The sequence below is a fragment of the Saccharopolyspora oryzae genome, from assembly GCF_027853915.1.
In the GTDB taxonomy this organism is placed as follows: domain Bacteria; phylum Actinomycetota; class Actinomycetes; order Mycobacteriales; family Pseudonocardiaceae; genus Saccharopolyspora; species Saccharopolyspora oryzae.
Genome location: NZ_JAQGLA010000062.1, coordinates 1 through 46152 on the forward strand (window position 1 = coordinate 1; position 46152 = coordinate 46152).

The 46152-nt window shown below is 70.3% G+C and carries 46 protein-coding genes and 1 pseudogene; 20 read left to right on the forward strand and 27 right to left on the reverse strand.

What is annotated here, in order from left to right:
- Nucleotides 1–380 precede the first annotated feature (380 nt).
- On the forward strand, nucleotides 381–965 hold the full coding sequence (locus OU415_RS27425; RefSeq protein WP_270952168.1) for a TetR/AcrR family transcriptional regulator: 585 nt from the start codon (nucleotides 381–383) through the stop codon (nucleotides 963–965).
- On the opposite strand, the gene OU415_RS27430 is transcribed toward OU415_RS27425, so the two are convergent.
- Genes OU415_RS27430 through OU415_RS27440 form a run of 3 tightly spaced genes read right to left on the reverse strand, consistent with a single transcriptional unit; the run spans nucleotide 953 to nucleotide 4563 of the window.
- A complete protein-coding gene (locus OU415_RS27430; RefSeq protein WP_270952169.1) occupies nucleotides 953–2686 on the reverse strand; it encodes an ABC transporter ATP-binding protein in 1734 nt (577 codons plus the stop codon). The two genes, OU415_RS27425 and OU415_RS27430, sit on opposite strands and share 13 nt — an antisense overlap.
- Nucleotides 2683–4242, reverse strand: coding sequence for an ABC transporter transmembrane domain-containing protein (locus OU415_RS27435; RefSeq protein WP_270952170.1), 1560 nt, complete (start codon nucleotides 4240–4242; stop codon nucleotides 2683–2685). The genes OU415_RS27430 and OU415_RS27435 overlap by 4 nt, the downstream gene beginning before the upstream one ends.
- A 54-nt stretch (nucleotides 4243–4296) precedes the next feature.
- Nucleotides 4297–4563 (reverse strand): hypothetical protein, encoded by a 267-nt coding sequence (locus tag OU415_RS27440; protein WP_270952172.1) that lies wholly within the window; start codon nucleotides 4561–4563, stop codon nucleotides 4297–4299.
- Between the two features lie 262 nt (nucleotides 4564–4825).
- Here OU415_RS27440 and OU415_RS27445 point away from each other — a divergent pair.
- The 3 genes and pseudogenes from OU415_RS27445 to purB form a co-directional block, all read left to right on the forward strand.
- A pseudogene (locus OU415_RS27445) lies at nucleotides 4826–5335 on the forward strand (RNA polymerase sigma factor); the annotation flags it as partial.
- 291 nt (nucleotides 5336–5626) lie between these two features.
- Nucleotides 5627–5950 (forward strand): hypothetical protein, encoded by a 324-nt coding sequence (locus OU415_RS27450; protein ID WP_270952228.1) that lies wholly within the window; start codon nucleotides 5627–5629, stop codon nucleotides 5948–5950.
- A gap of 171 nt (nucleotides 5951–6121) precedes the next feature.
- Nucleotides 6122–7555, forward strand: a complete 1434-nt coding sequence (purB, locus tag OU415_RS27455; RefSeq protein ID WP_270952174.1) for an adenylosuccinate lyase — start codon at nucleotides 6122–6124, stop codon at nucleotides 7553–7555.
- Between the two features lie 37 nt (nucleotides 7556–7592).
- On the opposite strand, the gene OU415_RS27460 is transcribed toward purB, so the two are convergent.
- Complete coding sequence (locus tag OU415_RS27460; RefSeq protein ID WP_270952176.1) at nucleotides 7593–8243, reverse strand: TenA family protein; 651 nt, start codon at nucleotides 8241–8243, stop codon at nucleotides 7593–7595.
- Between the two features lie 71 nt (nucleotides 8244–8314).
- Here OU415_RS27460 and OU415_RS27465 point away from each other — a divergent pair, with 71 nt between their 5' ends.
- From OU415_RS27465 to OU415_RS27475, 3 genes are all read left to right on the forward strand, one after another.
- A complete protein-coding gene (locus tag OU415_RS27465; protein ID WP_270952178.1) occupies nucleotides 8315–9208 on the forward strand; it encodes a phosphoribosylaminoimidazolesuccinocarboxamide synthase in 894 nt (297 codons plus the stop codon).
- Nucleotides 9209–9523: 315 nt separating this feature from the next.
- Nucleotides 9524–10207, forward strand: coding sequence for a DUF2334 domain-containing protein (locus OU415_RS27470; protein ID WP_270952179.1), 684 nt, complete (start codon nucleotides 9524–9526; stop codon nucleotides 10205–10207).
- Nucleotides 10204–10731 carry a hypothetical protein gene (locus tag OU415_RS27475; protein ID WP_270952180.1) on the forward strand — a complete coding sequence of 176 codons (528 nt, stop codon included), beginning with the start codon at nucleotides 10204–10206 and terminating at the stop codon, nucleotides 10729–10731. The genes OU415_RS27470 and OU415_RS27475 overlap by 4 nt, the downstream gene beginning before the upstream one ends.
- A gap of 99 nt (nucleotides 10732–10830) precedes the next feature.
- On the opposite strand, the gene OU415_RS27480 is transcribed toward OU415_RS27475, so the two are convergent.
- The 3 genes from OU415_RS27480 to OU415_RS27490 all read right to left on the reverse strand — a co-directional run bounded on the left by OU415_RS27480 (nucleotide 10831) and on the right by OU415_RS27490 (nucleotide 13012).
- A complete protein-coding gene (locus tag OU415_RS27480) occupies nucleotides 10831–11466 on the reverse strand; it encodes an MBL fold metallo-hydrolase (protein WP_270952182.1) in 636 nt (211 codons plus the stop codon).
- Nucleotides 11467–11514: 48 nt separating this feature from the next.
- A complete protein-coding gene (locus OU415_RS27485; protein WP_270952183.1) occupies nucleotides 11515–12504 on the reverse strand; it encodes an NAD-dependent epimerase/dehydratase family protein in 990 nt (329 codons plus the stop codon).
- 109 nt (nucleotides 12505–12613) lie between these two features.
- A complete protein-coding gene (locus OU415_RS27490) occupies nucleotides 12614–13012 on the reverse strand; it encodes a hypothetical protein (protein ID WP_270952184.1) in 399 nt (132 codons plus the stop codon).
- Between the two features lie 260 nt (nucleotides 13013–13272).
- Here OU415_RS27490 and purS point away from each other — a divergent pair, with 260 nt between their 5' ends.
- The 3 genes from purS to purL are packed head-to-tail and all read left to right on the forward strand — an operon-like array spanning nucleotide 13273 to nucleotide 16498.
- The gene (gene purS, locus OU415_RS27495) at nucleotides 13273–13512 is read left to right on the forward strand and encodes a phosphoribosylformylglycinamidine synthase subunit PurS (protein WP_270952185.1); all 240 of its coding nucleotides are present in this window, start codon (nucleotides 13273–13275) and stop codon (nucleotides 13510–13512) included.
- Nucleotides 13509–14186, forward strand: coding sequence for a phosphoribosylformylglycinamidine synthase subunit PurQ (gene purQ / locus OU415_RS27500; protein WP_270952186.1), 678 nt, complete (start codon nucleotides 13509–13511; stop codon nucleotides 14184–14186). The genes purS and purQ overlap by 4 nt, the downstream gene beginning before the upstream one ends.
- Nucleotides 14183–16498 carry a phosphoribosylformylglycinamidine synthase subunit PurL gene (gene purL, locus OU415_RS27505; protein WP_270952187.1) on the forward strand — a complete coding sequence of 772 codons (2316 nt, stop codon included), beginning with the start codon at nucleotides 14183–14185 and terminating at the stop codon, nucleotides 16496–16498. The genes purQ and purL overlap by 4 nt, the downstream gene beginning before the upstream one ends.
- A 158-nt stretch (nucleotides 16499–16656) precedes the next feature.
- Here the strand turns inward: purL and OU415_RS27510 are convergent, their stop codons facing one another.
- From OU415_RS27510 to OU415_RS27530, 5 genes are all read right to left on the reverse strand, one after another.
- On the reverse strand, nucleotides 16657–17913 hold the full coding sequence (locus OU415_RS27510; protein WP_270952189.1) for an alkaline phosphatase family protein: 1257 nt from the start codon (nucleotides 17911–17913) through the stop codon (nucleotides 16657–16659).
- On the reverse strand, nucleotides 17910–19535 hold the full coding sequence (locus OU415_RS27515) for an alkaline phosphatase D family protein (protein WP_333778822.1): 1626 nt from the start codon (nucleotides 19533–19535) through the stop codon (nucleotides 17910–17912). Before OU415_RS27515 ends, OU415_RS27510 begins: the two co-directional genes overlap by 4 nt.
- Before the next feature lie 150 nt (nucleotides 19536–19685).
- Entirely contained in the window at nucleotides 19686–20762 is a 1077-nt protein-coding gene (locus tag OU415_RS27520) for a pentapeptide repeat-containing protein (RefSeq protein WP_270952190.1), read from the reverse strand.
- Entirely contained in the window at nucleotides 20755–21693 is a 939-nt protein-coding gene (locus OU415_RS27525) for a hypothetical protein (protein WP_270952192.1), read from the reverse strand. Before OU415_RS27525 ends, OU415_RS27520 begins: the two co-directional genes overlap by 8 nt.
- 94 nt (nucleotides 21694–21787) lie before the next feature.
- Entirely contained in the window at nucleotides 21788–22630 is an 843-nt protein-coding gene (locus OU415_RS27530; RefSeq protein ID WP_408641923.1) for a lysozyme, read from the reverse strand.
- 464 nt (nucleotides 22631–23094) lie between these two features.
- Between OU415_RS27530 and OU415_RS27535 the strand changes: the two genes are divergently transcribed.
- Entirely contained in the window at nucleotides 23095–25209 is a 2115-nt protein-coding gene (locus OU415_RS27535; protein ID WP_270952194.1) for a putative bifunctional diguanylate cyclase/phosphodiesterase, read from the forward strand.
- Between the two features lie 123 nt (nucleotides 25210–25332).
- Here OU415_RS27535 and OU415_RS27540 read toward each other — a convergent pair whose 3' ends face one another.
- Together OU415_RS27540 and OU415_RS27545 are read right to left on the reverse strand one after the other, a co-directional pair.
- Nucleotides 25333–27195, reverse strand: coding sequence for a glycoside hydrolase family 15 protein (locus tag OU415_RS27540; RefSeq protein ID WP_270952196.1), 1863 nt, complete (start codon nucleotides 27193–27195; stop codon nucleotides 25333–25335).
- Nucleotides 27196–27243: 48 nt separating this feature from the next.
- Complete coding sequence (locus OU415_RS27545; protein WP_270952197.1) at nucleotides 27244–27837, reverse strand: type VII secretion system-associated protein; 594 nt, start codon at nucleotides 27835–27837, stop codon at nucleotides 27244–27246.
- A gap of 172 nt (nucleotides 27838–28009) precedes the next feature.
- On the opposite strand from OU415_RS27545, the gene OU415_RS27550 reads away from it, so the two are divergent.
- The 6 genes from OU415_RS27550 (at nucleotide 28010) to purM (ending at nucleotide 34487) form a co-directional block, all read left to right on the forward strand.
- On the forward strand, nucleotides 28010–28417 hold the full coding sequence (locus tag OU415_RS27550; protein WP_270952198.1) for a PRC-barrel domain-containing protein: 408 nt from the start codon (nucleotides 28010–28012) through the stop codon (nucleotides 28415–28417).
- 303 nt (nucleotides 28418–28720) lie between these two features.
- Nucleotides 28721–29896, forward strand: a complete 1176-nt coding sequence (locus OU415_RS27555; protein WP_270952199.1) for a S8 family peptidase — start codon at nucleotides 28721–28723, stop codon at nucleotides 29894–29896.
- 252 nt (nucleotides 29897–30148) lie between these two features.
- On the forward strand, nucleotides 30149–30946 hold the full coding sequence (locus OU415_RS27560) for a helix-turn-helix transcriptional regulator (protein ID WP_270952200.1): 798 nt from the start codon (nucleotides 30149–30151) through the stop codon (nucleotides 30944–30946).
- 202 nt (nucleotides 30947–31148) lie between these two features.
- Nucleotides 31149–31535, forward strand: coding sequence for a sterol carrier family protein (locus OU415_RS27565; protein WP_270952201.1), 387 nt, complete (start codon nucleotides 31149–31151; stop codon nucleotides 31533–31535).
- A gap of 261 nt (nucleotides 31536–31796) precedes the next feature.
- Nucleotides 31797–33281 (forward strand): amidophosphoribosyltransferase, encoded by a 1485-nt coding sequence (gene purF, locus OU415_RS27570; protein ID WP_408641924.1) that lies wholly within the window; start codon nucleotides 31797–31799, stop codon nucleotides 33279–33281.
- Between the two features lie 93 nt (nucleotides 33282–33374).
- The gene (gene purM / locus OU415_RS27575) at nucleotides 33375–34487 is read left to right on the forward strand and encodes a phosphoribosylformylglycinamidine cyclo-ligase (RefSeq protein WP_270952203.1); all 1113 of its coding nucleotides are present in this window, start codon (nucleotides 33375–33377) and stop codon (nucleotides 34485–34487) included.
- Between the two features lie 519 nt (nucleotides 34488–35006).
- Here the strand turns inward: purM and OU415_RS27580 are convergent.
- A complete protein-coding gene (locus OU415_RS27580; RefSeq protein ID WP_093419982.1) occupies nucleotides 35007–35195 on the reverse strand; it encodes a DUF3073 domain-containing protein in 189 nt (62 codons plus the stop codon).
- Between the two features lie 224 nt (nucleotides 35196–35419).
- Here OU415_RS27580 and OU415_RS27585 point away from each other — a divergent pair, with 224 nt between their 5' ends.
- Entirely contained in the window at nucleotides 35420–36298 is an 879-nt protein-coding gene (locus OU415_RS27585) for a hypothetical protein (protein ID WP_270952206.1), read from the forward strand.
- A 249-nt stretch (nucleotides 36299–36547) separates the two neighbouring features.
- Here OU415_RS27585 and OU415_RS27590 read toward each other — a convergent pair whose 3' ends face one another.
- The 4 genes from OU415_RS27590 to OU415_RS27605 all read right to left on the reverse strand — a co-directional run bounded on the left by OU415_RS27590 (nucleotide 36548) and on the right by OU415_RS27605 (nucleotide 39768).
- Nucleotides 36548–37357, reverse strand: coding sequence for a methyltransferase domain-containing protein (locus OU415_RS27590; RefSeq protein ID WP_270952208.1), 810 nt, complete (start codon nucleotides 37355–37357; stop codon nucleotides 36548–36550).
- Nucleotides 37358–37494: 137 nt separating this feature from the next.
- Nucleotides 37495–38055 (reverse strand): RsiG family protein, encoded by a 561-nt coding sequence (locus OU415_RS27595; protein WP_270952210.1) that lies wholly within the window; start codon nucleotides 38053–38055, stop codon nucleotides 37495–37497.
- Between the two features lie 89 nt (nucleotides 38056–38144).
- On the reverse strand, nucleotides 38145–39287 hold the full coding sequence (gene ygfZ, locus OU415_RS27600) for a CAF17-like 4Fe-4S cluster assembly/insertion protein YgfZ (protein ID WP_270952211.1): 1143 nt from the start codon (nucleotides 39285–39287) through the stop codon (nucleotides 38145–38147).
- 52 nt (nucleotides 39288–39339) lie between these two features.
- Entirely contained in the window at nucleotides 39340–39768 is a 429-nt protein-coding gene (locus tag OU415_RS27605; protein WP_270952212.1) for a Fur family transcriptional regulator, read from the reverse strand.
- 123 nt (nucleotides 39769–39891) lie between these two features.
- Here OU415_RS27605 and OU415_RS27610 point away from each other — a divergent pair, with 123 nt between their 5' ends.
- On the forward strand, nucleotides 39892–40740 hold the full coding sequence (locus tag OU415_RS27610; protein ID WP_270952214.1) for an aminodeoxychorismate lyase: 849 nt from the start codon (nucleotides 39892–39894) through the stop codon (nucleotides 40738–40740).
- A 165-nt stretch (nucleotides 40741–40905) separates the two neighbouring features.
- Here OU415_RS27610 and OU415_RS27615 read toward each other — a convergent pair whose 3' ends face one another.
- Both OU415_RS27615 and OU415_RS27620 read right to left on the reverse strand, forming a co-directional pair.
- Nucleotides 40906–41418: a DinB family protein gene (locus OU415_RS27615; protein WP_270952216.1), complete on the reverse strand. Its 513-nt coding sequence runs from the start codon at nucleotides 41416–41418 to the stop codon at nucleotides 40906–40908.
- A 123-nt stretch (nucleotides 41419–41541) separates the two neighbouring features.
- Complete coding sequence (locus tag OU415_RS27620; protein WP_270952217.1) at nucleotides 41542–42183, reverse strand: FABP family protein; 642 nt, start codon at nucleotides 42181–42183, stop codon at nucleotides 41542–41544.
- A 224-nt stretch (nucleotides 42184–42407) separates the two neighbouring features.
- Between OU415_RS27620 and OU415_RS27625 the strand changes: the two genes are divergently transcribed.
- Nucleotides 42408–43154 (forward strand): class I SAM-dependent methyltransferase, encoded by a 747-nt coding sequence (locus tag OU415_RS27625; protein WP_270952218.1) that lies wholly within the window; start codon nucleotides 42408–42410, stop codon nucleotides 43152–43154.
- A 120-nt stretch (nucleotides 43155–43274) separates the two neighbouring features.
- Here the strand turns inward: OU415_RS27625 and OU415_RS27630 are convergent, their stop codons facing one another.
- The 6 genes from OU415_RS27630 to OU415_RS27650 form a co-directional block, all read right to left on the reverse strand.
- Nucleotides 43275–43574 carry a DUF1416 domain-containing protein gene (locus tag OU415_RS27630; RefSeq protein WP_270952220.1) on the reverse strand — a complete coding sequence of 100 codons (300 nt, stop codon included), beginning with the start codon at nucleotides 43572–43574 and terminating at the stop codon, nucleotides 43275–43277.
- Between the two features lie 32 nt (nucleotides 43575–43606).
- Nucleotides 43607–44455 (reverse strand): sulfurtransferase, encoded by an 849-nt coding sequence (locus OU415_RS27635; RefSeq protein ID WP_270952222.1) that lies wholly within the window; start codon nucleotides 44453–44455, stop codon nucleotides 43607–43609.
- A 30-nt stretch (nucleotides 44456–44485) separates the two neighbouring features.
- Nucleotides 44486–44935 carry a DUF4395 domain-containing protein gene (locus tag OU415_RS27640; RefSeq protein WP_270952224.1) on the reverse strand — a complete coding sequence of 150 codons (450 nt, stop codon included), beginning with the start codon at nucleotides 44933–44935 and terminating at the stop codon, nucleotides 44486–44488.
- A 112-nt stretch (nucleotides 44936–45047) separates the two neighbouring features.
- A complete protein-coding gene (locus OU415_RS38395; protein ID WP_350945149.1) occupies nucleotides 45048–45122 on the reverse strand; it encodes a putative leader peptide in 75 nt (24 codons plus the stop codon).
- A 171-nt stretch (nucleotides 45123–45293) separates the two neighbouring features.
- Nucleotides 45294–45734, reverse strand: a complete 441-nt coding sequence (locus OU415_RS27645) for a TlpA family protein disulfide reductase (protein WP_270952225.1) — start codon at nucleotides 45732–45734, stop codon at nucleotides 45294–45296.
- Nucleotides 45731–46152: LmeA family phospholipid-binding protein (locus OU415_RS27650; protein WP_270952226.1), on the reverse strand; the 422-nt coding region annotated here is incomplete at its 5' end. The genes OU415_RS27650 and OU415_RS27645, both read right to left, overlap by 4 nt.

Consider the following 46152-nt stretch of genomic DNA (forward strand, 5'->3'; position numbering starts at 1 on the left):
GCCCTGATCTGCCTGGCCCGACGACGCTGCGACGTCCTGTTCGCCATGCTCAAAAACAAGACCCACTACCAGCCAACCCGACCCACGGCGCCCCCAGCAGCCGCTTGACAAAACCATAGGAACACCCCCCCGGCGTTGGACCACAGTTTCAATTGAAACTGCGGTTCCCCGGCGTGTCGGGACTCCGGTGTGTCGGGATCCGACATGCCGACGGTTGTGGACAGGTTCCGGGTCCTGTGGAGAACTTCCGCAAATTCAATGGAAATTGGACATCCAATTTCCATTGAATTTGCGGATCCACCGGCACGAACGGGGGAGCTGGGGGTTCGGGGCGTCGGGGTTGGCGGGTGGTGGAGTTGGGGAGCTTAGGATCGGCAGGCATGACAGCGGCCAGTACTCCGAAGGGCGAGCGGCGGCGGCAGGCGTTGGTGGTGGCCGCCGCGGAACTGCTCGCCGAGGGCGGCTTCGAGGCCGTCCGCCACCGCGCGGTCGCCGAGCGCGCCGGACTGCCGCTGGCCTCCACGACCTACTACTTCTCCTCGCTGGACGACCTGGTCAGCGCCGCGGTGGAGTACGAGGGGCGGCACGAGCTCGAGGTGGGCCGGGCCCGCCTGGACGAGCTCGCCGAACAACCCCGCAGCACCGACGCGGTGATCGAACTGCTGCTGGACCTGCTGCTGGGCATCGACTCGCGGGACGGCGGAGCCGACGTGGTGCTGCTGCGCTACGAGCGGCTGGTCGGCTCGCCCCGCCGCCCCTACCTCGCGCCGCTGATGCGGGAGCTCAGCGCGGAGCTGCACGACCTGCTCGCGGAGATCTTCGCCCGCAGCGGCATGGAGGTCGGCCGGGACCGCCTGCTCGAGCTGATCGCCCTGGTCGACGGCGCCGTGGTCAACGCCCTGATCGCGAGCAATCCCGATCCGCGCGGCGCCGCCCGCGGGATGCTGCGCTCTCAGCTCGGCTGACCCACCCGGCACAGCTCGGCGTAGGAGCCACCGGCGGCGATCAGCTCGGCGTGGCTGCCGAGCTCCACGATGCGCCCGTCCGCCATCACCGCGACCCGGTCGGCGTTGCGCGCGCTGTGCAGCCGGTGCGCGATGGCGATCACCGTCCGGCCGTCCAGCAACGTGGCCAGCGCCTGCTCCAGCTCCCGCGAGGTGGCGTTGTCCAGCAACGACGTCGCCTCGTCCAGCACCACCGTGTGCGGGTCGGCCAGCAGCACCCGGGCCAGCGCGAGCTGCTGCGCCCGCGACGCCGGAACCGGGTGGCCGCCCGAGCCGAGCACCGTGTCCAGCTCCGCGGGCAGGGACCGCAGCCACTCCAGCAGGCCCACCGATTTCAGCGCGTCCACCAGCTCGTCGTCGGTGAACTCGCGGTCCGGCAACGCCAGGTTCTCCCGGAGCGTGCAGGCGAAGACGTGCTGTTCCTGGGTCAGCAGCACCACTTCGCGGCGCAGCTGCTCGGTCGGCAGGTCGGCGATCTCGGTGCGCCCGAAGGCGACCGAACCGGAGTCCGGTCGGCTGATCCCGGCGATCAACCGGCCCAGCGTGGACTTCCCGGCCCCGGACGGCCCGACCACGACCAGCCGCTCCCCGGCGGCCACGGTCAGGTCGACGCCGTGCAGCACCTCCCGGTCCGCGCGGTAGGAGAAGCGCACGTCGCGGATGACCAGCTCGCGCGACCCGTCCACCTCCTGCGGCGGGGTGTCGGCGGTCGGCGCCTGCTGGACGCCGAGGATCCGCTGCAGCGCGGTGTACCCGGTCTGCAGCTCCTCCAGCCACATGAACAGCTCGTCGAACGGGTTCGACATCGCCTGGGCGTAGAGCACCACGGTGATCACGGTGCCGAGCTCGACAGACCCGTTCCAGTACGCCCAGCCACCGATCAGCAGGATCGCGCCGATCGGCAGCACGTACGACAGCTGCAGGCAGGGCAACCAGACGGTCAGCAGGTACCGGTGCCGGTACTCGGCGTCCAGCGCCTGGCCGAGCGCCTGCTCGTTGCGCGCGATGCGGCGCTCCCCCAGCCGGAGCGCGGCGACGGTGCGCGCGCCCTCGACGGATTCGTGCGTGCTGGACTGGACTTCCGCCCAACCGGCCATGATCCGGCGCAGCGTCGGCAGGGACCGCGGGTAGTACCAGCGGGTGCTCAGCACCATCAGCGGCACGGCGACGAGCATCCCGCAGGCCAGCAGCGGCGAGGTGAGCAGCATCGCGGTGCCGGTCAGCAGCACGGTGATCAGCGCGGTGGTGATCTCCGGTGCGGCGCTGCGGATCGTGTAGTCCAGCCGGTCGACGTCGGTGGTGGCGCGGCTGAGCAGGTCGCCGGTGCCGGCGGATTCGACCGCGCCCAGCGGCAGCCGCAGCGCGTGCCCGACCATGCCTTCGCGGGACTCGGCCAGCAGGTGCTCGCCGAGCAGCGTCGCGCGCATCCGCGCGGCCCGGATCAGCAGCGCGTTCACCACGAGCACCACGAGGAACGCCCCGGCCAGCAGGTCGATTCGCTCCGACGTGGTGCCGGCGGCGACCGCGTCGACGAGCGCGCCGAGGATCTGCGGGCCGAGCAGGCCGACCACCGTGGCCAGCCCGAACAGCAGCATCATCGCGGCGAACCGGCCGCGGTGCGCTCGGAGCGTCTGCCACGCCCAGCGCCGGACCGTGCGCCCATCGGCCAACGGCAGCTTCACTTCTCCGCCCCCAAGTCCAGCGCCCGGTCCGCCACCGCTGTCCAGAGTGGACTCTGGCTGAGCACGATCGTGGTGCGACCGGTGCGGAATTCCTTGACCCGCTCGGCGATCCGCGCCTCGGTGTGCGCGTCGACCGCCGACGTCGGCTCGTCCAGGATCAGCACGTCGGCGTCCGCGCACAGGGCGCGGGCCAGCAGCAACCGCTGCCGCTGACCGCCGGAGAGCGAGCGGCCCCGCTCGTCCAGCACGCCGTCGTCGGGCAGCGCGGCCAGCACGTCGTGCGCGTCCGCGGCGTGCAGCGCAGCTTCCAGGTCCACGCCGTTGCCGAGGTCGACCTCGGCGAGGACGGGGCCGGCGAACAGCTGGTCCTGGTTGTGCGCCAACAAGATCCGCTGCCGGACCTCGTCGGGCTCGACCGCCCGCAGCGGCACGTCACCGGCCCGCGACTGCCAGGCCAGCCGCTCGGCCACGGCGTCGACCTGCTCCCCGGCGTCGATCACGGTCAGCTCGCCCGGGGCGATCCGCACCCCGCTGGCCTCGTCGAACAGCTCCAACGGTCCCGACGGCAGCGACTGCGGCCGATCCGGCGACGGCGGCTCGGGCTCCACTCGCAACAATGCCTGCGCGCGCCCGGCCGCGACCATCCCGGCGGCGAACGAGTAGGCGGCTTCAGACGCCGTGCGCACCGGGATCACCAGGAACGCCGAGACGCCGTAGAACGCGACCAGCTCGCCCACGCTGATCGTCCCGTCGAGCGCCAGCCGCGCTCCTAGCCAGGTCACCAGCACCGTCACCAGGCCCGGCAGCAGCACCTCGGCCCCGGCCAGCCACGCCTCGATCCGCCCGGCCGCCACTCCGGCGGCGCGCACCCGCTGGCTGGCTTCGGTGAACCGCGCGTGGAACCGGGGTTCTCCTCCGACGCCGCGCAGGATCCGCAGCCCGGACACGATGTCCGCCGCCTGCGCGCTGACCTGTCCCAACTGCTCCCGCTGGGCTTCCTCGCGACGGCGCAGCGGGCTCAGCAGCGGACCGATGCCGAGCGTCGCCAGCGGCACGCCGATGAGCACCACGACACCGAGGACCGGGGAGATCGACAGCAGCAGGACTGCCGCCACGACGAACGACACCAGCGAACCGGTAGCTCGTCCGACGACTTCGAACAGGTTGCCCACGCGGTAGATGTCCGAGGCGCCGATCGCGACCACCTCACCGGCGCGGACCTTGCGCGTCAGTACACCGCCGAGCTGCGTCACGTGCGCCAGCACGAGGCGCTGCGATCCCGCCGCGCCGTGCAGCCAGATCGAGTGCGCTCCCCAGTGCAGGAAAGCCGCCGCGATCATCTGCGCGACGCCGAGCCCGAGCGCGGCCAGCACCCAGCCCACCAGCGCGCCGACGTCGTGCGGGCGGATACCCGCGTCGACCGCGGAACCGATGACCAGCGGCATCAGCGCCGTCGGCAGCATCCAGAGCGAGCCCGCGACGGTGCAGAGCAGCAGCAGTCCCGGCCGTTTCATGAGCAGGGACCGCAGGAATCGGAAGGAACTCGTGGCAGCCATGGCTCGACCGACGGTAGCCCGCGGCGAGTCCGATGGCGATCGATTTTTCCGGTTTCAGAAGTCCCAGGTGGTTTCCGCGAAGTCGGCTTCTGCGACGCGCTCGGCGCAGGTCGGGCACTTGTCGGTGATCTTCGCCGAACGCGGGTCGCGGCCGATCGGCGTCGGCTGCGGGATCTTCAGCTCGGTCGCGCACAAAGCGGGAACGGCCTGCCCGGCATATACCGCGCCGGGTCGCATGATCGTGGCGTGGCGCTGGGCCAATCCCATTCCGACGATCCAGAAGACGTCTTGCCGGTCGCCGTCGTACTCGTCGATGTCCATCGTGCTGCGCCTCACTCCTCAACCGTTGCGGACCAACGATATTGGGCGCGACATCCCGGATACCACCACCACCCGTGTCATTGAGCTCCGCTTAAGGGGGCGCGCATCCCGGCTTTCCCGCTCGGTTGGGGAAACACCTGGTCGAACCGGGGTGGAGCAACCCGTTTCGCGCTGCGGCGTCTTGAACGGGTGATCGACGGTGCAACCGCGCTGGGGGCGGCCGCGTATGGAGCGGCGGTAGCGCGGAAAGGGGACGAGTTCTATGCGGGCCGAACAGGAACGGGCGTTCCGCGAGTTCGCCGGGGAACGCGCGCTGTGGCTGCGCCGTTCGGCGTACCTGCTGTGCGGGGACTGGCACCTCGCCGAGGACCTCGTGCAGACCACACTGCTCAAGCTCTACCGCGCTTGGCGCCGCGTGGACATGTCCACAGTGGACGCGTATGCGCGGAGGTCTCTGCTGCGGGTGTGGCTGGACGAACGCCGCCGCCCGTGGCGTCGTGCCGAGAGCCGAGGCGAAGTGCCGGAAGTCGTTGACAGCGCGGCAGATCCGTCCGAAGTCGGCCGACGCGCATAGCACCGCGATGCAGTGTTGAACGCGTTGCGCCAGGTCCCACCGCCGCAGCGCGCGGTGCTCGTCCTGCGCTACTGGGAGGACCTGCCGACGGCCGAAGTCGCCGCCGCGCTCCGGTGTTCCGAAGGCACGGTCAAGAGCCAGGCGTCGCGCGGGTTGCAGAACCTGCGCGCCGCGCTCGCCGAGTCCGATCCGGACTTGGCCCGCCGACGTCCCGGACGTCCAGTGGCCGCCGGTCGGTGCCACGCCTCCCTCGCACAGCCCCGAGGAGATCGACCGGATCGCGACCGGCCTGCAGCAGCACGCGCAGGAGGTCTTCCCCGGCGCGGTGACGAACAAGCCGCAGCTGTTCGACGACAACATCCTCCTCGGCGACACCCAGTGCGTTTCAGCTGGTCAGGTCCCGTGAGTCTTTTGGGCTGCCATAGCCGCCCAAAAGACTCACGGTGCCTGAGCAGGCAAAACGTCAGCGTCGCGGAGGACCGCACGGCGGTGACCTACCAGTACAACGCGCCGGGCATCGTGCAGCACTCGCCGGAGCAGGCGTGCGAGCAGGAGGACCTCGGGTTCTGCGAAGGCTCCGTGCTCGACGACGGTTCGGTGCTGCTGCACCAGGTCCGCCAGCCCGACGGCGATCCGTTCACGTCGGCCACGTCGACGCACTACATGCTCGACGGCAGCGTCACGATGATCACCGCCTACAACTACGACCCGATCCTCGACGACCAGAAGGACCCGAAGTCGCGCCCCGAGGTCGCCGTCCCGTTCGAGCAGCTCGACGTCCTCGCCCTGGACCCGGAGCTCGCTCTGCGCTGATGGACGCGCCGGGGCGCCTCCCCGGCGCGTGCGGTGGCGGTTTCGTCCGGGAATCGCCGCTCGGCGAGGCGCGGGGTGCGGTGGTCTCGCCGCGCCCCGCGCCGCCACGCGCAGTCGGGAGGTGCCCTCGGCAGGGCGGGTCGAACTCGTGCGCCGGTATCCTGGCTGCTCGTGACGGTCAAGCCCAGCATTCCGAACGTCCTCGCCGCCCGCTACGCCTCGCCCGCACTGGTCGAGCTGTGGTCGCCGCAGCAGAAGATCATCCTCGAGCGCCGGCTGTGGCTCGCCGTGCTGCGCGCTCAGGCCGACCTCGGCATCGAGGTGCCCGAGTCGGCGCTGGCCGACTACGAGCGGGTCCTGGAGCAGGTCGATCTGGACTCCATCGCCGCCCGCGAGCGGGTCACCAGGCACGACGTGAAGGCCCGCATCGAGGAGTTCAACGCCCTCGCCGGCCACGAGCAGATCCACAAGGGCATGACCTCGCGGGATCTGACCGAGAACGTCGAGCAGCTGCAGATCCGCCGCAGCCTGGAGCTGGTGCGCGACCGCACCGTCGCCGTCCTGGCGCGGCTGGGGCAGCTCGCCGCCGAGCACGCCGAGCTGGTCATGGCCGGCCGCTCGCACAACGTCGCCGCCCAGGCGACCACCCTCGGCAAGCGCTTCGCGACCGCCGCCGACGAGCTGCTGGTCGGCTTCAACCGGCTCGAGGAGCTGCTCGCCCGCTACCCGCTGCGCGGCATCAAGGGCCCGGTCGGCACCGCGCAGGACATGCTGGACCTGCTCGGCGGCGACGCCGAGAAGCTCACCGAGCTGGAGCGCCGCGTCGCCGGGCACCTGGGCTTCGGCCGCACGCTGACCAGCGTCGGCCAGGTCTACCCGCGCTCGCTGGACTTCGAGGTGCTGACCGCGCTGGCGCAGCTGGCCGCCGCGCCGTCCAACGTGGCCACCACGATCCGGCTGATGGCCGGGCACGAGCTGGTCACCGAGGGCTTCAAGCCCGGCCAGGTCGGCTCCAGCGCGATGCCGCACAAGATGAACACCCGGTCCTGCGAGCGGGTCAACGGCCTCGCGGTGATCCTGCGCGGCTACGTCTCGATGACCGGCGAGCTGGCCGGCGACCAGTGGAACGAGGGCGACGTGTCCTGCTCCGTGGTCCGCCGGGTGGCGCTGCCAGACGCGTTCTTCGCCTTCGACGGCCTGCTCGAGACCTTCCTGACCGTGCTCGACGAGTTCGGCGCGTTCCCGGCCGTGGTGGCCCGTGAACTGGACCGCTACCTGCCGTTCCTGGCGACCACGAAGGTCCTGATGGCCGCGGTGCAGGCCGGCGTCGGCCGGGAGACCGCGCACGAGGCGATCAAGGAGAACGCGGTCGCCGTCGCGCTGGCGATGCGCGAGCAGGGCGCCGAGCGCAACGACCTGCTGGACCGCCTGGCCGCCGACGACCGCCTGCCGCTGAGCCGCGAGCAGCTGGACGCGCTGCTCGCGGACCGCCTGGCGTTCACCGGCGCGGCAGCGGCCCAGGTCCAGGACGTGGTGTCCCAGATCGGGGCGATCACGGCCCGCTACCCGGAGGCCGCGGCCTACCGCCCCGCCGACATCCTCTGACCACCGGCCTGACCTGGGGTTCCTCGGGAGCCCCAGGTCAGCGCCAGTGGGCGTTGAAGAAGTCCAGCTCGCAGCGGGTCGCCTGCTGGAACAGGCGCAGGCAGCGGGCCCGGTCGCGCTCGTCCAGCTCCGCGCCCACCCGGTCGAGCTCGCCGCGCAGCCACCGCACCCACGCCCGGAAGTCCGGGCTGTTGTGCAGCGTGATCCACTCCGCGTGCACGAAGTTCTCCGGCAGCGCGCTCGGCGCGCGCATCGCCCACTCCAGGTAGGACCACTCCGCGACGGTCAGCACCGTCAGGACCTCCGCGTAGCTGCCGCGGGCGTTGGTGTCCTGCATCAGCTCCCGGAACGCCTTCGTCGCCTCGTCCAGCTCCGGGCTCACCCGGTCGGACTCGCCGACCCCGAACGCGTCGAACGCGCGCTGGAAGTAGGTGTTCTCCTCGCTGGTGACGACCCTGATGCTGCCCGCGATCGCCAGCCGCGAGGCGTAGCGGTCGGCCTTGGCCACCCCGGACCCGAGCAGCGCCAGGAAGTCGTCCACGAACTGGTAGTCCTGCACCAGGTAGGAGCGCATCGAATCGATCGGCACCAGCCCGTCGAACAAGGCCTGCGTGAACGGGTGGGTGATGACCTCCGTCCACTCGGGCTCGCTGCGCTGGCGGAGCCAGTCGGAGAATGTCTCGGTCAAGGAAGTCCTCCTGTGCGCTGAACTGCGGGCCGCCTGCGGGTGCGCGGCCCGGGGTGGGGGAGAATCCGCTCGTGGTTGCACTCGCCGATTACCCCCAGATCGCAGCGGGCAAGGTTCGCCAGCTGCACGCCGTCGACGACGAACACCTGCTGCTGGTCGCCTCCGATCGTCTCTCGGCGTACGACCACGTGCTGGACACGCCCATCCCGGACAAGGGTCGCGTGCTCACCGCGATGAGCGTGTACTGGTTCGAGCTGCTCGCCGACCTGGTGCCGAACCACCTGGTCAGCGCCGACGACCCGCGGATCCCCGGCGAGGTGCGCGGCCGCGCGCTGCTGGTGCGCCGACTGGAGATGCTGCCGGTGGAGTGCGTCGCGCGCGGCTACCTGACCGGATCCGGGCTGGCCGACTACCAGCGCACCGGCGCGGTGTGCGGCGTCGAGCTGCCGAGCGGGCTGGTCGAGGCCGCGAAGCTGCCGGAGCCGATCTTCACCCCGGCCACCAAGGCCGAGCTCGGCGACCACGACGAGAACATCAGCTTCGACGCGGTGGCCGCGCAGCTGGGCGCGGAGCGCGCCGAGCAGCTGCGCGAGGTGACGCTGCGGGTGTACGAGCGGGCGGCGGAGCACGCGCGCAGCCGCGGCGTGATCCTGGCCGACACCAAGTTCGAGTTCGGCCTGGCGCCCGACGGCACCCTGGTGCTGGGCGACGAGGTCCTGACCCCGGACTCGTCCCGCTACTGGCCGGCGGACGGCTACGAGCCCGGCCGGGTCCAGCCGTCGTTCGACAAGCAGTACGTCCGCAACTGGCTGACCTCCCCGGAGTCCGGCTGGGACCGGGCCTCCGACGTCCCCCCGCCGCCCCTCCCCGAGGACGTCCAGGCGGCGACCCGGGCCCGCTACGTCGAGGCCTACGAACGGATCACCGGCCGCTCCTTCGCCGACTGGCCCACCCCCGACGCCTGACCCGTCAACCCCGGCCTCCGCGAACCCGACCACGTATCGCCCGGCCGGGTGAGCCCGCTGCGGCGGGTCGGTCCGCAGTTTCAATTGAAACTGCGGACCCCACTCACGGCGGATCACAGTTTCAATTGAAACTGCGGTTTCGGCGGAGCCCGGAGTGCGGTGCGGAATCGCCCGGTCGGGGGAGGTTCCGGCGTGTCTTCGGGTTGGTGGGGTGGGGACTGCTGACAGTTGCGGCGTGGAGGTTCGCCGGATTTGTGCCGCGGGGACACCTCGTCGTCAGGTCGTGGACATCCGGACCCGGCGGAATGAGGCATCGTGAGCCCGCCGCTGGTGGTGTCGTTGTCCGGACTCGACGTCCAGGTGCTGGACCGGTGCGCCGATTTCGGCGCTGACCTGGACCAGCGCGCCGTCCCGCTGTCCCTGTTGATCGCGCCTCACCCGGCCCCGCACGCCGCAGTGCTCGACTGGGTCGCCGGGCGGATGGCCGCGCGCGACGCCGTGAGCCTGCACGGATTCGCCCGCGCCGCACCGGGTTTGCGATCCCGGCTCGCACCGGCCGCCGGGTTGCCGGCGCACGAGGCCGGGCTGCACCTAGTGGCCGCCGCCTCGATCCTCGAACGCCTGGGGCTGCGCACCAAGAGCTTCATCCCGCCGCGCTGGCTCGGTTCGCCGGGCACCATCACGGCCTTGCGGCGGCGCGGCTTCTCGGTGTGCGCGGACGCGGTGGCGGTCCGGGAGCTCGCGACCGGCCGGGTGCACCGCGGGCGCATCCGGGTGATCGGACCGGGCGAGCGCGCCGAGCCGTGGTGGTGCCGGGCGCTGGTGCTCGGGGCCGGGCGGGCAGCCCGCCGAGGACGTCCGGTGCGGCTCGCGGTGGACTCAGGTGTGCTGCGCAAACCCGCTGCGCGCCAAGCAGTTCTGGACGCCATCGACCTCGCCCTGCACCACGGCGCCCGCCCGGTCACCTACGCCTCGTTCGGCGTTCCCGGCGGCCTGTGAAGGTCGATGAGAATCTCTTCACCGGACCTTCAGGACCGCCTCACACCGGGCCGCGAATCTGGTTCTCGTCAAGGGAAGACCCCGAACGAGAGGCGACGACGATGCGGACCACGAAGCGGACCTGGCTCCTGACGGCTGCGGCGGCAGCGGTGCTCGCCCTCGGCGGCACGGGCGCGGCCCTGGCGAGCGCCTCGAACCCGGCCCCGATCCCGGCATCCCAGCCGCAGCCGCCGAACCCCGCCCAGGCGGCCCCCACCTGCATCGACGACGACCAGTTCGACGACCGCGACGACAACGACCGCGACGACGACCGGGACGACCAGCTCGATGATCGCTTCGACGACTGCGACGACCAGTTCGACCACGACGACAAGGTCGACCACGACGACCGCGACGACCGTGCTGACCACGACGACCGTGCTGACCACGACGACCGCGACGACCGTGCTGACCACGACGACCGTGCTGACCACGACGACCGCGACGACCACGGCCAGGACGACGCGGACGACCACGACGACTGACCGTCCGTTTCCGCTGGTCAGGTCACGTGAGTACTTTGGGGTGCTATAACGCCCCAAAGTACTCACGAGCCGCCACCTGCGAAAACGGGCGCTCGCGGGTCAGAGTGCGGTGGGGGTGCCCTTGGTGAGGACCTGGATCGCGGTGCCCTCCGGGCCGAGGTTCTCGAACATCCGGTAGTGCATCTGCGGCACGGCCAGCACCGCCTCGTGGATCGGGACCGCCGTTCGCGGGGCGACCGCGCGGAGGAAGTCGACCGCTTCGGAGAGCTTCAGCCACGGTGCCGCGGTCGGCAGGCCGAGGACGTCGATGCGCTGCTCGGGCACGAAGAACGAGTCGCCCGGGTGGTAGAAGGCGCCGTGGTCGACGAGGTAGCCGATGTTGTCGACCACCGGGATGTCCGGGTGGATCACCGCGTGCTCGCCGCCGACCACGGTGATCGCCGCGCCGCCGATCTCGATCGAGTCGCCGGGCCGCGCGGTGGTCGCCGACAGGCCGTGCTCCGCGACCGAGGCCGCCGAACCCGGGTCGACGACCAGGCGGGCGTTCGGGTTGGCCGCCAGCAGCGCGGGCAGCCGGTCCAGGTCGACGTGGTCGGCGTGCTGGTGGGTGATCAGCACGGCGTCCAGGTCGCGCAGCCCCTCGAAGTCCGCGGAGAACGTCCCCGGGTCGATCAGCAGCCGCGCCGACCCGGTTTCGACCAGCACGCAGGAGTGTCCGAAGTGGGTGATCTGCACGGTGTTCCTCCTCGAAAGACGTTTGCCGCGCGAACTACTCTCGCACGGTCACCAGGTCCGGTGCGGCAGCGCGCCGAGCAGTTCGGCTTCCTCGGCGGCGGTCAGCCCGGCCTTGCGCTCGCGGTCGGATCCCCGTTCCCGCTCGGTGGCCAGCGCTGCTGACACCGTCTCGGCCAGCGGCCGGATCTGCAGCCCGGCGGCCAGCGCGGGCGCGGCGTCGTGCGAGGCGAAGCCGTCCCAGCCGTCGGGGATCCAGAGCGGCAGCGACTTCGGCCCGCTCCAGCGCTGAGCTCCCGCCTCGGCGAGCGCTTCCGGCGCAACGGCCGCGAGCGAGGTGCCGGCCGGCGCGACGAGCTCGGCGATCTCCGCCAGCAGCGCACCCAGCGTGGTGACCGGCCCGATGCCGTCGAAGGTTCCGGCGAGGCCGCGCTCGGCGGCGGTGACGATCCAGGCGGCCAGGTCGCGCACGTCGATGTGCTGCGACGGGGCGTCCGGCGTGTCCGGCACGAGCACCTGCCCGCCGCGCGACATCCGCAGCGGCCAGTACCCGAACCGGTCGGACGGGTCGCCAGGCCCGGTGATCAGCCCGGGGCGCACCACGAACGCGCGTTCGCCCATCGCGTCCCGCACCGCGTTCTCGCAGGCCACCTTGATCCCGCCGTAGGACTCGGGAGTGCTGGTGTCGGCGGAGTCGGTGATCGGCTCGAGCAGCGGTCCATCAGTGCTCTGACCAGTGGTTTCGTTGTCCGAGTAGACGTTGATCGAGGACACGAACGTCCAGTGGCCGGCGTCGCCCAAGGTCTCCAGCGCCGAACGCACCCACTGGTAGTTCCGCGCGACGTCGACGACCGCGTCGAACTGCGACCCGGCCAGCGCCCCGAGGCCCTCCTCGCGGTCCACGACCACCAGCTCAGCACCCTCCGGTACACGCCCGCTCGCACCACGCGCTGCGCACACGACGTCGTGCCCGCGCTTCAGCGCTTCCGCGGCGACCGCGTGACCGACGAAGACAGTTCCGCCCAGAACCAAGATCCGCATGGCCCCACGCTTCCGGAAAACCGCGGGCGGGGCGACGGTTCTCGCTACCGGTGAACGCCCGTGAGCACTTTGGGCTGCCAGAGCGACCCAAAGTGCTCACGGGACCAGGTCAACCGGTGACGGTGATGGTCATCATCGGTCCGGCGCCGCCGCCGACGCGGGTGTGCACCGGGTACTCGCCGGGCGGCACGTCGGCGATGGTCGCTACCGCCTCCGCGACGCCGTCGCGGTCGGTGACCACCTCGGCCACGCCCTCGTCCGCTCCGACGGGGTGCTGGCCGTGGCGCACGAACGCAGGGGAGGAGATCCAGCTGACCCCCTCCAATCCGTGGTCGAGCCGCATGACCAGCGTGTTCCCCGCCCGGACCTGGGACTTGTCGGCGGTGAACCGCGGCTGTTCGGCGACCTGCGCCGAGCCGGTGGCAGGTGCGGCGGTGGCCGGGACGGTGGTGGTCAGCGCGAGTCCGGCGAACAGCGCCGCCCCCAGCAATGTCTTGATCGTGCGCATCGGAATGCGTTTCCCCTCAGTGTTCAGAACCGGGCACCTCCCCTAGGTGCCTGCTCTGTTAGACGCCGAACGGCATCAAAGGTTTAGACAAGTAGCGAAAATTGTGGCGCAAGACACATTAGCGGCGGTATGTGGTGAGCCACACCGCACCCAGCGCCCCTGCTGGAGTGGGTGAACTCGCAGCTCAGTTACGCTTCGCCCGTACTGCTGGCCATCCGCCGGATCCCGGCGGATCTGCACGGAAACCGGGAGCAGCACCCGTGGCCCGAGTCGTTGTCGACGTCATGCCGAAGCAGGAGATCCTGGACCCGCAGGGGCAGGCGGTGGCCAATGCGCTGCCGCGGCTCGGGTTCGAGGGGATCGCCGAAGTCCGCCAGGGTAAGCGTTTCGAGCTGGAGGTCGCCGACGACGTCGACGACGAGCAGCTGGCGAAGATCGCCGAAACGCTGCTCGCCAACCCGGTCATCGAGGACTGGACCGTCCGGCGGGTGGACTCGTGAGCGCGAAGATCGGCGTCGTCACCTTCCCCGGCACCCTCGATGACGTCGACGCCGCTCGCGCGGTGCGCCGCGCCGGTGCCGAATCCGTCTCGCTCTGGCACGCCGACCACGACCTCAAGGGCGTGGACGCGGTGGTCGTGCCGGGCGGGTTCTCCTACGGCGACTACCTGCGCTGCGGCGCGATCGCCAAGTTCGCCCCGGTGATGACCGAGGTGGTCGAAGCCGCCCGCAAGGGCATGCCGGTGCTCGGCGTGTGCAACGGCTTCCAGATCCTGTGCGAGTCCGGGCTGCTGCCCGGAGTGCTGACCCGCAACGCGGGCCTGCACTACGTCTGCCGCGACCAGTGGCTGAAGGTCGAGAACAACAGCAGCGCCTGGACCACCCGCTACGACGCGGGCGCCGAGCTGCTGATCCCGATCAAGCACGGTGAGGGCAACTACATGGCCGACCAGGCCGTCCTCGACGAGCTCGAGGGCGAGGGCCGGGTGCTGTTCCGCTACGCGGGCGAGAACCCGAACGGTTCTCAGCGCGGCATCGCGGGCATCACCGACGCGCGCGGTCGGGTCGCGGGCATGATGCCGCACCCGGAGCACGCGATCGACCCGCTGACCGGCCCCACCGACGACGGCCTCGGCATGTTCCTGTCCGTTCTGGATGCACTGGTGGCAGCATGACCAACTCTGTGAACGTGGACGTTGACGGTCGAACCGTCGAATTCGACACTGTCGAGAGCGCCAAGTCCACACCTCAGACCTCGCAGCCGTACCGCGAGCTCGGGCTGAAGGACGACGAGTATGCCCGGATCCGCGAGATCCTGGGGCGCCGTCCCACCGATGCCGAGCTCGCCATGTACTCGGTGATGTGGAGCGAGCACTGCTCCTACAAGTCGTCGAAGGTGCACCTGAAGTACTTCGGCGAGACCACCACCGACGAGATGCGCGAGAAGATGCTCGCGGGCATCGGCGAGAACGCCGGTGTGGTCGACATCGGCGACGGCTGGGCGGTGACGTTCAAGCTGGAGAGCCACAACCACCCGTCCTACGTCGAGCCCTACCAGGGCGCGGCGACCGGTGTCGGCGGCATCGTCCGCGACATCATGGCGATGGGTGCCCGCCCGGTCGCGGTGGCCGACCCGCTGCGCTTCGGCCCGGCCGATGCCGAGGACACCAAGCGCGTGCTGCCGGGCATCGTGGCCGGCGTCGGCGGCTACGGCAACTGCCTGGGCCTGCCGAACATCGGCGGCGAGGTCGTCTTCGACGAGTGCTACAGCGGGAACCCACTGGTCAACGCCATGTGCGTCGGCGTGATGAAGGTCGAGGACCTGCACCTGGCGCACGCCAGCGGCAAGGGCAACAAGATCATCCTGTTCGGTGCGCGCACCGGTCTGGACGGCATCGGCGGCGTGTCGGTGCTGGCCTCGGAGACCTTCGACGGCGACGAGAGCGGGACCGGCCGCAAGAAGCTGCCGAGCGTCCAGGTCGGCGACCCGTTCGCCGAGAAGGTGCTCATCGAGTGCTGCCTGGAGCTGTACCACGCGGGCCTGGTCGTGGGCATCCAGGACCTGGGCGGTGCGGGCCTGTCCTGCGCCACCTCCGAGCTGGCCTCGGCCGGTGACGGCGGCATGCGCGTCGACCTGGACCAGGTCCCGCTGCGCGCCACCGGCATGACGCCGGCCGAGATCCTCTCCAGCGAGTCGCAGGAGCGGATGTGCGCCGTGGTGGACCCGTCCAACGTGGACGCCTTCCTGGAGGTGTGCCGCAAGTGGGACGTCACCGCGACCGTCATCGGTGAGGTCACCGACGGCGAGAACCTCGAGATCTACTGGCACGGCGAGCTCGTGGTGGACGTGCCGCCGCGCACCGTCGCGCACGAGGGCCCGGTCTACGAGCGCCCGGTCGAGCGTCCCGCCGAGCAGGACCTGATCGCCGCGGACAGCGCGAGCACGCTGGCCCGTCCGTCCACTCCGGACGAGCTGCGGGAGACCATCCTGCGGATGGCGGCCTCGCCGAACTTGTGCTCCCGCGCGTGGGTCACCGACCAGTACGACCGCTACGTGCGCGGCAACACCGTGCTGGCGCAGCCGTCGGACGGCGGTGTGCTGCGCATCGACGAGGAGACCGGGCGCGGCATCGCGATCTCGACCGACTGCAACGCCCGCTACACCCGGCTCGACCCGTACACGGGCGCGCAGCTGGCGCTGGCCGAGGCCTACCGCAACGTGGCGACCACCGGTGCGACGCCGGTGGCGGTCACCAACTGCCTGAACTTCGGTTCGCCGGAGGACCCGGGCGTGATGTGGCAGTTCCAGCAGGCGGTGCGCGGCCTGGCCGACGCCTGCGCGGAGCTGGGCATCCCGGTGACCGGCGGCAACGTCAGCTTCTACAACCCGACCGGGCAGAAGGCGATCCTGCCGACGCCGGTGGTCGGCGTGCTGGGCACGATCGACGACGTCACCCGCCGCATCCCGACCGGCATCGGCGGCGAGGAGGGCGAGACGCTGCTGCTCCTCGGCGAGACGCGCGAGGAGTTCGGCGGTTCGGAGTGGGCGCGCGTGGTGCACGACCACCTCGGCGGTGTGCCGCCGAAGGTCGACCTGGCGCGCGAGAAGCTGCTGGCGGAGGTCCTGCTCGCGGGCTCCCGCGACGGCATGGTCTCGGCGGCGCACGACCTCTCCGAGGGCGGCCTGGCGCAGGCGCTGGTCGAGACGGCGCTGGTCGGCGAGTGCGGTGCCCGGGTGGTCCTGCCCGAGGGCGCGGACCCGTTCGTCTGGCTGTTCTCCGAGTCCGCGGGTCGCGTCCTGGTGGCGGTCCCGCGCTCCGAGGAGGTCCGCTTCACCGACATGTGCACCGCGCGCGGTCTGCCGTGGTCCAAGGTCGGTGTCGCCGACGCGGGCGAGAAGTCCCTGGACATCCAGGACGTCGCGAACATCCCGCTCGACGAGCTCCGCGAGGCCTGGGAAGGCACCCTGCCGAAGCTGTTCGGCTGATCTCTCGAGGTGAAGGGCACTCCTGACCGGCGGTCAGAAGTGCCCTTCACCCATTTCCGGATCCGCCCGGATCGCTGGGTGCCGACTCGTGAGTGGTTTGGGGTGCTATGACGCCCCAAAACACTCACGAGGCCTGACCTGCGCTGGCGGAACCTCGGTCAGAGACGGCTGAAGTCGAAGGCTTCCGCGCGGGCGGTTCCGTCGTAGCCGCCGGTCGGGGCCGGAAGGCCGAAGAGGGCTCCGAGGGTCGGCGCGACGTCGATGGTGTGGGCCTCGGCGGAGGACGTTCCGGTGCGGACTGCAGGGTGGCCGCCCGTGGTGAAGAACGGGATCGGCTCGGTGGCCGGGTGGCCGTGGTTGCCCGGGATCGGGTTGGAGATGACCTCCGGGTCCGCGAAGCGCCAGCCCGGTTCGCAGTACACGAGCAAGTCCCCCGCTTCGGCGCCGAGTCGGAGGTCGCGCGGGTCGTGCGCGGAGAGCACGCCTTCGGTGGCCAGCGCCAACTCCCGCATCCGCGCCACCGCGGCGTCGCGCTCCGCCGTCGGCCCGGTGAAGTACAGCAGGTCCGCGCCGCCGTTCTGGGCGATCTGGATGCGTCCGGCCAGCAGCGGGTCGTCGCCCATCGCCTTCTGCAACGAGATCACCTTGTGCGCCCACGACCAGTCCATCGAGTGGTCGGCGCAGATCAGCAGCACGCTGCTGGACCAGCGCCCGGTGTCCACGAGGTGGTCGACGAACCGGCCGACCTGGGCGTCGGCGGAGGCCAGGGCCGCCGTCCGGGCCGCGCGCAGGGTGGTGCCGGTCAGGTCGGCGTGGCCCATCCGGTCCACGTCGCCGAAGTTGGCGAACGCGAAGTCCGGATCCGCGCTGTCCACCATGGACATCAGCGCGTTCGCGGTGAACAGGTCCGGAGCGTGCCCGGTGATCGGCAGGACCGGCTTCGGCTCCCAGCGCACGCTGGCCCGGGTGCCGAAGACTCCGTAGAGGTACTCCTTGCTCAGCACGCTGCCGGTGACCTTCCCGTTGTCCCGCAAGCGGTCCAGCAGGGTGTCGAAGCGCAGGTCCGACGCGCGGTCGAGGGTGCGGACCTCGCCCTGCGCCGCGTCGTAGACCGAGTTGGCCGGCACGCCGGAGCGGTCCGGGCGGACGCCGGTCATCATCATCACGTGGTTCGGGATCGTCTCCATCACGGGCAGCGAACGCGCCTGCGGGAAGGACGTCCCGGCCTCGCGCAGCTCGTGCAGGCGCGGGGTCAGCTGCGGGGTGATCTCGTCCGGCGAGCAGCCGTCGACGACCAGCGAGTAGACCCGCAGGGGCTTGTCACCGTCGGCCGCCCACGCCGCGGGGGACGCGGCGGAGAGCAGCACGCCGGTTCCGGCGACCTGGAGGAAACTGCGTCGGCTCAGCGAAGTCATCGCACGGGCTCCTCGACTCGGTGGATCTGCTGGGTTCCGGTGGTCACGGCGTAGGACATGACGTGCTGCGCGGCGCTGCCCCGGACGGTGCGGTCGTCGAGCGCGTACCAGTCCATCTGCGCGCGTTCCCGGGTGACGTCCAGGACGCTGAAGCCGTGCGAGTCGAGGTCGACGTACTTGATGTGCGGGTTGTTGACCTTGATCGCGCCGACGATCGCCTTCGAGACGGTCTGCGGCTGGACTTTCAGGATGTCGTCGATGTTGTCGCTGGTCACCGACGTGCAGACGAACTCGACGCCGACCGAGTTGCCGTCCCTCGGGTAGTCGCGGGGCGAGCTGGGCAGGTCGGCGGCCCACGCGGAGTGGATGTCGCCGGTGAGGAAGACGGTGTCCTGGATGCCCTGGTCGCGCAGCAGCGAGTAGACCGCGTTCTGGTCGGCCGCGTAGCCGTCCCACTGGTCGAGGTTCATCGGCAGGCCTTGGATCACCGGGGTGCCGGTGAGCTCGCCGAGCGCGCGCCGCCGCTCGACGGACAGCGTGGACGGGAACCGGACCGGCGCGATCATCACCGGGTTGCCGATCAGCTTCCACTGCGCCTGCGACTGCGCGAGTCCGCTGGTCAGCCACTGCAGCTGCGCGTCGCCGGTGATGGTCCGCGACGGGTCGTGGATGTCCTGGTCGAACCGGCTGCTGACCTGCTCGCTGCGGTAGGAGCGCAAGTCCAACATGGACAGATCGGCGAGCGAGCCGAAGGTGAACCGCCGGTACAGCACGCCGCCCAGCTCGTAGCGCACCGGCATCCACTCGGCGTAAGCGCGCTGCCACGCGCGTTTCCGGTCGGCGTAGGAACCCTCGGCGCCTTCGGTGTGGTTCTCCGCGCCGCCGGCCCAGGCGTCGTTGACGGACTCGTGGTCGTCCCAGGTCGCGATGAACGGCAGGCGCGCGTGCAGGGCCTGCAGGTCGGGGTCGGTCTTGTACTGGGCGTGGCGGCGCCGGTAGTGCGGCAGCGTGATGACCTCGGCCGGCGGGTCGTGGGGCCGCACGACGACGTCGCGCGCCTGGTACTCGCCCGGCGCGTACTCGTAGAGGTAGTCGCCGAGGTGCAGGATCGCGTCGAGGTCGTCCCGGTCGGCGAGGTGGCGGTACGCGGAGAAGTAGCCGGCCTGCCAGTTGGCGCAGGACACCACGCCGAAGCGCAGCCGGTCCACCTGCGCGCCGAGCGCGGGAGCGGTGCGGGTGCGCCCGATCGTCGAAACCTGGCCCAGGGCGCGGAACCGGTACCAGTACCAGGCGTCCGGGGCCAGGCCTGCGACGTCGACCTTGACGGTGTGGTCGCGCCAGGCGCCGGTCGTCGTTCTGCCGCGGGCGACCACCTGCCGGAACTGCGGGTCGGCGGACACCTCCCACTCGACGGCGCAGTCCGGGCCGATGCCGGAGCCGGGGTCCGCGCCCGGGGCGGGCGTCACCCGGGTCCAGAGGACCACGTTGCTCGGGGTCGGGTCGCCGGAAGCGACGCCGTGGACGAAGACGTCCGGGGAACTGGCGGTTGCGGCCTTGGTGGTGCCCAAGGTGACGGCGGCCACGCCACCGGCCATGAGCAGGGTTCGACGACGGATGTTCACGCGTGAAACGTGATTGATTTTCGTCTTTTGTGGTACCCCGGTCGGCACAACGTTGCGGAACCGTTCGACGGATGGTTTCCGGAATGGAATGCGACGTTCACGGCCTCACGGAGCGCGATCACGCAGGTGAGGGTCGTGCTGTGGCCGCGCTCACGCGCCGGAGCGCTCCGATGTGGACGGTGTCGGGGCCCAGCCCGCCGGCAGGACGACGTCGTGGTCGGGGCTGGTGGTGATGCCGACGTTGAGCACCTCACCGCGGAACGTCGTTCCGGACAGGTCGACGTCGGCGTCGAAGCGGGCGCTGCGGAAGTCGGCCTCGGCGTGGAACTCGGCGTCGGCCATCGACAGGGCGTTGCCGAAGTGGCTCTGGTCGAACTTGGTGGTGCCGGAGAACCGGGTGCGGCGGAAGTTCGCCCGGCCGTGGAACGTGGTGCCGGGGAACCAGGCGAGCTGGTGGAAGACCACGTCGTCGCAGCGGAACCGCCCGTACAACCGGCCAGGTCCGATGGTCGCGGCGGTGAACCACACCGGACCGTGGAACTCGGACCGGCTGAAGTTGTTGTCGCTGAACAACTTCCCGTACCGCAGGGTCAGCGTCCCGACCTTGCGGTCGGTCAGCTCGAAGTACTCCAGCGTGGCGCCGGTCAGGTCCAGGTCGTAGGCGGGGGCACCGGTGTCGTCGACGTGCGGCAGCAGCTCCACCACGAGCCGCTGAGCGGTCAAGCGCACCTGGAGCCACCGCTCGGCTTCGTCCTTCTCCTCCTGCGTCTCGAAAACGGCGCCGTAGCGCTCGTGCGCGAACGGTCGCCGCAGGTAGGAGCACAGGACGTCGAGCACGGTCTGCGTGTAGTCGGGCCGGTTGCGGGCGAGCCCGGCGAGCGCGTGCAGCGCACCCACGCGGACCTGATCGGTCTCGTGCCCGAGCAGCTCGACCGCGCGGGCGAACCGCTCGTCGGCGATCCGGTCCCGGTCCAGATCGGCCCGCTGGTTCTCCAGTTCGTACCGCTCCCGCTCGGTCTCCTGCCGCAACTCCTCGGTCCGCCGCCGGCGGTCGTTGAGCCAGAGCGCGTAGAGGGCGACGACCGATCCGGCGGCGAGTCCGCCGGTGCGCAGGGCGTCGGCTCCGGTGGTGCGGGTGTCGAAGATCAGCAGGGCGGTGCTGACCCCGAGCAGGACGACGACTGCGATGCAGATCGTCGCGACCAGACCGATCTTGCGCTCACCCATTCGCTTCGTCCTTCTGGAGCGAGTGGCGGGAACTCCGCGTCAGTTCTCGCAGGTCGACCTCGCCGTGGAACTCCGCGAGTTCGAAGTCGATCGGATCGCGGCTCCGAACGCCTTCCGCGACGAAGCGGTCGTGGAACACCGCGTCGGCGATGTTGAGCGGGTGGGAGAACTTGGAGTCCCGGAGGTCCACCTTGCCGTGGAAGACCGCGCCCGCCAGGTTCGTCCGGTGCCGGAACCAGCACGCTTGGGCTTCGAGGCTGCCGATAACCCGGCCGGACAGGTCGAAGCGGTCCAGCCGGGCCCCCGCGACGTCGAGGTCGTAGTGAGGTGGGTTCACGTCGTGCGTGGTCGGCAGCAGCGAAGTGAGGAGCTTGGAGGCGGTTTGCCGCACCGTCCGCTCGCGCTTCTGCTCATCGGTGATCTCGTCGTCCTGCCGGTCCAGCGTCCACTTCGGATGGTCGAACGGTCGGCGCAGGTAGGAGCACAGCACGTCGAGGACGGTCTGCGTGTAGTCCGGGTTGCTGCGCGCCAGACCGGCGAGGGCGTGGAGCGCTCCGACGCGCACCTGGTCGGCCTCGTTGCCGAGCAGCTCGACCGCTCGCGCGAAGCGCTCGTCGGCGGTGCGGACGTGTTCCTGCGAGCTCCGGCGGTCCTCAAGAGCCTGTCGCTGCTGCTCGAGGGCGTAGCGCTCCCGGTCCAGGTCCTGGCGCTGGATCTCCAGCTCCTGCCGCTTCTCCTCGGTCCGCCGCCGGCGGTCGTTGAGCCAGAGCGCGTAGAGGGCGACGACGGATCCGGCGGCGAGCCCGCCGGTGCGCAGGGCGTCGGCTCCGGTGGTGCGGGTGTCGAAGATCAGCAGGGCGGTGCTGACCCCGAGGAGCACGACGACTGCGATGCAGATCGTCGCGGCCAGACCGATCTTGCGTTCACCCATGCGCGTGATTCTGCCGGGTGATCCTCGTCGCTCGGGCCCGGACGGCGAAAACCCGCGGCACCGTCGGGAGCGGTACCGCGGGCTCTCGGTTCGATCAGCCGTTGGCCAGGGCCTGCAAGCGGTCCATGGCGCCGTTGAAGGTGTTCTTGTCGATCGGATCGGACGTGTACTGCCAGATCGTCCAGATCTGCCACGCGTGCGGCAGCTGGCCGACGGTGCTGGAGTAGCTGGCCACCCACAGCGGGTTGGTCGAGCTGAAGTCTCCGTCGACGCACTGGCTCCACCAGCTGTTGCTCGTGTAGATGACCGGGTAGCGCCCGGTCCTGGACTGGTAGGTGTCGCTGAAGTCCTTGATCCAGGACGTCATCTGGCTCTTGCTCAGGCCGTAGCAGGTCTCGCCGTACGGGTTGTACTCCATGTCCAGCGCGCCCGGCAGGGTCTTGCCGTCCTTCGACCAGCCGCCGCCGTTGTCCACGAAGTAGTTGGCCTGCGCCGCTCCGCTGGAGCGGTCCGGCAGCGCGAAGTGGTACGCGCCGCGGATCATGCCGATGTTGTACGACCCGTTGTACTGCTGGGCGAAGTACGGGTTGGTGTAGCCGGTGCTCTCGGTGGCCTTGACGTAGGCGAACCGCATGCCCTGGTCCCACCAGGACTGCCAGTTCACGTTGCCCTGGTGGCCGCTGACGTCCATGCCGGCCACGGTGGCCAGCGGGTCGACGACCGGCACGGCACGTTCCTCGCCGCCCTCGTGCTTTCGGATCTGCGAGCCCATCGGCGTGTCGGTCACCGGTTCGGATTGCGAGCCCATCGCGGGTTCCCCTCCTGGAACGGGGGTGCTGGCCAGCGCGGGCGCGCACAGGACGAGAGCACCTGCGCAGAGCATCGATGCTAGGGATAGCAGTGGTAATCGGCGACCACGTCCACTCGGACGGCTCATCGGGGCCTCCTGGTGTTGAATGCGTTGCGTCGTCGGGGGACAACGCGGCTTGCCCCGGAAGTGTCGCGAATTGTTTTCGAAAGAAGTAGATCTTGTGTTAGTTTTTAACCAGATTGGCTTAATTCGGACAACCGAGGGTGAACTCTTCGCCACCAGCGGGTAGTTCTGCGGCGAGCACAACCTCTCGGCCGGGTTGAGCGTCAGAACCAACAGATCGATCATGACAGCCGTACTCGTGCGATCAACTGGTTGCAGGCGGTAGACGATCGTTGTGCGCGATCACGCGGATGGCCTGCCCGAACGAGGTAACGGCTACCCCGGGTGCCGCACATGATGTTCGACCGCCGGACCGATCCGGTCGTATGCTCCGAACGAGAACGGCCGGGCGAGTACGAGTGGAGGGCGCCCCAGGCATGACTGGCTGGACCGCGCCGGTGCCAAGCGCTCACGAGGTGACCGCCGAGGTGAACCGAGCCGACCGACGCCGCTTCGCGGCGGCCTGGGCGCACGTGCTCATGGGCACCAGCTACGTGCCCATGACGAGCGCCGAGATCGAAGGCCGCCTGCGCGGCTACACCGACCGCCTGGTCGATGCGCTGCTCAGCGAGCCCTTCGCCACCGCGGCCGCGCGAGAGGTCGGCGTCGACCTGGTCGCCGTGCACTTCACCAGCGCCGAATCGCTGGCCCGCACGATCGACCTGATCGGCGACGAGATGCTCGACGCCCTGGGCCTGGAGAGCAGCCCGGTCTGGCGGGACCGGATCGCGGCGCTGCAAGGCGCCCTGTGCTCCGGGTTCGTGCAGGCCGCGCGCAAGCGCACCCTCGACGAGCAGGAAGCCATCCGGCAGGCCGTGCTCGACGCCCGCGACGCCGTCGAACAGGCCCTGCGCACCAGCGAGGCGCGGTTCCGCGCGATCTTCGCCGAGGCCGCCATCGGCATCGGCATCGGCGACATGGGCGGCCGGATCCTCGAGGTCAACGACTCGCTGACCCGGATCATGGGCCGCTCCGCCGACGAGCTCCGCGCCATGCTGGTCTCCGACATGATGCACCCGGGCGACCCGGAGAGCGTCTGGCGGATGTACGAGGAGCTGGTCCGCGGCGAACGCGAGCAGTTCCGGGTGGAGAAGCAGTTCAACCGCCCCGACGGCGCTCCGGTGTGGACCGAGATGATCGTGTCCCTGGTCCGCGGCGAGGACGGCCTGCCGCTCTACCAGGTGGCGCTGATCGAGGACGTCACCGACCGGATGATGCTGCAGGAGCGGCTGCGCCACCAGGCGATGCACGACCCGCTGACCCGGCTGCCCAACCGCGCGCTGTTCCTGGAGCGGCTCACCACCGTGCTGCGCCAGCACGAACCCGGCGACCGGGTCGCGCTCTGCTACATGGACCTGGACGGCTTCAAGGTCATCAACGACAGCCTCGGCCACCACGTCGGCGACGACCTGCTGGTCGCGGTCGCCGACCGGCTCGCCGCCGTGGTGCACGGCGACGACCGGCTCGTCGCGCGGATGGGCGGCGACGAGTTCGTGATCCTGCTGCAGAACTCGCTCGGCACCGGCCAGGCGGTCGAGGTCGCCGACACCGTGCTGGACGCGCTGGACGAGCCGTTCCGCGTCGGCGGCCACGAGCTGTCGGTCGGCGCGAGCATCGGCATCGTCGAGCGGCCGGTGAACGGGCAGACCGCCGCGGAGCTGATGCGCGACGCCGACGTCACGCTGTACTGGGCGAAGGCCGAGGGCAAGGGCCAGTGGGCGCTGTTCGACCCGGAGCGCAACGCCACCGAGGTCGCCCAGTTCCACCTGTCGGCGACGATGCCCGCCGCGCTGGAGCGCGAGGAGTTCTACGTCGACTACCAGCCGCTGGTCGGTCTGCGCGATCACAACGTGGTCGGGGTGGAAGCCCTGGTCCGCTGGGCGCACCCGGAGCTCGGGCGGCTCGGCCCGGACAAGTTCATCGGGCTGGCCGAGGAGACCGGGCTGATCGTGTCGCTGGGCCGGTGGGTGCTGCGGGAGGCCTGCCGCCAGGCCAAGCGCTGGCAGGACCAGTTCGGCTCGGCGGCGCCGTTCGTCAGCGTCAACCTGGCGGTGCGCCAGTCCCGCGACCCGAACCTGGTCGGCGACGTCGCGGAGATCCTGGCCGAGACCGGGCTCGAGCCGTCGCAGCTGCAGCTGGAGCTCACCGAGAGCGCGATCATGAGCACCGCCGACGAGCCGCTGGACGCGCTGCGCGCGCTGTCCCAGATGGGCGTGCGGATCGCCATCGACGACTTCGGCACCGGCTACTCGAACCTGGCCTACCTGCGCCACCTCCCGGTCCACGAGCTCAAGATCGCGGGCTCGTTCATGGAGGGCCTGCGCGATGCCGAGCGCGCCGACCCGGTCGACGCGCGCATCGTGTCGACCCTGGTGGACCTGGCGCACGCGCTGGGCCTGACGGTCACCGCGGAAGGCGTGGAAACCCTGGCCCAGGCCCGCAGGATGGCCGACATCGGCTGCGAAACCGGCCAGGGCTACCTCTTCGCCAAACCAGGCTCCCCGGAAGCGATCACCGCCTTCATCACCGAGCAGCTCGACTGAGCCACCGCACCACTGGTTGGTTCGGCACCGGGGCTTGGTTCCGCAGCTCATCGGCCGTGAGCACTTTGTGGGGCCATGGCGCCAGAAAAGGCTCACGGGACTCGACCAGCAGGAACGGGTGGCTCAGCGGGGTTTGCCGTCGCGGCGGCTGCGCTGGGCGCGGGTGAGGCCGCCGTAGAGGACCGCTGCCGAGTTGACCAGGGCCAGGTGGCTGAAGGCCTGCGGGAAGTTGCCCGCGAAGGAACGGGTCCGGGCGTCGTACTCCTCCGCGTACAGGCCCACGTCGTTGGCCAGCGCCACCAGCTCGCCGAACAGCTCCTCGGCCTCCGACCGGCGGCCGATGTAGGCCAGCGCGTCGACCAGCCAGAACGAGCACGCCAGGAACGCGCCCTCCCGACCGGTCAGGCCGTCGACCTCGTTGCGGGAATCGGTCGGCGTGTAGCGGTCGACCAGCACCCGGTCGTGCTGGAGCTCGCGCTGCACCGCCTCCACCGTGCGCACCACGCGCTCGTCGTCGCCGGGCAGGAACCCCACCGACGGCATCCGCAACGTCGCCGCGTCCAGAGTGGTCCCGCCGTAGTACTGGGTGAACGCGCCCAGCTCCGGGTTCCACGCCCGCTCCAGGACTTCCGCGTGCACCTCGTCGCGGATGTCCCGCCAGCGGTGCACCGGTCCGGGCAGGCCGTCCTCCTCCGCGGCGCGCACCGCCCGGTCGAACGCGACCCACACCATCACCCGGGAATGCGTGAAGTACTGGTCGGGTCCGCGCACCTCCCACAGGCCGCGGTCCGGCTGCCGCCAGATCTTCTCCAGGTGGCGCAGCATGCCGCGCTGCAACGCCCAGGTCTCCTCGCGCTCCGGCAGTCCGCGCTCCCTCGCCAGGTGCAGCACGTCCATGACCTCGCCGTACACGTCGAGCTGGAGCTGCCGGTAGGCCGCGTTGCCGAACCGCACCGGCAGGCAGTCGCGGTGGCCCGGCAGCCAATCGGCCTCCCACTCCAGCAGGTGCCGCTCACCGCCGATGCCGTACATGATCTGCAGGTCCGCCGGGTCGCCTGCGACCGCGCGCACCAGCCAGCTGCGCCAGGCCGCCGCCTCCGCCGAGCAGCCGAAGTCGTCCAGCGCCAGCAGCACCAGGGTCGCGTCGCGCAGCCAGCAGAAGCGGTAGTCCCAGTTCCGGTTGCCCGGCACGGCTTCCGGCAGCGAGCTCGTCGGCGCCGCGATGATCCCGCCGGTCGGCGCGTAGGTCAGCGCCTTGAGCGTGGCCAGCGACCGGTTCACGGCCGGCGAGTGCGGCCCGGAGTAGGAGATCTTGGTGGTCCACTCCCGCCAGAAGTCCTCGGCGTCGCCGACCTCCTGCTCCGGATCGATCGGCGCGGGGAGGTCGTCGGCGTCCGGGGACCACTGCATCACCCAGGACAGCTGCTCCCCGGCGCGCACCGTGCGGACCAGCTCGTGCGCCCGCTCGTGCTCGGCGCGCTGCGGCAGGACGTCGCCGCGCAGCACGGCGGTGTGCGGGCCGGCGATCGCGAGGATGAACTCGTCGAGCACCGGATCGATCTCCCGCACCCGCCGCACCCACGGCACCGCCTCGCCGTAGGCGAAGCGCACCACCCAGCGCATCTTGACGTCGACCTCGCCGGAGATGCCCCGCACGGTCCGCACCAGGCACGGCTGGGCGTCGTGGGCCTGCTCGTGCGGCGGCATGCAGTCGATCAGCCGCAGCACGCCGTCGTCGGTGTGGAAGTCGGTCTCCAGCACCAGGGAGTTGTCCCGGTACCGCCGCCGCACCTCGCGGACAGGCGAGGTCGGCGCGATCTGCCAGTGCCCGTCCTGCTCGGTGCCCAGCAGCCGGCAGAAGCACGACGGCGCGTCGAAGCGGGGCAGGCAGAGCCAGTCGATCGAGCCGTCCTTGCCGACCAGTGCAGCGGTGCGCAGATCGGACAGCAGCGCGTAGTCCTCGATCGGTCCCGGCCCGCTCTTCATCCAGCCGAGACTAGGCACCAGGCCCGGTGATCACAGTTCCAAGTGGACTCAGGAGCGCTCGGCGGCGACTTCGGTCAGGACGCTGTTCGGGATGATGGCTTGCACCGCTTCGTGCAGGTTGAGGCCGAGTGCGAGACCGCCGAGCAGTTCCGGCAGGACGCTGCCCGGCACCTTGCGGACGCCCGGCCAGTCGGACGGCACGCGAGCCAGCGAGGTGCAGGCCGGGACCAGCTGGCTGCCGTCGGACATCTCCGCGGTGTAGAGCATGCTGTCCTCCTCGTCCGGCGCGTACAGCAGCAGCTCGGCGTCGAGGACCGCGGCGGGCAGCGCGGCGTCGGCCATCCGCCCCTCGGCGATCTCGACCAGCACCCGCTCCAGCTCGTTGGTCGGCTCCGGCCGCTGGGTGACCAGCTCGGAGGGCTCGTAGCGGTCGTTGAGCTGGAACTCCGGGTCGATCTCGCCATCGGGGTCGATCCGGTAGGCGCCCACGATGCCCTCCGGCGGCACGTCGCCGCCTTCGCTCGCGTAGCCGGGGTCGGTGATGTAGAGCCAGCTGTTCGGGTTCTCCTTGGCGTGCTCGCGCATCTCGTCGGTGATCGGCGGGACGAGCTGGCCGAGGTCGGGCTGGTTCGGTTCGGACATCGGGGCTCCGTGCTGTTGATCTTGACGCCCCGCTGCTGCTGAGCGCGCCCCCGAGGGTCCCATCCGGGTTCCGGCGCCTGCAGACCGTCCCCCGAGGACCAGCCGTTCCGAGGTGCCGCCGCGACGGGTCCCGGGGGAGACTGGCTGCAGGGTTCGGGGAGGGGAGGCGGCGATGATCGGTCAGCGGGAAGCGTTGCGGTTGTTCGGGTGCGAGGTGTTCGACCCCGCCGGTCATCGGATAGGCATCGTCGGTCAGCTGTTCATCGAGGACGACACCGAGCAGCCCGCCTGGGTCACCGTCCAAACCGGACTCTTCGGGACGAACGAGAGCTTCGTGCCGCTGGACGGCGCCGCCTTCGACGGCGACACGCTCACCGTCGCGGTGGGCAGGGAAGCCGTGCGGTTGGCCCCGCGAGTCGATCTGGTCAAGGGCGATCTGCCGCTGGCGCAGGAGCGCGCGCTGTACTTGCACTACGGGATGACCTACGGCGTGGCCCCCGACGGCGCCGGCGACGAGATCGAGCCCGAGTACGTGGAGGCGGTCCGCCTCCGGCTGCGGCGCTGGGTCGCCGCCACCTGATCACCCCGTCGTGTTGGCAAGTCGCTCACGCGTTGAATACAGCGAGTGCCCGTCCGAATAGCTGGACGTCTGGGCAAACTCGCGTTTAACAGTTTTTCACGAGCCCGTCGCAGACCGCGGCGGGCTCGATTTTGCCTGCTCATTCCCGGTCGGTAAGGCAGAGCTGGGAATGCGTTCACCCCACCGCACGATTGTGTGGCGACAAATCGCCAACATCACCCGTCCGAGTGTTTTCCCTGGTTACGTTCCGCCGTGAAACACCTTCGCTCGGCCCCACCCGAGCGTCTGTCTAGGAGGGGAAACATGAGGAAGCTGCTCTACGGCACCGGGGCAGGCGTTGCCGCGGCGGCGCTCGTGTTCGCCGGGACTCCCGCCGGCGCACAGCCGCAGATCGAACTCGCACCGCTGTTCCTGCACCCGCAGGCCAAGGTCGCGAGCGCCGATGACTCGGACGTCTACATCGTCAACCTCAAGGACGACATCGCCGCCCAGGGCGTCGCCGAGGAGCTCGGCGTCCAGCCCCGCCACGTCTACAACGCGACGCTCAACGGGTTCTCCGCCAAGCTGAGCCCCGAGCAGCTGGACAAGGTCCGGGCCAGCTCCAAGGTCGAGAACATCTCCCAGAGCTACCGCATCCAGGTCGAGCCGGCCAAGCAGCAGGCCGTCGAGTCCTGGGGCCTGGACCGCCTCGACCAGCCGGCCCTGCCGCTGGACGACAACTACGCCCCGAAGGGCACCGGTGAGGGCGTCACCGCCTACATCATCGACACCGGCATCGACCCGTCGCACCCCGACTTCGGCGGCCGCGCCGAGGTCGGCTTCGACGCCACCGGCGGCGACGGCACCGACAAGCACGGCCACGGCACCCACGTCGCCGGCACCATCGGCAGCGAGACCTACGGCGTGGCCAAGGCCGCGAAGCTGGTCGGCGTCCGCGTGCTGGGCGACGACGGCAGCGGCACCACCGAGCAGGTCGTGGGCGGCATCGACTGGGTCGCGCAGAACCACAACGGCCCGTCGGTGGCGAACATGTCGCTGGGCGGCCCGAAGGACCCGGCGCTGGACGAGGCCGCGACCAAGCTGGTCGACAGCGGCGTCTTCCTCGCGGTGGCCGCCGGCAACGAGAGCCAGGACGCCGAGAACACCTCCCCGGCCAGCGCCGAGGGCGTGTTCACCACGGCCGCGTCCGACAAGAACGACGGCTCCGCCGAGTTCACCAACTTCGGCGCCACCGTCGAGGGCTACGCGCCCGGCGTGGACATCGTGTCGACCGTCCCGGGTGGCGGCACCGAGACGATGAGCGGCACCTCGATGGCCAGCCCGCACGTGGCCGGCGTCGGCGCCCTGTTCCTGCAGGCCAACCCCGACGCGGCTCCGGCCGACGTGGTCAAGGGCCTCCAGGGTCAGGCCTCCAAGGGCGTGATCCAGAACGCGCCGTCGGGCACGATCACCGACCTGCTGCAGATCGGCGACCTGTGATCCGGTAGCGATGCGACCCGCGGGCCCTTCCTGAGATGATCGGGAAGGGCCCGCGTCGTGTCCGCTGCTGCATTCGGGGGACGCCGGGATGCGGCCGAACGGGGTCGATCCAAGGTCGCTGCGCACCATCGTGCGAAAGTCGGTTCCAGCGATCGTTCCCGGTGGATACGTTGCCATCAACGGGGGTTTTCAGTGTCCATCGCGGTACCGGTGCTGAATCGGTGCTGTCGGGCACACGAGGAGGGGTGTGCCGTGCTTCCCGGATACACCGAGGACTTGGCGCAGTCGACCGCTGTCGACGAGCCTGCGGCGGAGACCGCGACCACGGAGCCGCTGACCGAGCGGGCCGTGCGGGCGCAGGTCGCGTCGGTCGCCCGCGCCGCGCGGGCGCAGGCGGGCAACGGCGGCGTGCTGCAGGTCGTGCACGGGGCCAAGCGGGTCGGTTGGGCTGCTTACGAGCTGCAGCGCAACGCCGCGCAACTGGTCCAGGGCGTGGCCAAACCGCCGTACGTGACGACCGGACCGCTCGACTCGCTGGAATCCCGCAAGCTCGCCGAAGGCGTGCAGTACCAGGTGCTCTACGACCGGTCCGCGCTCGCGCTGCCGCCGCAGCTGGACATCACCACCAAGCTGGTCGCGCAGGGCGAGCAGGCCCGCGTGATCCACGTGGCGCCGACCAAGCTGATCATGGTGGACAACGAGATCGCGCTGATGCCGCTCACGGTCGCCGACAACACGGTGGAGAGCGCGGTGGTGGTGCGCAGCTCGGCGATGCTGGCCGCGCTCGGCCGGATCTTCGACGACATGTGGCGCTTCGCCGCGCCGTTCACCGCCGCCCAGGACCTGTCCGGCGAGGACATGCAGCCCACGGAGGAGGAGCGGTGGATCCTGTCGCTGCTGGCCTCCGGGGCCACCGACGACACGATCGGCCGGCTGATGGGCTTCAGCGCCCGGACCGCGCACCGCAGGGTCCGCGAGCTGATCGCCCGCCTCGGCGTCGAAACCCGCTTCCAGGCGGGCATGCAAGCCGTCAAGCTCGGCTGGCTCTGACCAGGGGCTCCCGCAACTTCAATGGAAATCGAAGGTCGAAATTCCATTGAAATCGCGGGAGTCGTCCGCAGGCCCCGGCGTGTCGGTCGACGACACGCCGGTGATCCGCAAATTCCATTGAAATCGAATGTCCAATTTCAATGGAATTTGCGTGACGCCGGAGCCAGGACGGGGGCGTCGGAGGGTTTCGTAGGCTGGTCGCATGGCCAACCGACGTGCCGTTGATCCCGGTGAGATGCGCGCTGCCGTCGCCGCCGTGCGGTCCTGGCTGGACGACGACGCGCAGCGCCCCGCGCGCCCGGAGCTCGCCGCCGCGGTGCGGCTGAGCCTGCGGACGTTGGAGCAGGTCGCGCCGGGCAACAGCGTCGAGGTCCGGGTACCGCCGTTCGCCGCGGTGCAGTGCATCGCCGGACCCCGGCACACCCGCGGCACCCCGCCCAACGTCGTCGAGACCGACGCCCGCACCTGGCTCCTGCTCGCCACCGGACGCCTCACCTGGTCCGAAGCGGTCGACCGCGGCGCCCTCACCGCGTCCGGCACCCGCGCCGACGTCTCCCAGTGGCTCCCGCTGGTCCGCGTCGACGGCTAGCCGGTCGACATCGCGTCACCCCGGCGCGACGCACCGTGAACTTTTCGAACTCGCCGGTGAGACAGCTACCACGCCGCGGGCGATGAGCGGGTTTCTCCCTGTTTACACTGAGGTGTAACTCCGGCTTCGTCCTCCAGGGAGTGCTCGGTGGTCACCGACCGGCCCGAACCGGCTAACGCAAGCACGCACGCGGACCTCGCCAACCCCGCCGCAGATCCCCTCGAACGAGACGTCCCCCGCGAGGAATGCGGCGTCTTCGGCGTGTGGGCTCCCGGCGAAGAGGTCGCCAAGCTCAGCTTCTACGGGCTCTACGCCCTCCAGCACCGCGGGCAGGAAGCCGCCGGCATCGCCGTCGGCGACGGCTCGCAGGTGCTCGTCTACAAGGACACCGGGCTGGTCAGCCAGGTGTTCACCGAGCAGACCCTGGCGTCGCTGCGCGGCCACGTCGCGGTCGGCCACGCCCGGTACTCCACGACCGGCGGTGGTACCTGGGAGAACGCCCAGCCGACCTTCCGCACCACGGCCGCGGGCACCAGCCTGGCGCTCGGCCACAACGGCAACCTGGTCAACACCGGTGAGCTGCGCGACCGCGTGGTCGCCGCGGGCGTGGACACGGTGACGGGCAACAGCTCGACACCGGCCAACAGCTGCGACGGCGCCACCACCGACTCCGACCTGGTCTGCGGGCTGCTCGCGGCGAAGGCCGCGGACCTGGGCATCGAGCAGGCGGCGATGGAGCTGTTCCCGACGCTCAGCGGCGCGTTCTCGATGGTCTTCTGCGACGAGGAGACCCTCTACGCGGTGCGCGACCCGCACGGCGTGCGCCCGCTGGTGCTCGGTCGCCTGGAGCGCGGCTGGGTGGTGGCCAGCGAGACGGCCGCCCTGGACATCGTCGGCGCGTCGTTCGTCCGCGAGGTCGAGCCCGGCGAGCTGCTGGCGATCGACGGCGACGGCCTGCGCTCGCAGCACTTCGCCAACCCCAAGCCCAAGGGCTGCATCTTCGAGTACGTCTACCTGGCCCGCCCGGACACCACCATCTCCGGTCGTTCGGTCAACGGCACCCGCGTGGAGATCGGGCGCCGGCTGGCCAAGGAGTACCCGGTGGACGCCGACATGGTGATCCCGGTCCCGGAATCGGGCACGCCCGCCGCGATCGGCTACGCCCAGGCCTCCGGCATCCCCTACGGCCAGGGCCTGGTCAAGAACTCCTACGTCGGCCGGACCTTCATCCAGCCGTCGCAGACCATCCGCCAGCTCGGCATCCGGCTCAAGCTCAACCCGCTGCGCGAGGTCATCCGCGGCAAGCGCCTGGTCGTCGTGGACGACTCGGTGGTGCGCGGCAACACCCAGCGCGCCCTGGTCCGGATGCTGCGCGAAGCAGGTGCCATCGAGGTGCACGTGCGGATCGCCTCGCCGCCGGTGAAGTGGCCGTGCTTCTACGGCATCGACTTCGCCTCCCGCGCCGAGCTGATCGCCAACGGCCTGGACACCGACGGGGTGCGCCGTTCCATCGGCGCGGACAGCCTCGGCTACGTGTCGCTGGACAGCCTGGTCGCGGCGACCGAGCAGCCCCGCACCCGGTTGTGCGCGGCCTGCTTCGACGGCGAGTACCCGATCCCGCTGCCGGACGACGCCAAGCTCGGGAAGTACGTGCTGGAGGGCAAGCCCGAACGGGGCGTGGCGGGGCCGGCCGAGCCGGTGCTGCCGACCGGTTACGGCGCCGAAGAAGCGCTGCAGCGGCCCTGAGCCGCGCGCAAAGCCAACCCTGATCCGCCGCGGCGCGTAGCGTGGTCTGCGCGTCCGGCGAATCGAAAACCGCACCAGAATGTGGAGCCAGTCGTGTCCGAAGACCTGCTCGCAGGGTCTGCCCAGCCCGAGAGCCCGAAAGCCACCTACGCCGCTGCGGGGGTGAGCATCGAGGCCGGTGACGAGGCGGTCGAGAAGATGCGCCCGTGGGCCAAGCGCGCCACCCGGCCCGAGGTGCTCGGTTCGCTCGGCGGCTTCGCCGGTCTGTTCCAGCTCAAGCTCGACCGCTGGAAGGAACCGGTGCTGGCCTCCTCCACCGACGGCGTGGGCACCAAGCTCGCCGTCGCGCAGGCGGTGGACAAGCACGACACCGTCGGCATCGACCTGGTCGCGATGGTCGTCGACGACCTGGTGGTGTGCGGTGCGGAACCGCTGTTCCTGCAGGACTACATCGCGGTCGGCAAGGTCGTGCCGGACCGGATCGCCGAGCTGGTCAAGGGCATCTCGGAGGGCTGCGTGCAGGCCGGCTGCGCGCTGCTGGGCGGCGAGACCGCCGAGCACCCCGGCATGATGGCGCCCGGCGAGTACGACATCTCCGCGACCGGCGTCGGCGTGGTCGAGGCGGACGCGATGCTCGGCGGCGACAAGGTGCGCCCCGGCGACGTGGTGATCGCGATGGGCTCCTCCGGCCTGCACTCCAACGGCTACTCGCTGGCCCGGCACGTGCTGCTGGACCTCGCCCGGATGCCGCTGGAGGGCCACGTCGAGGAGTTCGGCCGCACCCTCGGCGAGGAGATGCTGGAGCCGACCCGGATCTACGCCAAGGACTGCCTGGCGCTGGCCGCCGAGGCGGGCGTCCGGACCTTCGCGCACGTCACCGGCGGCGGTCTGGCGGAGAACCTGGCGCGGGTGATCCCGTCCGGTCTGACCGCGGTGCTGGACCGGGGCAGCTGGACGCCGGCGCCGGTGTTCCGCATGATCGCCCAGCGCGGCCGCGTCGAGGCCGAGGAGATGGAGCGCACCTTCAACATGGGCATCGGCATGGTCGCCGTGGTGACCGCCGAAGACGTGGACCGCGCCCTCGCGGTGCTCACGGCCCGCCACGTCCCGGCATGGGTCCTCGGCGAGATCGCCAAGCAACCCGCGGTCGAAGACGCGGCCGAAGAGGACCGAGTGATCCTCCGCGGCAACCACCCGCGCTTCTGAGCTTGTGCGAACGCGGCTTCCGGATCCGTCCGGGGGCCGCGTTCTGCATTCACCTGCCGGACCGGGAATCCGCGGCGGCACCTGCTCGTTGAACCAGGCGCCGACGTGCGCGCGAGCCCCCGGGCCCCAACTATCGCCTGCGGGGAATACCAGTCCGGCTGGAGCCTCGTAGCGCCATCCGCCGAGAGGCGGCCGCCGCACGTCGGCTCTTCTCCTCCCGCAACCGGCCGATCGCCCGGCCCGGCGGACCTTCAGCAGCTCCTGGTTCGTGAGTACTTCGGGGTGCCATGGGCCCCCGAAGTGCTCACGAGCATCGGGCAGTTCTCGGACAACACAGCGAGCCGAGCGGTGTAGCACCGCTCGGCTGCTTGTTTTCCACACGGAGGCTGACGCAAGTGAGTTCCTCCTATGTGGGACTCTGCGAGTTCGTCAATTCCCACTCATCGGGTACGACGAGCGACTTGCGACGCAGCGCGCCGCCGAGCAGCGTTCAGCTGCTGTCCTCGGCGGGGATGTGCTTCAGCGTCGGCCGTAGTCGTAGTCGTCGTACCCGTCGTCGTGCGAGTCATCGCGGTCCTCGCTGGACCACTCGCCGGACTCAGAGGTGGACAGCTCTCGCTGCAACGCCTCTATGTCCATGGACGGGGAACTGTACTTCAGCTCGCGGGCCACCTTCGTCTGCTTGGCCTTAGCCCGGCCGCGCCCCATGGCTCGACCCCCTCGCACAGGGTGTGCGGGGCGGACAGGGGAAAGTCGGCCCCGCATGATCTCGACAACTTTTCCTGTAACTACCGTACCGTGTCGAGGCGGTTGAACGCGACGTGGTGCCTTGTCTGAGTGGACGTGTCTTGGGTGACGTCGCACTCCTCCGCGTTTTCCGACGTCCGCGAGTCGGCGGCGGGTCCGTTCGGGCGGTCTGGCACGATGCTGCTGTGCCTGAGCCGTTCGTCGCCTACCTGAGGGTGTACGAGCCCTTGACGTCCTTCGACGCACCGCTCCGCGAGGAGCTGGCGGCGGCGGTCGAGCGGGGTCCGATCGACCCGTTCGACGCGGGTCTGCGCGAGCAGGACGTCTGGCTGCGGAGCCAGCTCGCCACCCCGCCCAGACTGCTTCCCGGTGAGACCGCCGACGGTGCCGTGCAGGGCGTCGGCGACGTGCTCGTGCTCGATCCGAAGGAAGTGCCGAGCGCGCCGGCGGCCACGGTCGGCCCGGCGCCGCTGGTGTGCCCCCTGGACCTGCGTGGCCGGTCCGCGGCGGCGCTGGTGGGCTTCCTGGGCGATTCGGAGCTCCCGCTGCGCACGGCGGTGCTGGCGGTGCCGGAGGAGAAGGCCAAGTCCCGCGCCAGCGCGATCGTCAGCGAGCTGGCGGAGGGCGCGGTGCACGTGCTGTCGTCGACCTGGACCGTGCCGCTGCCCTGGTTCGTCCTGGTGGATCCGGAGGAGCGGTGCGTGTTCACCGAGCCGGACCGCCGCCGGGTGTGCTGGCGGGTGGCGATGGCCGATGCCCGCCGCCGGGTGGCGCGGGCGCACTCGATCGGCCGCAAGTCGATCGGCGAGGAGGGCCCGACCCGGATCCTGCGCGAGACGGGCCGCTGGCTGGAGCGCTTCCACCCGCACTCGGCGGTCGAGCTGGACTACGGCGGTCTGGTGCAGCTGATGACCACCAGCGACCTCGAAGCCGACACCTCGGCGGAGGACGTCCACGCCATCGTCGACGCGATGGAAGCCGAAGACGCCGAGGAAGTGGCGACCCGCTACGAGTCCCTCCGCGACTTCTGGTCGGAGTTCGCCTCCCGCGAACGCCACAACTGAATTTCTTTCCAGTGGCTGATTTGCGTGGCGGTGCCGGTGGCGGAACCTCAGACGCCGCCTGGCTGCGGGATCCCGTTTTTATGTATGTCCAATACACGGCAAACGGGCTGTCCTCGCCAGGCGACGTCTGAGAACCCGCGGCGGTGCGAGTTGCTCAGGTGGGCTATGCGGCTGCGCCGCATGCGACCCTCACTGCGCGGTGCAGGTGGGCTTCGCAGTTGCTGCTTACTGCTGAAAGCGGCGGCGGGCTCAGGGGCGGCAGATGATCTCGCCGTTGAGGACTGCGAACCAGGCGTCGTCGGCGTCGATCCAGGCGTGCCAGGCCGTTGCCAGGTCTTCCAGCTCTTCCCGGGTCGTCAGGCCGTGGGCCAGGGCCTGCTCGGCGAAGGACGAGCGGCGGATGCGGTCCGCCCACAGGTTGCCCCACCACGCGCGCTCCTCGGGCGTCGCGAAGCACCACGCCGTCGCCGTGCACGTGATGTCGCTGAAGCCCGCCTGCTGCGCCCAGGACTTCAGGTACTTGCCGCCGTCCGGGTAGGCCTCGTTGTGCCGGGCGACGTCGCGGTAGAGCGCCAACCAGCGGTCCAGGCCGGGGTTCTCCGGGGACCAGCGCATCCCGCCGTAGTCCGCATCGCGGACCGCGACCACGCCGCCCGGGCGGCACACCCGCCGCATCTCGCGCAGCGCGGCGACCGGGTCGGTCAGGTGCTGCAGGACCTGGTGCGCGTGCACGACGTCGAAGGAGTCGTCGGCGTGGGGCAGGCCGTAGACGTCGGCGTTGGCGAAGGTGATGTTGTCCAGGCCGCGCTCGGCCGCCCCGGCGCGGGCGATCTCCAGCGGATCGTCGACGTTGTCCACGCCGAGCACCGGTCCGGGAGCGACCAGGGCGGCGAAGTCGTGCGTGATGGTGCCCGGCCCGCAGCCGATGTCGAGCACGCTGACGCCCGGCCGCAGGTGCGGGAGCAGGTAGGCGGCGGAGTTCTCGGCGGTCCGCCAGCGGTGCGACCGCAGGACGCTCTCGTGGTGCCCGTGGGTGTAGGTGTCTGACTGCGCGCTCATGGCCCATCCCAAAATCTGGGAGACAAATTCCAGAATATGAGCGTAACTCGAACAGCGTCCACCGGGGAAGGGGTGATCGGCGCGCGGTCAGCCGATCGCTGAGTCCACTTCGGACGATCGCGGTGCGCGAAACGGGGTCAGTGCCGGTCGCGCTCCTCCGCCAGCCGGTCGTCCACCGACGCGGCGCCCTCGCGGTAGCGGCGCGCGATCTCGGCGTTCAGCCGGTCGACCACGTCCTGCACCTCGCGACGGCGCTGGGACACCGAGTCCTCCTCGCCGGTGTAGGCGTCCAGGGCCTGGTCCAGCTTCGCCTCCGACAGCGACGTGACGTTCGAGAGGTCGACGTCGGAGACCAGCGCCTCGACGTGCCTGCGGTGCGCCTCCGCCCGCGACGGCTCGGTGGTCTGGTAGCGGCCGGAACCGGTCGCCGGACCGACCGCGTTGTCGGAAAGTATGTTCACCAACTGCTCGACGACCGACGTCGAACCGTCCTCGTTCCGCCTCCGCTGCTCCGCGCGCACGATGTCGATCCGCACGTGCAGCACGCGGCGCAGGTACGAGAGGTCGGTCTCCTCCTGCGCCGCCTCGTCCCGCAGCTCGCGCACTTCGCTCAGCGCGCGGCCTTCGATTCCACTGGTGTAGTCCGGGGACAGAACCCTGTCGATGCGGCGCCGTCCACCCGGGCGGACTTCGATCACGTGGCCATCCTCCGGCAATTCGGCAGACCTCGCCAACAAATCGGGTGATGTCGTTTCGAAAGCAGTGCGGAATCGATCGCTATCTGGAACTAACGGCCGCGCAATCGCTCCGCGGCGACCCGCCCCGGCGGCTCCCCGCTGTCCGGCGGCACCGAGTCCGGATCCACCGCGGCGGCCACCGCCCGGTCCTCCTCCGGGTCCCCGGCGACGAGCTCGCCGTCCACCGGTGCCGAGCGCTTGAGCAGCGCCAGCGCCACCGGACCGAGCTCGTGGTGCTGCACGACGCTGCCGATCCGGCCGACCTTGCGGTCGCCGAGCCACACCGGATCACCGGTCTCCGGCTGCACCTCCGCCGAGCCGTCGAGGTGCAGCAGCACCATCCGGCGCGGCGGCTTGCCCACGTTGTGCACCTTGGCCACGGTCTCCTGACCCCGGTAGCACCCCTTGGCCACGTGCGCCGCCACGTGCACCCACCCCAGCTCGTGCGGGATCGCGCGGTCGTCGGTGTCCAGGCCGACGCGCGGGCGCAGCGCCTCCACCCGCAGCGCCTCGAAGGCGAGCGTGCCGGAGGGGCGGATGCCGGCGTCGGTCAGCTTCGTCCACCACTCGACCAGCGAGGCGCGCGGCACCACGAGGTCGAACGTCGGCAGCGAGCGGAACGGCACGTTGCGCGTGAAACCGCCGCCGGGCAGCGCTTTCACCTCGTACGGCTGGGACGGCACCGGCGCGAACTGGGCGAGGATGCCGCCCGCGTCCGGACCGACCGCGGTGAGCACCGCGAACTCCTCGGTGGCGTCCCGGGGCTCCACTTTGGACCAGAAGCGCATCGCTTCCAGGTACTCCGGCAGGGTCTGCTTGCCGTCCACGCCGATGGTCGGCAGCGCGCTGGTCACCTGCGCGCCGGCATCGGCGTCCAGGTAGACCACGCCCTCGTGGTGGGCGACCAGCAGGTGGCAGTCCACCCGGCCGTGGCTGTCCAGGATCAGCGCCTCGGTGCCCTGCCCGTCCGGGAGCTCGGTCAGGTGCTGCGAGAGCACCAGGTGCAGCCAGCTCAACCGCTCCTCGCCGGGCACCGCGATCACCTGCCGGTGCGAGCGGTCCACCAGCACCGCCGCGCGGCTGGCGGAGCGCTGCTCGGCGAACGGGTCGCCGAAGTGCCAGGGCACACCCGCGTCCACCGCGTCGTCGGGTGCGGGTACCGCACCCGGCAGGTTCAGCAGGGGTGAACTCATCAGTGCTCCTCGGTGTGTTGCGGGATGCCCGGCGATCGGGGCGTGCGGACCATCAACCCGCCTCGGTCGCGCGGCACTTCCGGCACGTGCCGGACAGCGCGAGGTGGGTGGCGTCCAGTTCGAAGCCGTGCTCGCGGCGCAGCTGCTCGGCCAGCTCGTCGAGCGTCTCGGTCGGCACCTCGTCGATCTCGCCGCAGCGGTGGCAGGCGAGGTGGACGTGCTCGTGCTCCTCGGCGGAGTAGGTCGGGGCGCCGTGCCCGAGGTGCGTGTGCCGCACCAGCCCGAGCTCCTCGAGCAGGTCGAGCGCGCGGTAGACGGTGGTGATGTTGACCGTCGACGCGGTGCCCTGCACCTCGCGGCAGACCTGCTCCGGCGTGGCGTGGCCGAGCCCGCGGACGGCGTCCAGCACGAGCTGGCGCTGCGGTGTCATCCGCATGCCACGTTGGTGCAAGGTGCTGCGCAGCGATCCCTGGTCGCTCAATGCCCGCTCCTGTGCTCGGCGCGCTTCCGGTCGGCACCTCCGATCGTAACTCCGCAGCACTCGCCGCCGGACGCGCGCGCAGCCCGTCCCGAATCCGGGCGTTCGAGGTTCTACGCTTCCGGCATGCGCGTACTGGCACTTCTGGACGGGACGATCGTCGACCCCGAGGCTCCGCTGTTCCGCGCCGACGACCTGGGGGTGATGCGCGGCGACGGGATCTTCGAGACGATCCTCGTCGTCGGGCGGCAGCCGCGGGAGATCGGCCCGCACCTCGACCGGCTGGAGCGGTCCGCCGGGCTGATGCAGATGCAGCTGCCCGAGCGCGCCGCCTGGGAGCGGGCGGTCCAGGCGGTGATCGACAACTGGCCGTGGGACACCGACCCGGAGATGGCTCTGAAACTGGTGTGCACCCGCGGCATCGACGGCGGCGACGGCACGCCGCACGGCTTCGCGATGGGCATGCAGGTCGGTGCGGACTCCCTGCGCAAGCGCCGCGACGGCATCTCGGCCGTGACGCTGGAGCGCGGTTACGCGCCGGACCTGATGGACCGGGCGCCGTGGCTGCTGCTGTCCGCGAAGACCCTGTCGTACGCGGTGAACATGGCCGCGATGCGGGAGGCGGAGGCGCGGGGCGCGGACGAGGTCATCTTCACCGCGACCGACGACTCGGTGCTGGAGGGCCCGACCTCCACGGTGGTGATCGCCCAGGGCCGGACCCTGCTGACCACCCCGCCGAGCTCCGGCATCCTCAAGGGCACCACGCAGGGTGCGCTGTTCCGGGCCGCCGAGCAGGCCGGCTGGCAGACCGAGGTGGCGAAGTTCCCGGTCTCGGCGCTGTTCGAAGCGGACGGCGTGTGGCTGTGCTCCAGCATCCGCCTGGTCACCCAGGTCCACACCATCAACGGCACGGCGATCAAGGCCGACCCGGACCTCCACGCCGAGGTCACCGGCCTCTACGAGTCCAACTACTGACCGGTCCGGCTCACCCCTCCGACTCGTGGTTCCGCAATTTCAATGGAAATTGGATGTCCGATTTCCATTGAAATTGCGGAAGTTCTCCACAGGACCCCGGACCTGTCCACAGGTGTCGGCGTGTCGGGCACCGGACGCGCCGATGGAACTGGTTCGGGGGGCCGGTCAGCCCATGGTCTTCTGGCCGTCGATGGTCTCGCGGATGATGTCCGCGTGGCCCGCGTGCTGGGCGGTTTCAGCGGCGATGTGCAGCAGCACCCGGCGGATCGTCCAGCGCTTGCCCTTCTCCTCCGACCACGGCGCGTCCGGGAGCAGGTGCGAGAGGTCCAGGTCGGGGACCGTCTCGACGATCTCGTCGGTCTTCCGCGCGACCTCTTCGTACTCGGCCAGCAGCGCTTCCAGCGTCTCCTCCTCGGTCACCTGGAACGTCGCCGCCATCTCGGCGAAAGCCGCCTCGTCGTAGGCGTCGAACTTGCGGCCGTTGCGGATGAAGTCGGCCCAGTTCCGCTCCACCGACGTGACGTGCTTGATCAGCACGCTGAGGGAGAACTCGCTCTTGGTCGGCCGCGAGCGGGCCTGCTCCTCGGTCAGGTTCTGCACCGTGTACCGGAGGAAACCGCGGTGCGTCCGCAGCAGCTCCAGGATGTCCGCGCGCTCGCCGCTGAGGATGTTCGGCATCGGTTTCTCCCTATGTCGTTGTCGTTGCCCGAGAAACTAGTGGAGAGGGCTGACAACGCCAGGCGAATGACGACGGCCCCCGCTGCGGGTGCGCAGCGGGGGCCGGGTCGAAACTTCGCGGGATCAGCCGACGATGCGGTCCAGCTTGGCCGACAGCCGGGGCTGGAGCTCGTGCTCGGAGGTCGCGCGCTCCTCGACGTAGGCCAGCGCGCCGTCGACCACGCCGTAGAGCCGGCTGGCCGCGGTGACGTCCTCGCTGGTCGGGGTGCGCAGGACCGCGTCGGTGCCGAACTGCCAGGTGGTCTGGGCCGTCGGCCTGCCGAAGAACATCTCCGCGACGCCGGTCTCGTGCAGGATCAGCAGCTCGATGGTGTCGTCCGGCTGCGGGCGGAAGAACCCGGTCTCCCGGAACGCCGGAGCGACGACCGAGCCGCCCTCCCCGTCGAGCCGCCAGGCGCGGCTCTCGTAGGTCAGGAACGGGCGCCCGTCGTGCGCGATCGTGACCTGCTGGATGAACCGGTAGGTCTCGTCGATCGACGGGTGCGCGGCCTCGCCCTCACCGCGCCACACGCCGACGATCGGCAGCAGCGCCAGGCAGGCGTCGTCCAGGGACGGGCCCAGGCGCAGGTTGGCCGTGTCGCCGGGGCCGGGCAGGTCCTCGAACTCCGGCACGTTGCGGTGCGCGGTGAGCTTGGCGCGCTCGGCAGCTGCGGCGACCGCGGCGTCCCCGCTGCCGGGCTGCGGTTCGTTGGGCGTTGCAGTCACGGTGGGAAGGGTACCGGTGGCCCCGGATCAGTCGCTGTACAGGCGGTACAGCACGTAGCAGGCGAACCAGATGGTCGCCACGGCCGCGAGGCCGACGAGGGTGACGAGGCCGTAGTGCAGGAAGTCGATAAGTTCCACGGGCAAAGAATAACCACCAAGTGCGCTCGGCGGAGTGTGGCGTCGGGCATGATCTGGCGCGCACCGACGCCCAGGACGGGAATCACATGGACTTCGAGACGTTGCGCGAGCGGGCGCTGGCCTTCCGCGAAGACCTGCTGGCGCGCAAGGACGCCATCGCGCCCAGCGACTTCGGCTGGTACCCGTACGACACGATGGCCAACATCTTCCACCTGGATGCGCTGCTCAGCGGGCCGCAGCGGCAGGTGTTCGACCAGATCGCGGGCACCAGGATCGCCGACATCGGCGCGGCCGACGGCGACTTCGGGTTCTTCCTGGAGGACGAGCTGGGCTGCCAGGTCGATGTGATCGACAACGCGCCGACCAACTTCAACGGCCTGCGCGGCGCGCGGCGGCTGGTGACCGAGCTGGACTCGAAGGTCCAGGTGCACGAGATCGACCTGGACTCGCAGTTCGAGCTGCCCGCCGAGCACTACGGCGCGGTGTTCTTCCTCGGGCTGCTCTACCACCTGAAGAACCCGTACTTCGTGCTCGAGCAGCTGGCCCGGCGCGCGGACCTGTGCTTCGTCTCGACCCGGATCGCGCAGGTCACCCCGGACGGCACCCGCATCCAGCAGCAGCCGGTGGCCTACCTGCTGGACCCGGCCGAGGCGAACGACGACGCGACCAACTTCTGGATCTTCAGCGAGGCCGGGCTGCGCCGGCTCTTCGACCGCACCGGCTGGGAGGTGGTCGACTTCACCACGGTCGGCTGCCAGGAGGACTCCAACCCCAGCGCCCAGGACCGCGACGAACGGGCCTTCGCGCTCCTCCGCTCGAAGCGCTCCAGCTGATCAGCCTCGTGAGTGGCGATGGTGGGTCTGGCCACCATCGCCACTCACGAGTCCTGACCTGCGCAAAGGGCGCCTCCCCGCAATTCGGGGAGACGCCCTTCGCTTCAGGGGAACGCTCGGTCAGGCGACGGCGATGTCCACCGCGTGGACGCCGGGACCTTCGGTGGTGACGTCGGACTGGCCCTTGCCCTCGCGGTGGAGGGCGCGGACGGTCCAGTCGCCGGGGGCCGCGTAGAAGCGGAAGTCGCCCTCCGCGGAGGACACGACCTCCGCGGTGAACTCGCCGGAGGAGTCCAGGAGGCGGACGAACGCTCCGCCGACCGGCTGGTCTCCAGCTCGCACCTTTCCGGCCACGACGACCTGGTCGGTCTCCTCGGCGACCGCCGTCGCCGACTGCTGCGGGGCTCCGCATCCGCTCATGGTCAACTCTCCTTCGCTCCGGTGGGGAGACTTCAGTTCTTGGCGGCTTCGGCCGGGTTCTCGATCGGGACGCCGACCAGCGAGCCGTACTCGGTCCACGAGCCGTCGTAGTTCTTGACGTTGGTGTTGCCGAGCAGCTCGCGCAGCACGAACCAGGTGTGCGAGGAGCGCTCGCCGATGCGGCAGTAGGCGATGGTGTCCTTCGAGGTGTCCAGACCGGCCTCGCCGTAGATCTCCTTCAGCTCCTCGTCGGACTTGAAGGTGCCGTCCTCGTTCGCGGCCTTGCTCCACGGGACGTTGATCGCCGACGGGATGTGCCCGGCGCGCTGCGCCGACTCCTGCGGCAGGTGCGCCGGGGCGAGCAGCTTGCCCGCGAACTCGTCGGGGGAGCGCACGTCGACCAGGTTCTTGTTGCCGATCGCGTCGACGACCTCGTCGCGGAACGCGCGGATCGAGGTGTCCGGCTCCTGCGCCTGGTAGGTGGTGGCGGCGCGGTTCGGCTCGTCCTTGGTGAGCTCGCGGCCGTCGAGCTCCCACTTCTTGCGGCCGCCGTCGAGCAGCTTGACGTCGCCGTGCCCGTACAGCTTGAAGTACCAGTAGGCGTAGGCGGCGAACCAGTTGTTGTTGCCGCCGTAGAGGATCACGGTGTCGTCGTTGCCGATGCCCTTGGCGGACAGCAGCTTCTGGAAGCCCTCGCGGTCGACGAAGTCCCGGCGCACGTGGTCCTGGAGCTCGTTCTTCCAGTCCAGCTTGACGGCGCCGGGGATGTGGCCGCCGTCGTACGCGGTGGTGTCCTCGTCCACCTCGGCGAACACCACGCCGTCGGTGTTCAGGTTCTGTTCGGCCCACTCGGTGGAAACCAGGACCTCTGCGCGGCTCATCGAGCGACTCCTTCGTTGATCTTCGGTGGTTCAGCGGGTGTCTGAAGTGGACGCTCCGGCAGGCGCCAGGCGCCGGAGCACCAGGTACATCTGGCAACCGAGGCAGTAACCGAACACCGCGTTGAGCAACGCGGCGACCAGGGCGAACGCGTTCGCGACGAGGCCCAAGGTGGTCAACCCGGTCGCGTAACCGACCATGGCGACCAGGGCGAACGCGAATCCGACGCCCTGGGAGAAGCGCACCGGAGCGGGTTCTTCGCGATCGGCCGCCGCGATCGGTTCGAGTCGCGGTTGGACCGCCTGCCGGTACACGAAGCCCCACGGGTTGAGCCGCATCCCGATGAACGCGCACAGTCCGAACAGCACCATCTGGGCGGCCAGCACCCGCCAGCTGGTGGTGATCAGGCCGAGCGCGAGGATCGCGCTGGTCATCGCCGCGGTGAAGCGGACGCCACGCGGATCGAGGGTTGCGGCTGACATGGGGCCTCCTGACTGTGGACTTCGGCTGCCGAGTCCGTCAGGCGGTGGGATACGCGCACCTCTGCCACGGCACGTCCGTGCGAGGGGTGTGCAGATGCGTACTACCGCCCGGTCAGTGCCCGCAACACAGGCTGCTACCCACGCGGCAAAGGTCAACCGCGCGCCTTCGGGTCAGCAGTACATGCACAGCACGGAGGCTACCGGTTGGACCGATCGGCGGGAAGGCTGTTCACAGGGTGAGACACCTGGGGGTGCAGTTTCAATTGAAACTGCGCGCGCCAGGCACGGCGGACACAGTTTCAATTGAAACTGTAAATCTCCAGGCGTAGATCTACAGTTTCAATTGAAACTACGGGGCTCAGGTGAGGTGGGGTTCGAGGGCCGTGGCGAGGTTGTCGCGGCGGGGGACTCCGCTGATGCGGAAGAGCTCGCGGCCCGCGGCGTCCAGGACGAGGGTGGTCGGGGTGGTGTGGACGCGCAGGGGCGTGGACCACTCCGGGTGGTCGGTCAGGTCGACCTCCACGTGGCGGACGCCCTCGGTGCGCTGGGCGAAGTCGGCCAGCAGGACGCGGGTGTGGCGGCACGGGGCGCAGAAGGTCGTCGACAGCTGCAGCAGCGTCACCTTCGCGTCGTCGTCCGGGGCGTCGGCCAGCCGCTGCTGCAACGCCTCGGGAAGGAGGTCGGTCACGTTCTCCTCACCGGTCTTCTCGCGGACCTTGCCCTGCCGGGACTGCCACACCGCGCCGATCAGCAGCGCCGCGACCACGGCGATCAGCAGTGCCCAGATGCCCGGGCTCACCCGGTGGTCACCCCGTTGCTGCTGATCGTGACGTTGTCGGCGATGCCCTCGACGACCAGCGCGCCCCGCTCGGCGCGGACCGCGGTGGGCTTGACCTCGAACGGCAGCATGCCCGGGTCGAGCGTGGTGCTGAACTGCTTGAGCACCGACTTCTCGATGATCGACGGCAGCTCGATGGTGCCGAAGTTGCTGTTGCTCAGGTCGAGCTTGCGCGGCTCGATCTGCATCTTGCCGTTGACCAGCGACAGCACCGCGATGACCCGCACCTTGTTGTCGGACCCGGCGATGTTCACGGTGCCGTCGAGCTGCACGACCGCCTTGGTGTGGTCGTCGCCCGCGGCGAGCTGCTCGTCGGCGGCGCTGATGTTGCCGTCGTCGTCGGCCAGCGCGTCCTTGGCGGCCGGGTTGATGGTGAGGT

What these genes read in the sequence shown, in the direction of transcription:
- OU415_RS27630 (WP_270952220.1), bottom strand. Translation starts at nt 43,574, where the DNA reads ATGAGCGGATGCGGAGCCCCGCAGCAGTCGGCGACGGCGGTCGCCGAG.
- OU415_RS27440 (WP_270952172.1), bottom strand. Translation starts at nt 4,563, where the DNA reads ATGGACATCGACGAGTACGACGGCGACCGGCAAGACGTCTTCTGGATC.
- OU415_RS27640 (WP_270952224.1), bottom strand. Translation starts at nt 44,935, where the DNA reads ATGTCAGCCGCAACCCTCGATCCGCGTGGCGTCCGCTTCACCGCGGCG.
- OU415_RS27425 (WP_270952168.1), top strand. Translation starts at nt 381, where the DNA reads ATGACAGCGGCCAGTACTCCGAAGGGCGAGCGGCGGCGGCAGGCGTTG.
- OU415_RS27540 (WP_270952196.1), bottom strand. Translation starts at nt 27,195, where the DNA reads ATGAAGAGCGGGCCGGGACCGATCGAGGACTACGCGCTGCTGTCCGAT.
- OU415_RS27615 (WP_270952216.1), bottom strand. Translation starts at nt 41,418, where the DNA reads ATGCCGAACATCCTCAGCGGCGAGCGCGCGGACATCCTGGAGCTGCTG.
- OU415_RS27485 (WP_270952183.1), bottom strand. Translation starts at nt 12,504, where the DNA reads ATGCGGATCTTGGTTCTGGGCGGAACTGTCTTCGTCGGTCACGCGGTC.
- OU415_RS27625 (WP_270952218.1), top strand. Translation starts at nt 42,408, where the DNA reads ATGGACTTCGAGACGTTGCGCGAGCGGGCGCTGGCCTTCCGCGAAGAC.
- OU415_RS27490 (WP_270952184.1), bottom strand. Translation starts at nt 13,012, where the DNA reads ATGCGCACGATCAAGACATTGCTGGGGGCGGCGCTGTTCGCCGGACTC.
- ygfZ (WP_270952211.1), bottom strand. Translation starts at nt 39,287, where the DNA reads ATGAGTTCACCCCTGCTGAACCTGCCGGGTGCGGTACCCGCACCCGAC.
- OU415_RS27545 (WP_270952197.1), bottom strand. Translation starts at nt 27,837, where the DNA reads ATGTCCGAACCGAACCAGCCCGACCTCGGCCAGCTCGTCCCGCCGATC.
- OU415_RS27520 (WP_270952190.1), bottom strand. Translation starts at nt 20,762, where the DNA reads ATGGGTGAGCGCAAGATCGGTCTGGTCGCGACGATCTGCATCGCAGTC.
- OU415_RS27580 (WP_093419982.1), bottom strand. Translation starts at nt 35,195, where the DNA reads ATGGGGCGCGGCCGGGCTAAGGCCAAGCAGACGAAGGTGGCCCGCGAG.
- OU415_RS27510 (WP_270952189.1), bottom strand. Translation starts at nt 17,913, where the DNA reads ATGACTTCGCTGAGCCGACGCAGTTTCCTCCAGGTCGCCGGAACCGGC.
- OU415_RS27435 (WP_270952170.1), bottom strand. Translation starts at nt 4,242, where the DNA reads ATGGCTGCCACGAGTTCCTTCCGATTCCTGCGGTCCCTGCTCATGAAA.
- OU415_RS27610 (WP_270952214.1), top strand. Translation starts at nt 39,892, where the DNA reads ATGCGCGTACTGGCACTTCTGGACGGGACGATCGTCGACCCCGAGGCT.
- OU415_RS27555 (WP_270952199.1), top strand. Translation starts at nt 28,721, where the DNA reads ATGAGGAAGCTGCTCTACGGCACCGGGGCAGGCGTTGCCGCGGCGGCG.
- OU415_RS27550 (WP_270952198.1), top strand. Translation starts at nt 28,010, where the DNA reads ATGATCGGTCAGCGGGAAGCGTTGCGGTTGTTCGGGTGCGAGGTGTTC.
- OU415_RS27635 (WP_270952222.1), bottom strand. Translation starts at nt 44,455, where the DNA reads ATGAGCCGCGCAGAGGTCCTGGTTTCCACCGAGTGGGCCGAACAGAAC.
- OU415_RS27590 (WP_270952208.1), bottom strand. Translation starts at nt 37,357, where the DNA reads ATGAGCGCGCAGTCAGACACCTACACCCACGGGCACCACGAGAGCGTC.
- OU415_RS27530 (WP_408641923.1), bottom strand. Translation starts at nt 22,630, where the DNA reads ATGAGCCGTCCGAGTGGACGTGGTCGCCGATTACCACTGCTATCCCTA.
- purL (WP_270952187.1), top strand. Translation starts at nt 14,183, where the DNA reads ATGACCAACTCTGTGAACGTGGACGTTGACGGTCGAACCGTCGAATTC.
- OU415_RS27565 (WP_270952201.1), top strand. Translation starts at nt 31,149, where the DNA reads ATGGCCAACCGACGTGCCGTTGATCCCGGTGAGATGCGCGCTGCCGTC.
- OU415_RS27525 (WP_270952192.1), bottom strand. Translation starts at nt 21,693, where the DNA reads ATGGGTGAACGCAAGATCGGTCTGGCCGCGACGATCTGCATCGCAGTC.